This is a genomic window from Curvibacter delicatus NBRC 14919, from assembly GCF_001592265.1.
GTDB lineage: Bacteria > Pseudomonadota > Gammaproteobacteria > Burkholderiales > Burkholderiaceae_C > Hylemonella > Hylemonella delicata.
Genome location: NZ_BCWP01000005.1, coordinates 55,105 through 110,274, shown reverse-complemented (window position 1 = coordinate 110,274; position 55,170 = coordinate 55,105). Strand labels below are relative to the sequence as shown.

Annotated in this window: 55 protein-coding genes (1 of these 55 only partly in view); 36 read left to right on the top strand and 19 right to left on the bottom strand. The window is 64.2% G+C overall.

The genetic code is table 11. From position 1 onward, the window contains the following. The first annotated feature begins 25 nt into the window (after window positions 1-25). From CDE01S_RS04210 to erpA, 3 genes are read left to right on the top strand one after another with little or no spacing between them, the layout of a single operon-like run. Window positions 26-754, top strand: coding sequence for a DUF6776 family protein (locus tag CDE01S_RS04210; protein WP_066704188.1), 729 nt, complete (start codon window positions 26-28; stop codon window positions 752-754). A gap of 21 nt (window positions 755-775) precedes the next feature. Continuing rightward, complete coding sequence (locus tag CDE01S_RS04205) at window positions 776-1,171, top strand: bactofilin family protein (protein WP_066704186.1); 396 nt, start codon at window positions 776-778, stop codon at window positions 1,169-1,171. A 59-nt stretch (window positions 1,172-1,230) separates the two neighbouring features. Next, window positions 1,231-1,596 carry an iron-sulfur cluster insertion protein ErpA gene (gene erpA / locus CDE01S_RS04200; protein WP_066704181.1) on the top strand — a complete coding sequence of 122 codons (366 nt, stop codon included), beginning with the start codon at window positions 1,231-1,233 and terminating at the stop codon, window positions 1,594-1,596. A 13-nt stretch (window positions 1,597-1,609) separates the two neighbouring features. Here the strand turns inward: erpA and CDE01S_RS04195 are convergent, their stop codons facing one another. Both CDE01S_RS04195 and CDE01S_RS04190 read right to left on the bottom strand, forming a co-directional pair. Further along, the gene (locus CDE01S_RS04195) at window positions 1,610-2,719 is read right to left on the bottom strand and encodes an anhydro-N-acetylmuramic acid kinase (RefSeq protein WP_084382707.1); all 1,110 of its coding nucleotides are present in this window, start codon (window positions 2,717-2,719) and stop codon (window positions 1,610-1,612) included. Between the two features lie 26 nt (window positions 2,720-2,745). Then, a complete protein-coding gene (locus CDE01S_RS04190) occupies window positions 2,746-4,158 on the bottom strand; it encodes a M23 family metallopeptidase (RefSeq protein ID WP_439648663.1) in 1,413 nt (470 codons plus the stop codon). A 136-nt stretch (window positions 4,159-4,294) separates the two neighbouring features. Between CDE01S_RS04190 and tyrS the strand changes: the two genes are divergently transcribed. From tyrS to paaK, 4 genes are all read left to right on the top strand, one after another. After that, window positions 4,295-5,533, top strand: a complete 1,239-nt coding sequence (gene tyrS / locus CDE01S_RS04185; protein ID WP_066704175.1) for a tyrosine--tRNA ligase — start codon at window positions 4,295-4,297, stop codon at window positions 5,531-5,533. A 138-nt stretch (window positions 5,534-5,671) separates the two neighbouring features. Beyond that, entirely contained in the window at window positions 5,672-6,478 is an 807-nt protein-coding gene (locus CDE01S_RS04180) for an enoyl-CoA hydratase-related protein (RefSeq protein ID WP_066704173.1), read from the top strand. A 3-nt stretch (window positions 6,479-6,481) separates the two neighbouring features. Next, window positions 6,482-6,928 (top strand): hydroxyphenylacetyl-CoA thioesterase PaaI, encoded by a 447-nt coding sequence (gene paaI, locus CDE01S_RS04175; protein WP_066704171.1) that lies wholly within the window; start codon window positions 6,482-6,484, stop codon window positions 6,926-6,928. Beyond that, on the top strand, window positions 6,925-8,232 hold the full coding sequence (gene paaK / locus CDE01S_RS04170) for a phenylacetate--CoA ligase PaaK (protein ID WP_066704166.1): 1,308 nt from the start codon (window positions 6,925-6,927) through the stop codon (window positions 8,230-8,232). Before paaI ends, paaK begins: the two co-directional genes overlap by 4 nt. On the opposite strand, the gene CDE01S_RS04165 is transcribed toward paaK, so the two are convergent. The 3 genes from CDE01S_RS04165 to CDE01S_RS04155 are packed head-to-tail and all read right to left on the bottom strand — an operon-like array spanning window position 8,233 to window position 11,875. Then, window positions 8,233-10,008: a M61 family metallopeptidase gene (locus CDE01S_RS04165; protein ID WP_066704165.1), complete on the bottom strand. Its 1,776-nt coding sequence runs from the start codon at window positions 10,006-10,008 to the stop codon at window positions 8,233-8,235. 11 nt (window positions 10,009-10,019) lie between these two features. Then, on the bottom strand, window positions 10,020-10,730 hold the full coding sequence (locus CDE01S_RS04160; RefSeq protein WP_066704343.1) for a DsbC family protein: 711 nt from the start codon (window positions 10,728-10,730) through the stop codon (window positions 10,020-10,022). A 32-nt stretch (window positions 10,731-10,762) separates the two neighbouring features. Further along, a complete protein-coding gene (locus CDE01S_RS04155; protein ID WP_157077036.1) occupies window positions 10,763-11,875 on the bottom strand; it encodes an FAD-dependent monooxygenase in 1,113 nt (370 codons plus the stop codon). Between the two features lie 80 nt (window positions 11,876-11,955). On the opposite strand from CDE01S_RS04155, the gene CDE01S_RS04150 reads away from it, so the two are divergent. Beyond that, window positions 11,956-12,870, top strand: a complete 915-nt coding sequence (locus tag CDE01S_RS04150; protein ID WP_066704160.1) for an MOSC domain-containing protein — start codon at window positions 11,956-11,958, stop codon at window positions 12,868-12,870. 28 nt (window positions 12,871-12,898) lie between these two features. Here CDE01S_RS04150 and CDE01S_RS04145 read toward each other — a convergent pair whose 3' ends face one another. Further along, window positions 12,899-13,879, bottom strand: coding sequence for a Bug family tripartite tricarboxylate transporter substrate binding protein (locus tag CDE01S_RS04145; RefSeq protein WP_066704158.1), 981 nt, complete (start codon window positions 13,877-13,879; stop codon window positions 12,899-12,901). 289 nt (window positions 13,880-14,168) lie between these two features. Between CDE01S_RS04145 and ychF the strand changes: the two genes are divergently transcribed. The 3 genes from ychF to CDE01S_RS04130 all read left to right on the top strand — a co-directional run bounded on the left by ychF (window position 14,169) and on the right by CDE01S_RS04130 (window position 18,271). After that, window positions 14,169-15,263 (top strand): redox-regulated ATPase YchF, encoded by a 1,095-nt coding sequence (gene ychF, locus CDE01S_RS04140; protein WP_066704156.1) that lies wholly within the window; start codon window positions 14,169-14,171, stop codon window positions 15,261-15,263. 129 nt (window positions 15,264-15,392) lie between these two features. Then, on the top strand, window positions 15,393-17,255 hold the full coding sequence (locus tag CDE01S_RS04135) for an SLC13 family permease (protein WP_084382704.1): 1,863 nt from the start codon (window positions 15,393-15,395) through the stop codon (window positions 17,253-17,255). Further along, the gene (locus CDE01S_RS04130) at window positions 17,252-18,271 is read left to right on the top strand and encodes an ABC transporter substrate-binding protein (protein WP_066704152.1); all 1,020 of its coding nucleotides are present in this window, start codon (window positions 17,252-17,254) and stop codon (window positions 18,269-18,271) included. The genes CDE01S_RS04135 and CDE01S_RS04130 overlap by 4 nt, the downstream gene beginning before the upstream one ends. A gap of 3 nt (window positions 18,272-18,274) precedes the next feature. Here the strand turns inward: CDE01S_RS04130 and CDE01S_RS04125 are convergent, their stop codons facing one another. Further along, window positions 18,275-18,745 carry a YqaA family protein gene (locus tag CDE01S_RS04125; RefSeq protein ID WP_066704341.1) on the bottom strand — a complete coding sequence of 157 codons (471 nt, stop codon included), beginning with the start codon at window positions 18,743-18,745 and terminating at the stop codon, window positions 18,275-18,277. A 148-nt stretch (window positions 18,746-18,893) separates the two neighbouring features. Here CDE01S_RS04125 and dusB point away from each other — a divergent pair, with 148 nt between their 5' ends. The 3 genes from dusB to purH are packed head-to-tail and all read left to right on the top strand — an operon-like array spanning window position 18,894 to window position 21,850. Further along, the gene (gene dusB / locus CDE01S_RS04120; RefSeq protein ID WP_066704151.1) at window positions 18,894-19,946 is read left to right on the top strand and encodes a tRNA dihydrouridine synthase DusB; all 1,053 of its coding nucleotides are present in this window, start codon (window positions 18,894-18,896) and stop codon (window positions 19,944-19,946) included. 55 nt (window positions 19,947-20,001) lie between these two features. Beyond that, on the top strand, window positions 20,002-20,238 hold the full coding sequence (locus tag CDE01S_RS04115; protein ID WP_066704147.1) for a Fis family transcriptional regulator: 237 nt from the start codon (window positions 20,002-20,004) through the stop codon (window positions 20,236-20,238). A gap of 10 nt (window positions 20,239-20,248) precedes the next feature. Then, window positions 20,249-21,850: a bifunctional phosphoribosylaminoimidazolecarboxamide formyltransferase/IMP cyclohydrolase gene (gene purH / locus CDE01S_RS04110; protein WP_066704145.1), complete on the top strand. Its 1,602-nt coding sequence runs from the start codon at window positions 20,249-20,251 to the stop codon at window positions 21,848-21,850. A 107-nt stretch (window positions 21,851-21,957) separates the two neighbouring features. Here purH and CDE01S_RS04105 read toward each other — a convergent pair whose 3' ends face one another. From CDE01S_RS04105 to thiD, 3 genes are all read right to left on the bottom strand, one after another. Next, window positions 21,958-22,743 (bottom strand): enoyl-CoA hydratase, encoded by a 786-nt coding sequence (locus CDE01S_RS04105; protein ID WP_066704142.1) that lies wholly within the window; start codon window positions 22,741-22,743, stop codon window positions 21,958-21,960. Window positions 22,744-22,879: 136 nt separating this feature from the next. Continuing rightward, the gene (gene hemL, locus CDE01S_RS04100; RefSeq protein WP_066704136.1) at window positions 22,880-24,190 is read right to left on the bottom strand and encodes a glutamate-1-semialdehyde 2,1-aminomutase; all 1,311 of its coding nucleotides are present in this window, start codon (window positions 24,188-24,190) and stop codon (window positions 22,880-22,882) included. Continuing rightward, window positions 24,174-25,091, bottom strand: a complete 918-nt coding sequence (gene thiD / locus CDE01S_RS04095; protein ID WP_066704135.1) for a bifunctional hydroxymethylpyrimidine kinase/phosphomethylpyrimidine kinase — start codon at window positions 25,089-25,091, stop codon at window positions 24,174-24,176. Before thiD ends, hemL begins: the two co-directional genes overlap by 17 nt. 134 nt (window positions 25,092-25,225) lie before the next feature. Between thiD and CDE01S_RS18080 the strand changes: the two genes are divergently transcribed. Genes CDE01S_RS18080 through CDE01S_RS04070 form a run of 6 tightly spaced genes read left to right on the top strand, consistent with a single transcriptional unit; the run spans window position 25,226 to window position 34,919 of the window. Further along, window positions 25,226-25,378, top strand: coding sequence for a rubredoxin (locus CDE01S_RS18080; RefSeq protein ID WP_084382701.1), 153 nt, complete (start codon window positions 25,226-25,228; stop codon window positions 25,376-25,378). Window positions 25,379-25,438: 60 nt separating this feature from the next. Beyond that, window positions 25,439-25,837, top strand: a complete 399-nt coding sequence (locus CDE01S_RS04090; RefSeq protein ID WP_176573207.1) for a response regulator — start codon at window positions 25,439-25,441, stop codon at window positions 25,835-25,837. Then, window positions 25,837-26,202, top strand: coding sequence for a response regulator (locus CDE01S_RS04085; protein ID WP_066704130.1), 366 nt, complete (start codon window positions 25,837-25,839; stop codon window positions 26,200-26,202). The genes CDE01S_RS04090 and CDE01S_RS04085 overlap by 1 nt, the downstream gene beginning before the upstream one ends. A 10-nt stretch (window positions 26,203-26,212) precedes the next feature. Then, complete coding sequence (locus CDE01S_RS04080; RefSeq protein ID WP_066704128.1) at window positions 26,213-26,743, top strand: chemotaxis protein CheW; 531 nt, start codon at window positions 26,213-26,215, stop codon at window positions 26,741-26,743. Between the two features lie 21 nt (window positions 26,744-26,764). Next, a complete protein-coding gene (locus CDE01S_RS04075; RefSeq protein ID WP_066704125.1) occupies window positions 26,765-29,038 on the top strand; it encodes a methyl-accepting chemotaxis protein in 2,274 nt (757 codons plus the stop codon). Between the two features lie 43 nt (window positions 29,039-29,081). After that, window positions 29,082-34,919, top strand: coding sequence for an Hpt domain-containing protein (locus tag CDE01S_RS04070; RefSeq protein WP_066704122.1), 5,838 nt, complete (start codon window positions 29,082-29,084; stop codon window positions 34,917-34,919). 51 nt (window positions 34,920-34,970) lie between these two features. Here CDE01S_RS04070 and CDE01S_RS04065 read toward each other — a convergent pair whose 3' ends face one another. Continuing rightward, window positions 34,971-36,443 (bottom strand): cryptochrome/photolyase family protein, encoded by a 1,473-nt coding sequence (locus CDE01S_RS04065; RefSeq protein WP_066704117.1) that lies wholly within the window; start codon window positions 36,441-36,443, stop codon window positions 34,971-34,973. Window positions 36,444-36,464: 21 nt separating this feature from the next. On the opposite strand from CDE01S_RS04065, the gene CDE01S_RS04060 reads away from it, so the two are divergent. From CDE01S_RS04060 to CDE01S_RS04035, 6 genes are all read left to right on the top strand, one after another. Next, window positions 36,465-37,064, top strand: a complete 600-nt coding sequence (locus CDE01S_RS04060) for a YqgE/AlgH family protein (RefSeq protein WP_066704116.1) — start codon at window positions 36,465-36,467, stop codon at window positions 37,062-37,064. Window positions 37,065-37,190: 126 nt separating this feature from the next. Then, a complete protein-coding gene (ruvX, locus tag CDE01S_RS04055; RefSeq protein WP_066704114.1) occupies window positions 37,191-37,610 on the top strand; it encodes a Holliday junction resolvase RuvX in 420 nt (139 codons plus the stop codon). Then, window positions 37,607-38,104 (top strand): bifunctional pyr operon transcriptional regulator/uracil phosphoribosyltransferase PyrR, encoded by a 498-nt coding sequence (gene pyrR, locus CDE01S_RS04050; protein WP_066704112.1) that lies wholly within the window; start codon window positions 37,607-37,609, stop codon window positions 38,102-38,104. The genes ruvX and pyrR overlap by 4 nt, the downstream gene beginning before the upstream one ends. A 61-nt stretch (window positions 38,105-38,165) precedes the next feature. Next, entirely contained in the window at window positions 38,166-39,128 is a 963-nt protein-coding gene (locus tag CDE01S_RS04045; RefSeq protein WP_066704109.1) for an aspartate carbamoyltransferase catalytic subunit, read from the top strand. Between the two features lie 16 nt (window positions 39,129-39,144). Continuing rightward, window positions 39,145-40,437, top strand: coding sequence for a dihydroorotase (locus CDE01S_RS04040; RefSeq protein WP_066704106.1), 1,293 nt, complete (start codon window positions 39,145-39,147; stop codon window positions 40,435-40,437). A gap of 25 nt (window positions 40,438-40,462) precedes the next feature. Continuing rightward, window positions 40,463-41,194 carry a lysophospholipid acyltransferase family protein gene (locus CDE01S_RS04035; protein WP_369406355.1) on the top strand — a complete coding sequence of 244 codons (732 nt, stop codon included), beginning with the start codon at window positions 40,463-40,465 and terminating at the stop codon, window positions 41,192-41,194. A 3-nt stretch (window positions 41,195-41,197) separates the two neighbouring features. Here CDE01S_RS04035 and CDE01S_RS04030 read toward each other — a convergent pair whose 3' ends face one another. Beyond that, entirely contained in the window at window positions 41,198-42,346 is a 1,149-nt protein-coding gene (locus CDE01S_RS04030) for an ABC transporter ATP-binding protein (RefSeq protein WP_066704097.1), read from the bottom strand. A 74-nt stretch (window positions 42,347-42,420) separates the two neighbouring features. Between CDE01S_RS04030 and CDE01S_RS04025 the strand changes: the two genes are divergently transcribed. Then, window positions 42,421-44,043 carry an ABC transporter permease gene (locus tag CDE01S_RS04025; RefSeq protein WP_066704093.1) on the top strand — a complete coding sequence of 541 codons (1,623 nt, stop codon included), beginning with the start codon at window positions 42,421-42,423 and terminating at the stop codon, window positions 44,041-44,043. A 62-nt stretch (window positions 44,044-44,105) separates the two neighbouring features. After that, a complete protein-coding gene (locus tag CDE01S_RS04020) occupies window positions 44,106-44,450 on the top strand; it encodes an ArsR/SmtB family transcription factor (RefSeq protein WP_066704091.1) in 345 nt (114 codons plus the stop codon). Between the two features lie 39 nt (window positions 44,451-44,489). Here CDE01S_RS04020 and CDE01S_RS04015 read toward each other — a convergent pair whose 3' ends face one another. From CDE01S_RS04015 to CDE01S_RS04000, 4 genes are all read right to left on the bottom strand, one after another. Beyond that, a complete protein-coding gene (locus tag CDE01S_RS04015; RefSeq protein ID WP_066704339.1) occupies window positions 44,490-44,855 on the bottom strand; it encodes a DsrE family protein in 366 nt (121 codons plus the stop codon). 216 nt (window positions 44,856-45,071) lie between these two features. Further along, window positions 45,072-46,358 carry an NAD(P)/FAD-dependent oxidoreductase gene (locus CDE01S_RS04010; RefSeq protein WP_066704088.1) on the bottom strand — a complete coding sequence of 429 codons (1,287 nt, stop codon included), beginning with the start codon at window positions 46,356-46,358 and terminating at the stop codon, window positions 45,072-45,074. A 17-nt stretch (window positions 46,359-46,375) separates the two neighbouring features. After that, a complete protein-coding gene (locus tag CDE01S_RS04005; RefSeq protein WP_084382699.1) occupies window positions 46,376-46,702 on the bottom strand; it encodes a c-type cytochrome in 327 nt (108 codons plus the stop codon). A gap of 118 nt (window positions 46,703-46,820) precedes the next feature. After that, on the bottom strand, window positions 46,821-47,927 hold the full coding sequence (locus tag CDE01S_RS04000) for a YeeE/YedE family protein (protein WP_066704085.1): 1,107 nt from the start codon (window positions 47,925-47,927) through the stop codon (window positions 46,821-46,823). Between the two features lie 127 nt (window positions 47,928-48,054). Here CDE01S_RS04000 and CDE01S_RS03995 point away from each other — a divergent pair, with 127 nt between their 5' ends. The 8 genes from CDE01S_RS03995 to dtd all read left to right on the top strand — a co-directional run bounded on the left by CDE01S_RS03995 (window position 48,055) and on the right by dtd (window position 53,249). Further along, window positions 48,055-49,014: an MBL fold metallo-hydrolase gene (locus CDE01S_RS03995; protein WP_066704082.1), complete on the top strand. Its 960-nt coding sequence runs from the start codon at window positions 48,055-48,057 to the stop codon at window positions 49,012-49,014. After that, window positions 49,014-49,514: a thioredoxin fold domain-containing protein gene (locus tag CDE01S_RS03990; protein WP_066704328.1), complete on the top strand. Its 501-nt coding sequence runs from the start codon at window positions 49,014-49,016 to the stop codon at window positions 49,512-49,514. Before CDE01S_RS03995 ends, CDE01S_RS03990 begins: the two co-directional genes overlap by 1 nt. Before the next feature lie 136 nt (window positions 49,515-49,650). After that, entirely contained in the window at window positions 49,651-50,184 is a 534-nt protein-coding gene (locus CDE01S_RS03985) for a YeeE/YedE thiosulfate transporter family protein (protein ID WP_157077035.1), read from the top strand. Then, window positions 50,181-50,759, top strand: coding sequence for a YeeE/YedE thiosulfate transporter family protein (locus CDE01S_RS03980; protein WP_066704079.1), 579 nt, complete (start codon window positions 50,181-50,183; stop codon window positions 50,757-50,759). Before CDE01S_RS03985 ends, CDE01S_RS03980 begins: the two co-directional genes overlap by 4 nt. A gap of 31 nt (window positions 50,760-50,790) precedes the next feature. Further along, entirely contained in the window at window positions 50,791-51,096 is a 306-nt protein-coding gene (locus CDE01S_RS18800; RefSeq protein ID WP_066704075.1) for a hypothetical protein, read from the top strand. Between the two features lie 11 nt (window positions 51,097-51,107). After that, entirely contained in the window at window positions 51,108-51,770 is a 663-nt protein-coding gene (locus CDE01S_RS03970) for a DUF6969 family protein (protein WP_066704072.1), read from the top strand. A gap of 12 nt (window positions 51,771-51,782) precedes the next feature. Beyond that, the gene (locus CDE01S_RS03965) at window positions 51,783-52,766 is read left to right on the top strand and encodes a sulfurtransferase (RefSeq protein WP_066704068.1); all 984 of its coding nucleotides are present in this window, start codon (window positions 51,783-51,785) and stop codon (window positions 52,764-52,766) included. Window positions 52,767-52,808: 42 nt separating this feature from the next. Then, the gene (gene dtd, locus CDE01S_RS03960; RefSeq protein WP_066704066.1) at window positions 52,809-53,249 is read left to right on the top strand and encodes a D-aminoacyl-tRNA deacylase; all 441 of its coding nucleotides are present in this window, start codon (window positions 52,809-52,811) and stop codon (window positions 53,247-53,249) included. A gap of 3 nt (window positions 53,250-53,252) precedes the next feature. Here the strand turns inward: dtd and CDE01S_RS03955 are convergent, their stop codons facing one another. The 3 genes in view from CDE01S_RS03955 to CDE01S_RS03945 are tightly spaced (at most 10 nt apart) and all read right to left on the bottom strand, a layout consistent with a single transcriptional unit that may run on beyond the window. After that, window positions 53,253-54,236, bottom strand: a complete 984-nt coding sequence (locus CDE01S_RS03955; protein ID WP_084382697.1) for a Bug family tripartite tricarboxylate transporter substrate binding protein — start codon at window positions 54,234-54,236, stop codon at window positions 53,253-53,255. 10 nt (window positions 54,237-54,246) lie between these two features. After that, entirely contained in the window at window positions 54,247-54,630 is a 384-nt protein-coding gene (locus CDE01S_RS03950) for an AtuA-related protein (RefSeq protein ID WP_066704054.1), read from the bottom strand. Beyond that, on the bottom strand, window positions 54,627-55,170 hold the final stretch of the coding sequence (locus tag CDE01S_RS03945; RefSeq protein WP_066704051.1) for an acyclic terpene utilization AtuA family protein. Its footprint extends 830 nt past the window's final position; 544 of the gene's 1,374 nt are visible here — the last part of the coding sequence; the start codon falls outside the window, past its right edge; the stop codon is at window positions 54,627-54,629. The genes CDE01S_RS03950 and CDE01S_RS03945 overlap by 4 nt, the downstream gene beginning before the upstream one ends.

The following is a 55,170-nucleotide window of genomic DNA, read 5'->3' as shown; positions in this document are numbered from 1 at the left end:
TTTGGACTGCTAGACTCGCTCTTCCATGAGATTTCGTCTGCTCCATCGTCGCCTCACCATCAGCGCACCGCGCATGTCCGTGCGCAGTGCCATGCCTTGGCCCTTGCGCTGGGCGCTGGTCGCCATCGTGCTGGGTTTTTGTGCCGCCATCGGCTTGTGGGCGTTCGAGTTCGGCAAGGACATTGCCGGCATTGACGGTGGCCGCACCGAGGAGGTTGCGCAGTTGCGTGCTGAACTGGGCGCGGCGCGCCAGCAGTTGTCGGCCATGAAGGACGAGCGCGACAAGGCCATGTCGGTGGCCAATACGTCCAGCACCTTGCTGACCGCCGAGAAGGCGGCACAGGAACGCCTGAGCGTCCAGAACAAGCAACTGGAGAGTGAAAACCGCTCCCTGCGGGATGACCTGGGTTTCTTCGAGAAGCTGATTCCGACAGGCGGTGCGGAAAGTCTGGCCATTCGGGGCCTGCAGGCGGAGCTGCAGGATGGGCGTCAACTAAAATGGCAAGTTCTGGTGATCCAGCCGGTGAAGAACGCGCCTGAATTCAACGGGCGTCTGGAGTTGAGTTTCACCGGGCTGCAGGGTGGCAAGCCGTGGTCGGCACCGTTGCCAAGTGGCGCCCAGTCCTTGAAGTTCCGCCAGTATGGCCGGCTTGAAGGGGTGTTTGAATTGCCGCCCCAGACCGTGGTCAAGGGGATTTCAGCCAAGGTCATGGAGGGTACGGTGACCAAGGCAGTGCAGTCGATCAAGTTGTAATCCATCAGAGAGGTGCCAAACATGTTCAACAAGAAAAAACAGCCCCCCATCCGTAGCCTGATTGCCGATGGCAGCCAGATTGACGGCACCCTGCGTTTTTCGGACGGCTTGCGCGTCGATGGCAAGGTGATCGGCGATGTGAATGCCAACCCCGATCAGGCCAGCATTCTGGTGATTTCGGAAACGGCCACGGTGATTGGCGAGATCCATGCCGACCATGTCATCATCAATGGCACGGTGAAAGGGCCGGTTTACGCGCGCCTGATGCTCGAATTGCAGCCCAAGGCGCATATTGAGGGCGATATCCATTACAGCGCGCTGGAGATGCACCAGGGGGCCATCATTGCCGGGCAGATGCGCCCAGTCGACATGGCCGAGGAAAAGCCCACACTGAAATTGGCGGCAAATAACCAGTAACTGAATTCTTGAGCGAAATTGTGTAGTATTCGCTCAATCCGTCCTATTTGGAGTCATCCATGAGCGCCGTCGCCGAAAACATTCAAACCGAGATGCCCGCCCCCATTCTGTTCACCGACAGCGCTGCTGCCAAGGTGGCAGATCTGATTGCGGAAGAGGGCAACCCTGACCTCAAGCTGCGCGTCTTTGTGCAAGGCGGTGGCTGTTCCGGTTTCCAGTATGGTTTCACCTTTGATGAGGTGACCAATGAGGACGACACCACCATGACCAAGAATGGTGTGTCTTTGCTGATTGATGCCATGAGTTACCAGTATCTGGTGGGCGCCGAGATCGACTACAAGGAAGACCTGCAAGGCGCCCAGTTCGTCATCAAGAACCCGAACGCCACCACCACCTGCGGTTGCGGTTCTTCCTTCTCGACCTGAGCGAGAGCCCGGCTCACGCCGGGTAGATTGCTCCGAGTACACGGGCGCCTTGGGCGCCCGTGACGCTTTTCAGGCTGGCTGTCTGGCGCAGCACGGCTTTGCGTGCCAACCAGGCAAAGGCAGCCGCTTCCACCTGCAGGGCGGGCAAGCCGGCTTGTTCCGAGGAAACAACCGAGAGCTTGGGCAGTCTTGCCTGCAAGCGCTGCATCAGGTGGCGGTTGAGCGCGCCGCCGCCGCAAACGATCAGGCGTGTACTGTCTGCGCCGTGACGCAGTACATCCGCGGCACAGGCGGTGGCGGTCAGTTCCGTCAGCGTGGCTTGAACATCCACGGGTGCCACAGTCTCAAAGCCAGCCAGCTTGTTGGCCAGCCAGGACGGATTGAACAGATCACGCCCTGTGCTCTTGGGCGGTGGCAAGGCGAAATAAGGTTCGCGCAGCAGCACCTGCAGCAGCGGCTCATGAATCTGGCCGGCTGCCGCCCAGCGTCCTTCTGCATCGAAGGGTTGGCCTGTATGTTGGCGGCACCAGGCGTCCATCATGGCATTGCCGGGGCCGCAATCGAAGCCGAGTACGACATCGTCGCGCAGCACCGAGAGGTTGGCGATGCCGCCGACATTGAGTACGGCCACCGTCTGTCCGGGTTGGGCAAACATGGCCCGGTGGAAGGCGGGCACCAAGGGCGCACCTTGGCCGCCGGCCGCCACATCACGGCTGCGGAAGTCTGCGACCACATCAATGCCGCTCAACTCGGCCAGGAGCGCAGGACTGTTGAGCTGCAAGGTGTAGCCGGTGCCATCAAACTCGCCTGGGCGGTGGCGCACGGTCTGGCCATGTGCCCCGATGGCCGTGACGGCGCTTGGGGGTAGCGCTGCACGTTCGAGCAACTCGGCGACGACAGCGGCATAAAGTCGGGCCAGCGCATTGGCGGCAAGGGCGGCACGGTGCAGTTCATCCGGGCCACCAGGGTTGTTGAGCTGCAGCAGTTCGGCAGTCAAGTCCGGCGGGAAGGGCAGATGGGCGTGCTGGATGACCCGGGTGTGCGTATCGGCACATTCGGCAAGGACGCCGTCAACCCCGTCGAGCGAGGTCCCGGACATCAGGCCGATATAGAGCGCCGACACGCTGGTTACCCGGGGGGCAAGGTTGCTTACTGCGAAGCACCCTGCTGCAGGGAGGCTGCTGCCAGCAGTTGCTGGCGGACTGCGGAAGCGGAGCGCAGGAACAGGGGCTTGGCGGCGGCCGACACGGGGATGGTTTCACTCTGACGCGCAATCGTGAGCGGATCCTGGTGCTGGCCATTGACGCGGAATTCAAAGTGCAGATGCGGGCCGGTGGCCCACCCTGTGGCGCCGGTTGCGCCAATGTTCTGGCCCTGGTTGACGGTTTGGCCGCGTTTGACGCTGATGCGGCTCAGGTGGGCATAGACCGTGGTGTGGCTGTTGCGGTGTTTGATGAAGACCACGTTGCCAAACCCGTTCTGGACACCGGCGAATTCGACCACGCCATCGCCAACGCTGCGTACCGGTGTTCCGGTGGGCGCCGCATAGTCGACCCCCAGATGGGCACGCCATTGCTGCAGAATGGGATGAAACCGCATCTTGAAGCCGCTGGTGACGCGCGAGAATTCCAGCGGAGATGCGAGGTAGGTGCGTCGCAGGCTCTGACCGTCGAGCGTGTAGTAGCCCCCCCTGGTCAGGTTGTGGGTGGCGCGGCCCTGCTCCTGCGGGAGCGCCGCATGCGTGTCGGGTTCCTGGAACCACATGGCCTGGTAGGTCTTGCCGCCATTGACGAACTCGGCGCTCAGCACGCGGCCGGCACGCAGCGGTTCGCCATCACCCTCCAGTGTTTCGTAAACCACGGAGAAGCGGTCGCCCTTGCGCAGCGAGCGATGGAAGTCGATGTCACCGGAGAAGATCTCGGCCACTTGAATGGCAATGGCGTCCGGAATGCGGGCATCATCGGTGGCGGCAAACAGCGAGGTGCGGATGACGCCACTGGCGATGCGGGTCGAGGCGGTCAGCGGGGCGGTTTCGAGCTTTGAGACAAACGTTGCACCCTGCTTTTCGATCACCAGGCGCGTAAAGCGGCCATCGTCCTCCGGGCTCCAGCGTGCACTGAGCTTGAGCAGGGTATTGGTATCCGTGGCTTCGGCCGTGACACTGCGGCCAACGCGGCCGAGCAGCGTTTTCTGGACATTGTCATCGGCACGCAAGAAGGCCGCCGCCGCCGGGTCGTTGATGCCCAAGCGCTTGAGCAGGGTGTCTGCCGTATCGGTGGAGCGGGTAATGTCAGAGCGGAACAGGCGGAAGCGGTGCAGGTCCAGCGCTTCGGACTGGGGCTCCAGAGCCAGGGGGGAGACGGCCTCACGAACTTCGCGCACCGGCAATTGCTCTGCATCCGGACCCAGCGACACCACGGCCGAAGCCACTGCATAAGCGCCACCGCCACCGAGCAGCAGTGCTGCAGCGACGGCGCCCATCACCCGCTTGGGGTGGTGCTCAACCCAGTGACCTGCAATAGTCAAAAAGTCGCTTCCAGCGGCCATGAAACCGTTTTTCAAAAGACAACCCAAAGATGATGGTGCGGCAGGGGCTTGAGGGCGCCGCGGCCAGCGGACATTGCGCACTTAAAATCCTGCGCAATGGCAAGCGGCTAGTATAGCTGGCCCCGACCCCCTGGCATCTGGAAAAACCCTTATGAATCAAGCCTCCGCATCGAAATTTCCTGTAACCGACCGTGTCCGGGAGGCCTTGGCGGTGACCCTGCGGGGCTGCGACGAGCTGATTCCCGAGGCCGACTGGGTTCAGAAGCTGGCGCGTGCCGAGGCCACCGGCCAGCCGCTGCGCATCAAGCTCGGGCTGGACCCGACCGCGCCGGACATCCACATCGGGCACACCGTGGTGCTCAACAAGATGCGCCAACTGCAGGATCTGGGGCACCAGGTGATCTTCCTGATCGGTGACTTCACCAGCCTGATCGGCGATCCGTCGGGCCGCAACAGCACCCGCCCGCCGCTCACGCCCGAGCAGATCAAGGCCAATGCCGAGACCTATTACAAGCAGGCCAGCCTGGTGCTGGATCCGCAGAAGACGGAGATTCGTTACAACAGCGAATGGTGCCGGCCGCTGGGTTCCATGGGCATGATCCAGCTGGCGGCCAAGTACACCGTGGCGCGCATGATGGAGCGCAACGACTTCCACGACCGCTTCAAGGCCGGCACCCCGATCTCGGTGCACGAGTTCCTCTACCCGCTGATGCAAGGTTATGACAGCGTGGCACTCAAGAGCGACCTGGAACTGGGCGGCACCGACCAGAAGTTCAATCTTCTGATGGGGCGCCATCTGCAGGTCGAGTACGGCCAGGAGCCGCAGTGCATCCTGACCATGCCGTTGCTGGAGGGGCTGGACGGTGTGGAGAAGATGTCGAAGTCCAAGAACAACTACATCGGCATTGCCGAGGACGCCAACACCATGTTTGCCAAGGTGCTGTCGATCTCGGATGAACTGATGTGGCGCTGGTACACCCTGTTGAGCTTCCGCAGCCTGAGCGACATCGAAAAGCTGCAAGAGGAAGTCCAGCAGGGACGCAACCCGAAGGAAGCCAAGGTGCTGCTGGCCAAGGAGATCACGGCGCGCTTCCATTCGGCGGCGGCGGCGGATGCGGCCGAGCAGGATTTCATCAACCGCAGTCGCGGTGGCGTGCCCGACGAGATTGATGAGCAGACGGTCAAGCTCGAAGCCGGGCCGATGGGCATCGGGGCGCTGCTCAAGCAGGCCGGACTGGCCGCTTCCAGTGGCGAGGGCAATCGCCTGATCGATGGCGGCGGCGTGCGGGTGGACTCCAATGTCGTGAGCGACAAGGGCCTCAAGCTCGGCGCCGGTACTTATGTGCTGCAGGTCGGCAAGCGCAAGTTCAAGAAGGTGACGCTGGCCTGAGTACTTGCAAGGCTCGGTAAAACCGGGTTTTTGCGGCAAAACCAAGGGAAAACATTAACCGACCGATCGGTCGGGAGATGTTAAATTGGCCTGACGAAGCCGGTGAAGCTTCGGTCACGCCAACCCGAGGGATGCCTGATGCCTGAGTCGACTGCCGAGTTATCTGTTCTCTATTCCGAACAAGGATCGGTGGCCATTGCCACCCTGAATCGGCCCCAAGCGCTGAACAGCTTCACGCGCCAGATGCACCGCGACCTGTGGGCCGCACTGGAACGGGCCGAGGCCAATCCGGCCATTCGTGCCTTGGTCATCACCGGTGCCGGCCGCGGCTTTTGTGCCGGTGCCGATCTGTCTGAATTTGATTTCGCTCCCGGGCCTGATCTGGTCGAGCGGGCCAATCCCGGCCCGGTGATCGAGCAGGCCTTCAATCCCACGGTGCGGCGGCTGCAGCAACTGCGCATGCCGACCATTGCTGCCGTCAACGGGGTCGCGGCCGGGGCCGGCGCTTCGCTGGCCATGACCTGCGACATCGCGATTGCGACGCCGCAGGCCAGCTTCATCCAGGCCTTCAGCAAGATTGGTCTCATCCCCGATGCCGGGGGCTCCTGGCTGCTGCCGCAGCGCCTGGGGATGGCGCGCGCCATGGCCCTGGCCATGACCGGTGACAAGCTCACCGCGGTCCAAGCCCGCGATTGGGGCCTGATCTGGGATGTGAGTGACGACTGCGTGGCAGCGGCACTGGCCTTGGCCCAGCGTCTGGCCGTCATGCCGACCAAGGCGCTGGTGGCAACGCGCGAGCTGCTGCAGCGGGCTGGCAGCAGCTCGCTGGACCAGCAGCTCGACGCTGAGCGCGACATGCAGTCGGCATTGGGGCGCACGCACGACTACATCGAAGGTGTGCTGGCATTCCGCGAAAAGCGCACACCACAGTTCAAGGGGGAGTGAGGGATGAGCGATGTGAAAAACGCCGAGGCACTGGCGCGCCGTGTCGGCGAGTCCATGTTTGCGGCCGACCGCGCCTCGCGCGAATTCATGCAGATGGAGTTGCTGTCGTGTGCCCCCGGCCGGGCCGTGATGCGCATGATGGTGCGCCAAGACATGCTCAACGGTCATGAGATCTGCCACGGCGGCCTGATCTTCACGCTGGCCGACTCCACCTTTGCCTTTGCCTGCAACAGCTACAACAAGGTGGCGGTAGCAGCCGGCTGCAGCATCGAGTTCCTCAAACCGGCGCAACTGGGCGACGTGCTGACCTGCGAAGGCGTGGAGCAGACGCTGCAGGGCCGGCACGGCATCTACGACATGCGGGTGAGCAACCAGCGCGGCGAGGTCATCGCCATGTTCCGTGGCAAGAGCGCGCAGATCCAGGGCGCCGTCATTCCGGAGGCTGCATGAGTCAGCGCAAGTTTGCCTGGGACCCGATCGAGACGGCCAGTATCGACGAGCTGCGCAGCCTGCAGCTCAAGCGGCTCCAATCCACGCTGCAACATGCCTACCGCAATTCGCCGGTGTACCGCGCCAAGTTCGATGCGGCCGGTGTGCATCCGGACGATTGCCGGTCGCTGGCCGACCTGGCGAAGTTTCCCTTCACCACCAAGAAAGACCTGCGCGAGAGCTACCCCTTTGGCATGTTCGCCGTGCCGCGTGAACAGTGCGTGCGTATCCATGCCTCCAGCGGCACCACCGGCAAGCCCACAGTGGTGGGCTACACGCGGAACGACATTGAAACCTGGGCCGGCCTGGTGGCGCGCAGTATCCGTGCCGCCGGCGCCCGGCCCGGCGACATGGTGCATGTGAGCTATGGCTACGGCCTGTTCACCGGCGGCCTGGGCGCCCATTACGGTGCAGAGCGGCTGGGGCTGACGGTGGTGCCCTTCGGCGGAGGGCAGACCGAGCGGCAGGTGCAGCTGATCCAGGATTTCAAGCCCGACATCATCATGGTCACGCCCAGCTACATGCTGGCGATCGCCGAGGAGTTCGAGCGCCAGGGCCTCAACCCTGCCGACGCCAGCCTGCGCATCGGCATTTTCGGGGCTGAACCCTGGACCAACGACATGCGCCGCGCCATCGAACAGCGCATGGGGCTCGATGCCGTCGACATCTATGGCCTGAGCGAGGTCATCGGCCCCGGCGTGGCCAGTGAATGCGTGCTGGCCAAGGACGGACCGACCATCTGGGAAGACCATTTCTACCCCGAGATCATCGACCCTGACACCGGCGAGCTGCTGCCCGACGGCGAAGTGGGTGAACTGGTGTTCACCAGCCTCACCAAGGAAGCGTTGCCGGTCATCCGCTACCGCACGCGCGACTTGACGCGCCTGTTGCCGGGCAGCACGCGCACCATGCGGCGGATGGAAAAAATCACTGGTCGCAGCGACGACATGATGATCGTGCGTGGCGTCAATGTCTTTCCGACCCAGGTCGAGGAGCTGATCTTGCGGCGCCCCGAGCTGACGCCGCATTACCAGTGCATCCTGCGCCGCAATGGGCCGATGGACGATCTGCTGGTGGTGGTGGAGACCCGGCCCGACGTGTCGCCTGACAGCCTGGCGGCGCGGGCGGCAGCCAAGCAGCTGCAGCATGAGATCAAGGCCTATGTCGGCACCAGTGTCGAGATCGAGTTGCGGCCCGAGGGGGGCGTTGAGCGCAGCTTGGGCAAGGCCAAGCGCGTGCTCGACCAGCGCCCGAAAACTCCCTGATCAAGTGGCGAGCCAGCGCTCGATGAGCTGCTGATCGCGTACCGACAGGCGCCAGGTGGTCACCGCACGCGGCAGGTTGAGCGTGAGCTTCAGCAGCCGCTTGTCGCGCGCTACCAGGGCTTGGACCTTGGGGTGTGCGCCGGCATAAAGCGGCAGGTCGTCGAGTTTGGTGAGGCGCCAGCCGCTGCGGGTCTTGCCGCTGCCGATTTCCACGCCCAGCCATTCATCGCCGGCGGCCAGGCCGGCCCGTTCGGCCGCGCCGCCGCGCAGCACGGTCTTGATCTGGAGGGCACTTCCCTCGGCCACGCGCAAGCCCAGCTGCTGTGCCAGTTGGGCCGGTTCTTCCTGAATCGCCACGCCGTGCTGCTCCAGCAGCTCCTTGAGCGGCAGCTCGACCGTGCTGTGCACCCAGCGCTTGATTTCGCGGGCGTAGGAGCGGCCGGTGAGGCCCTGCAGCACCTGCAACAGGTCGTCCTCAGACATCGGGCCGCCTCGGCAGCGCTGCCACAGGGCGCGCATCACCTCGTCGAGCGTGTGCGGCCCTTCCGCGCGCAAGGTAAGGTCCAGGCACAAAGCCACCAGCGCACCTTTGCTGTAGTAGCTCACGGTGGCATTCGGCGTGTTCTCGTCCTGCCGGTAGTACTTGACCCAGGCGTCGAAGCTGGCCTGGGCCACCGACTGCACGGCGCGGCCCGGTGTCTGCATCACCTGGTTGAGGGTTTTGTTGAGCAGCTTGAGGTAGGTCGTGTTGTCGATCAGGCCGGCGCGGCGCAGCAGCAGGTCGTCGTAATAGCTGGTGAAGCCTTCGAAGAACCAGAGCAGTTGCGTATAGTTTTCCTGCACGTAGTCGTAGCGTGCGAACTCGGCCGGGCGCAGGCGCTTGACGTTCCAGGTGTGGAAGTACTCGTGGCTGATCAGTCCCAGCAGCGTGGTATAGCCCTCGCCTGGCTTGGCGCCCAGGCGCGGCAGGTCGCGGCGGGCACAGATCAGCGCCGTCGAATTGCGATGCTCCAGACCGCCATAACCGTCGTCGGTGGCGTTGAGCATGAACAGGTAGTTGCGGTGCGGCGCCTTGTTCCGTTTGCCGGTGTCGCTGCTGTGCCAGAGACGCATTTCCGCCTCGCATATCTTGCGCGTGTCGGCCAGTAGTCGTTCGCCGTCAAAGCTCGGTGGCGCGCCTGCGACCACAAAGCGGTGCGGCACGCCACCGGCGGTGAACGTGTCGCTCCAGAACTCCCCCAGTTCTACCGGGCAATCGACCAGCTCATCGTAATCGGTCGCACGGTAACGGCCGAAGCCACGTCGGTTGACCTTCAGCGGGCTCAGGCCGGTGGCCACGGACCAATCGGCGATGGCCCGACTGGCGACCAGCTCAAGTTCGTGGGGGGCATCTTCCTGGCCCTCAACGCGCAGGCACAGGCTGGTGCCGTTGAAGAAACCACGCGTGGCATCGAGCCAGGCGGTGCGGACCGAGTTGTCAAACGCATAGACCTCGTAGCTCAGTACCAGCGGGCGCTGTGGTGCGCACTCGACCTGCCAGCTGCATTTGTCGAGCTGCTGCACAGAAACCAGCCTGCCGCCTTGCCGTGCCTGCAGCCGCTGCAGGTTTTTCGAAAATTCGCGCACCAGATAGCTGCCGGGAATCCAGACAGGCAGCGACACGCGCTGTTGCGCTTGGGGTTGCGCAACGGTCAGCGTGACACGAAACAGGTGGGCATGCAGGTCGGCAGCCTCCACACGGTAGTGAATGGCGACGGGGGCTGAGTCTTTGGACATGCGGCGACGGTTTAGCGGGTTTCGTTCAGGTACTTTTCGATCTGTTGGGCGTTGATGGCGCCCGGCACGCGTGAGCCGTCGGCAAAGATCAGGGTCGGTGTGCCGGTGATCTTGTGCTTGCGGCCGAGTTCCAGGTTGCGGGTAATGGCCGAGACATCACAGCTGGCGGCGGGGAGGGGCTGGTCGCGCAGCATGTAGTCCTGCCACGCTTTGGCCTTGTCCTTGGCGCACCAGATGTTCTTCGATTTCTCCGCCGAGTCCGGGCTGAGGATGGGGTAAAGGAAGGTGTAGACCGTGACGTTGGTCACCTTGTCCAGATCGCGCTCGAAACGTTTGCAATAGCCGCAGTTCGGATCTTCGAACACGGCGACCTTGCGCTTGCCGTTGCCGCGCACCACGGTGAAGGCGTCTTTCAGCGGCAGGCTGTCGAAGTTCACGGCGGTCAGCTTGTCGATGCGCTCCTCGGTCAGGTTGCGGCGCTGGCGCGTGTCGATCAGGTTGCCCTGGATCAGGTAGTTGGCATCGGCATCGGTGTAGAAAATGTCGGTGCCGTTGACACGGACCTCGTACAGGCCATTGACCGGGGTCTTGCTGACCTCGTCGATCTTCTGCAGTTGCGGGATGCGTTCAGACAGGTTTTTGCGGATCGCCGCTTCCTGGGCCTGGGCGCCGATACCGGCCAGGATGCACGTGCTGACCAACAGGGTTTTCAGAGCATTCATCATCATTCGTTTCATGCGACGCATCGCGTGGTTCAAAAATCCATGGCCTGTCGGGTCAGCCACTGTTTGAGCAATCCGCTGCGCTCCACGGTGTTCATGCCCCAGTTGCGCAACGAGCGCCAAGTTTCGCCTTCACGGGCAAACAGCAACTGCAGGCCGTCCATGCCGGTATCCAGGGCCCGCATGCCGGCCTTGCGGGCACGTTCATAACGACGCAGCAGCTTGGCATCGCCCACGTCGCGCCAGTAATCGCGCTCACGCAAGACCTTGGCCAGCTCCGCCACATCGGCCAGCCCCAGGTTCAAGCCCTGGCCCGCCAGCGGGTGCACGTTGTGGGCGGCGTCGCCGGCCAGTACCCACGCACCACAGGCGGCCTGGCCGGTCCATTGCCGGGCCTGGGCCTTCTGCAGCGGCCAGAGCCGGCGCTCGCTGATCAGCGTCAACGGGCCCAGCATGTGCCCGCTGGCGGCTTCCAGTTCGCGGCAGAAGTCATCCAGATTGGCAGCCTGCAAGCGGGCCGCGTGCTCAGGAGATACAGACCAGACAATCGCCACGGAGTTCCCTTGTTCGCCGCCCATGGGCAGAAACGCCAGGATGTCGCCGTTGGCAAACCACTGGCGCGCATTCTGGCCATGTGGTTTCTCGCACTGGATCCGGGCTGCCAGTGCGTGTTGGGTATAGGGGGTGACCTGGAAGTCGACGCCGAACTCGGCACGTGTGCTGCTGGCGCGGCCTTCACAGACCACGGTGAGCTTGGCAGGCGCCGGGGCGGTCAACACTTCGATCTGTGGTTGGAAGCTGACGGCCTGCGCCAGCTGCGCTTCCAGCACCGGAACATCAACGATCCAGGTCAAGGCGGCGGCGCCGAGTTCGCTGGCGTCGAAGTTGACTTCGCCGCCACGGTCGCCCCAGATCTGCATGTGGGTGACCGGGGTGGCCGCCTGCGGAGCCGGCCAGCAGCGCAAGGTGTCGAGCAAGGCCTTGGAGGCGCGGTTCAGGGCGTAGGCACGCACATCGGCAGGGGCATTGGCTTGGGGCGGTGTTTCCACCAAGCCGACACGCAGGCGCTCGCGCGCCAGCAGCAGGGCCAGCGTGCGGCCCACGATGCCGCTGCCACGAATACAAACATCCAGGGGAAGAGCCATGCGCAACATTGTAGAAGGCAGGGCAGAATCGACTCTGTCGGATGTCAATTCCATTCCAACAACCATGGAGATCCTGCCAAGTGAGTGAATCGACTGTCAGCCCGGGCGATGTTCAGGCCCGCATAACGCAGCTGTTCGTGTACCCGGTCAAATCCTGTGCCGGCATTGCCTTGCAGGAAACGGTGCTGACCGAGACCGGCTTCGACCTCGACCGTGCCTGGATGGTGGTGGATGCGCAGGGCGGCTTCGTGTCGCAGCGCGAACAACCGCGCCTGGCCTTGGTGTTGCCTGAGTTCAAGCGTGGCGGCACGGAGCTGGTCTTGCGCGCGCCCGGCATGCTGGCGCTGCATCTGGCGGTCGACGTGGTGGAGCAGCCGACGCGGGTGCGCGTCTGGGACGACGAGGTGCCGGCCTACGACATGGGCGATGTTGCCGCCCAGTGGTTCACCGACTTCCTGTCCTTGTCAGACCAGGGCTTGCCCACTGCCCAGGCGGCCAAGTACCGACTGGTGCGTTTCGATCCGGAGCACCGGCGCGTGTCCAGTCTGAAGTGGACCGATGGCGTGGAGGCGCTCAACCAGTTCAGCGATGGGTTCCCGCTGTTGGTGCTGGGGCAGGCTTCGCTCGACGAGTTCAACACCCGGCTGCAGGCCGGTGGTCATGCGCCGGTGGGGGTGGAACGGTTCCGGCCCAACATCGTGCTGGCGGACCTGGAGGCGCACGACGAGGACCGACTCGACACCTTGCGCATCGCCACTGGCGAGGGCGATGTGGTTCTGAAGCCGGTCAAACCTTGCCCGCGCTGCCCGATCCCCAACATCGATCCGGCCACGGCATTAAGCAGTCCGGAAGTCAGCGATACGCTGCAGGCCTATCGGCGAGATGCGCGGCTGAACGGTGCGGTGACCTTCGGCATGAATGCCATCGCCCTGACGGGGGTGGATGCGGTGTTGCGTGTCGGGCAGTTGGTGGCAGCTGATTTCCGTTTCGACTGACGCGTTGCCTGACCCCGTGTCGTGACGTCTATTCCGCCTTGATCTGTGCGTCGCGGATGATGCGTGCCATGCCGGCGGATTCGGCGGCAATCAATCCGGCGAATTCGGTGGGACTGGTCTGTTCCGGTACACATTCTGCGGCCAGCAAGCGCTCACGAATGGCGGGCGTGGACAGAACCGCGTTGATTTCACCATTCAAGCGGGTGACGACGGGGGCGGGTGTGCCCGCCGGCGCCAGGATGCCAAAGTGGGAGCTCAGGTTGGCGGCGGGATAGCCCAGTTCGGCCAAGGTTGGCACTGTGGGCAGGTTATTCAGCCTGGCGGGCGCGCCCACAGCCAATGGGCGCAGCTTGCCCGTCTTGATGTGCTGCAGGATGGCAGATGAGGTGTTGACTGACAGCACTTCAAACTGACCGCTCAGCGCATCGGTGATCTGCTGGCCACCGCCCTTGTAGGGGACATGGGTGATGTCCGCGTGGGCCGCTGCACGGATCTGCTCCAGCATGACGTGGCCCAACGAGGCCGGCCCGGAGGTGGCCCAGCGCATGGCCCCAGGCCGGGCACGGGCTGTTTCCAGCAAGCGCTTGAGGTCGCCCTCTTTCAGTGCCGAGGTGGCGGTTATCAGGACGGGCGAGTACATCACGCTGGCGACGGGCACAATGTCCTTGACGGGGTCGAACCCTGATTTGCCAAGATGTGGACTGAGCGTCAGCGGGGAGATGGCCGAGAACGCCAGCGTGTAGCCATCGGCCGCCGACTTGGCGACCCAGCCCACGCCCAGCGAACCGCTGGCGCCGGCCTTGTTGTCCACCAGCACGGGAACCCCAAGCCGGCTTGCCAGTTGTTCTGCCAGGGCCCGGGCGATGACGTCGCTGACCCCGCCCGGCGGGTAGGCCACGACGATCTTGAGGGGTTTGGATGGCCAGATGGGGCCCGGTTGCGCCAACGCACAGGGGAGGGCGAGCGCGCTGCCTGTCAGCGTCAAGAGTTTGCGGCGAGTGAAGGTCATGACGGGGTTTGTTGGTGGCTCGGGGTGATTGGGATCCAGATCTGACGATAGTCTATGGCGGCTGAAGAACCGAAAGGCAGGCCCGGTGTTTGCGGCCGGGTGATGCGGCACGGATCCGCTGATCAGTACAATTGGCTCAGTTTTCCGGGTCGATCAAGGACAAACGTTGCAGAAATGCCTTGTCCTGGCCCGGGTTGATCGAGCCGGGGCATCGTGCCCCTGGCGTGGATCGGGCACCTCGATCACGCACTCCCAGCTTCGATCGTTTGATGATTTCTAAGGAATTTCCATGAGCCTCAAGTGCGGCATCGTCGGCCTGCCCAATGTCGGTAAATCCACCCTGTTCAACGCCCTGACCAAGGCGGGCATTGCGGCGGAGAACTACCCCTTCTGCACCATCGAGCCCAACGTGGGCATCGTTGAGGTGCCTGATCCGCGGCTGAACGAGTTGGCGAAGATCATCCATCCCGAACGCATCGTGCCGGCCATCGTCGAATTCGTCGACATTGCCGGGCTGGTGGCGGGTGCCAGCCAGGGTGAGGGCCTGGGCAACCAGTTCCTGGCGCACATCCGTGAAACCGATGCCATCGTCAATGTGGTGCGCTGCTTCGAGGACGACAACGTGATCCACGTGGCTGGTCGGGTCGACCCGATCGCCGACATCGAAGTGATCCAGACCGAACTCTGCCTGGCCGACCTCGGCACGGTGGACAAGTCGCTGGTGCGTTACACCAAGGCGTCCAAGTCGGGCAACGACAAGGAGGCCGCCAAGCTGGTGCAGATCCTCACCCGCGTGCAGGCCGCGCTCAACGAAGGCAAACCGGTGCGCACGCTGGAGTTCAGCAAGGAAGACCAGGCCCTGCTCAAGCCGCTGTGCCTGATCACCGCCAAGCCGGCAATGTTCGTCGGCAATGTGAGCGAGACCGGTTTCGAGAACAACCCGTTCCTGGATCGCCTGAAAGACTACGCTGCCACGCAGAATGCCCCGGTGGTGGCCATCTGCGCCAAGATGGAAGCCGACATGGCCGACATGAGCGACGAAGACCGCGAGCTGTTCCTGTCCGAGATGGGACAGGACGAGCCGGGCCTGAATCGCCTGATCCGTGCCGCCTTCAAGCTGCTGGGCCTGCAGACCTACTTCACCGCCGGCGTGAAGGAGGTGCGTGCCTGGACCATCCACATTGGCGACACCGCGCCGCAGGCGGCCGGCGTGATCCACGGCGACTTCGAGCGCGGCTTCATCCGCGCGCAGACCATTGCCTTCGAGGATTTCATCGCCTGCAATGGTGAGCAGGGTGCCAAGGATGCGGGCAAGATGCGCAGCGAAGGCAAGGAGTACGTCGTCAAGGACGGCGACGTGATGAACTTCCTGTTCAACGTCTGATGAATCACCTGTTCCAGTGCCTTCCGCCCTGGATGTAGTTGCCGCAACGGCCAGCCATGCTGGCCGTTGTCGTTTCTGGCGCCGGTCGCGCCGCCCTTAGAATTTTTCCATCTGTCTTTTGTTCCGACCATGAATCCGCCATCCGAGTTGCCAGAGCCCCCTGTTGCCACGGTTACCGCCCGAATTCAGGCCGAGCCTCTTTTTGCCGGCCTGTCTGGCCGGGCCTTGGCACGGCTGTTGGGGGCGGTCGAGCTCCGGCATGTAGCCGCCGGTCAGCGTGTTGTGCAGGCGGGTGCCCCGGCCGCCGAGTTGCTGCTGGTGTTGCAAGGCGAGCTGGTGGTGCAGGCGCCGTCTGGGGCGATGGGGTCTTCAGCCACCCTGGTGGGCGAGGAAGTGTTGGCCGGGGCGCCGACGTATGTGCGTGACGCCAGCGTGGCCGCTGACACGGTGCTGATCGTGCTGTCGAAGCGCGCCTTGCTGGATGTGCTGGCCGAGATGCCGGCGCTGGCCCCGGCGGCGCAGCGGGCGCTTCTGTCCGGCCTCAGCGGCACTTCCGTGCCGGAGCCGACCACCGTGGTTGCTGGCCAGCCGGCGCGCACATCGCGGCGCGAAGTCTGGGGCTGGGGCTGTGCCTTGTTCCTGCCCCTGCTTCTGCTGGCGTTGGGCATCCACCAGGGGTGGGCCTTGCCGAACATGCTGTTCCTGGCCATCCTGTCGGCCACGGTTGCGATGTGGATGTTTTCGCTGGTGGACGAATTCGTGCCGCCCCTGTTCGCCATGGCGGCCATGCTGCTGGTGGACCTGGCGCCGGCCCATGTGGTGTTGTCCGGCTTTGCCTCCAGTGGGCTGATCCTGTTCGTTGCGGTGTACGTGCTGGGCGGGGTGCTGGTGGCTTCCGGGTTGTCGTACCGCCTGATCCTGTGGATGCGCGTGCTGTTGCCGGACACGCCGTTCTGGCATGGTTTTGCCCTGGTGGCTTCCGGTTACGCCTTGTCGCCCATCATGCCGTCCAGCAATTCGCGCATGGCGCTGGTGCTGCCGCTGTACCGTGATTTCTGCAGCGCCGGCGGGGTCCAGCCGGGCAGTCAGGCGCACACCCGGCTGGCGGCCGCCACCTATGCGGGTGCGATGAACATGTCGCCCATGTTCCTGACCAGCAAGAGCTCCAACCTGATCGTGTTTGCCATGTTGCCGACGCAGCTGCAGGACGAGTTCCAGGGGTTGTTCTGGTTTGTGGCCGCCTTGGTCTGTGCGATGGTGGTCACGGGCGGGCATTTCGTGCTGGACCGCCTGTTCTTCGGCCCGGGCCAGGCCTTGCCGGCTTCCAAGGATCAGGTGCGGCAGCAACTGGCCCTGCTGGGGCCTTTGGGTGCAGAGGAACGCTTTACCCTGATGGCGCTGGCCCTGCTGGTGCTGGGGGCTGCCGGGGTGTCCTGGCACCACATCCCCTTGCCATGGGTGGGGGGCTTCATCCTGGTGGCCTTGTTGCTGTATGGCCTGGTCAGCAAGAAGAATTTCCAGAACTACGTGGACTGGCCGATGGTGTTCTTCCTGCTGTCGTTGCAGGGCTTGACGGGTGTGATGGAGCATCTGCATCTGGTGGACCAGATCAAGCCGTGGATCGACGGCATGGCCGACCTGCTGCAGCACGACATCATCCGGCTGGTCTTGCTCGAGCTAGGGGTGGTGCTGGTGGTCCGCCTGGCCTTGCCCATCACGGCCGGCATGGTGGTGTCGGCCATTCTGCTCATGCCGCTGGCCGCGGCAACCGGCATCAACCCCTGGCTCATCGGTTTTCTGGCGGCGATGTTTTCCGATCTCTGGTTTTTCCCTTACCAGAGCAGTACCTACACGCAGTTGCGGGTGGTGGACGGCAAAGGCCGCATGTTCAACGAGCCGCTGTTCCTCCGCTTCAACCTGGCGTCATGTGCCTTGCGTGTACTGGCGGTCGGACTCTCCATTCCCTATTGGGATGCGCTGGATCTGGTATGAAAAAAAGCCTTGCTGCCCTGCTCGTCGGTGTCTTTCTGCTGCTGTCCTTGTGCCTGGTGCTGTACTTCAATGTCGCCAGTCCGCGGGTGCTGGTCATCCACACCTACGACGAGGATTTCGGCTGGACGCAGGCGCTGGACCGCAGCTACCGCAAGGAGCTCAAAGCCTACCCCCGCTCCGTGCTGACGCGCTGGCACTACATGCGCCTGGGGGGCGCACCCAGCGAGCAGCACATGGAAACGGCCGCCGCCTCGGCACAACGCGCTGTGGAGGCCTTCGAGCCCGATGTCCTGGTTGTGTTCGATGACATCGCCGCCAAGCTGGTGACGCCGGCCTTGCTGAACCGGCCGGGCCTTCGCATCGTGTTTGCCGGCATCAATGCCGAGCCGGTTGCGTATGGCTTCGACACGGCCAGCAACACCACCGGGGTCCTGGAGCGCATTCCGGTGGAGGCCTTGCGCGAGGCGCTGACGCAGCTCGGCCACGGCAAGCCGCTGACCATGGCCTGCCTGGGCGATGCACGCGCGCAGGCCTTGCTGGAAGTGCCACAGCTGGTGGCGCACGACTGGGCCCCCCACACGCTGTTGCCATGTGAGCAGGTGGACAACTACCCCGCCTGGCAGGACCGGGTGGCCGCGTTGGGCCAGAAGGCGGATGTCCTGTTCATCACCGGCTACCAGGGCCTGCACCGGGTGGCCGGCGGCAGCAAGTCGGTGCCCCCGGCCGAGGTGATGGCCTGGACCGAAGCCCACAGCAAGGCCTTGCCGCTGGCAAGCAAGAACGGGTTTGTGCCGGATGGCGGCAGTCTGGCCATCGCCTCCTCGGCCCATGAGCAGGGGCAGACGGCAGGCCGGCTGACGGCGGCGCTGCTGCAGGGGCGTTCCCCGTCTGAATTGCCGGTGGTGCTGGGGCAGGCGTTTGTCGTTGCGATGCAAACCGAACGGCTGGCGCGGCGCGGTTATCGTTTGCCCGCGGTGTACGAGGCGGCTGCGCGTGCGGCGGGAACCTTGAACTGAGGTTCAGGACGGGAAGACCCACAGCAGGGCCACTGTCATCACGAGGTAGCGTGCGAGCTTGCCGATGACCATGTAGAGCAGGCAAGGCCAGAACGGCAGCTTGAGCCAGCCGGCCACGGCGCACAGCGGGTCGCCGATGAGCGGCAGCCAGCTCAGCAGGCAGGCCCGGGGGCCGATGCGTTCCAGCCAGTCGAGCGCGCGCAGATGGGTGGCGGAATGGCGGTACTTGTCCAGGATGCGGTGTGACTCCAGGCCGACGACCCAGTTCAGGGCGCCGCCCAGGGCATTGCCGGCCGTGGCCACCAGGATGGCCGTCCAGAACAGCTCGGGGTTGAGCTTGAGCAGGCCGAACAGCGCCGGCTCCGAGGCCATTGGCAGCAGCGTGGCGGAGACAAACGCGACCACGAACAAGGTGCTCAGGCCATATTGCGGCAGGGCCAGCAGTGCGAGCAGGTGAGTGATCCAGGCGTCCATGGGCAGCCCGAGTATAGGCAGGACATCGCACGCCATGGGCGCGTATTTCAATTGCTGAAATTTTGAGCAGCTAGAATACGCGACCCGACTGCTGCCTCATTTTTCGGCAGCGTTTTTTTATTCCAGTCCACGTACCCCTTCCCTCAGCATGAACATCGGTTCCTTCGAATTGCCGAATGCCCTGTTCGCGGCCCCGATGGCCGGGGTGACGGACCGGCCGTTCCGCCAGCTGTGCAAGGCGCTGGGGGCCGGTTATGCGGTGAGCGAGATGGTGACGTCGCGCAAGGACTTGTGGAACAGCCTCAAGACCTCGCGCCGCGCCAACCATGAGGGCGAGGCCGGTCCGATTGCCGTGCAGATTGCCGGCACCGACGCCCCCATGATGGCCGAGGCGGCCGCCTACAACATCGACCGCGGCGCGCAGATCATCGACATCAACATGGGCTGCCCGGCCAAGAAGGTCTGCAACAAATGGGCCGGTTCGGCCCTGATGCAGGACGAGACGCTGGCGCTGCAGATCGTGGAAGCCGTGGTGGCCGCCTGCGCATCCCACAATGTGCCGGTCACGCTCAAGATGCGCACCGGCTGGTGCCAGTCGCACAAGAATGCGGTGGTACTGGCGCGCGCCGCGGAGAGCGCCGGCGTGCAGATGGTCACGGTGCATGGGCGCACGCGCGAGCAGGGCTACGGTGGCGCGGCCGAGTACGACACCATTGCGGCCGTGAAGGCCGCGCTGCGGGTGCCGGTGGTGGCCAATGGCGACATCAACTCGCCCGAGAAGGCCCGCGACGTGCTGGCCTACACCCGGGCCGATGCCGTGATGATCGGCCGCGCGGCCCAGGGCCGGCCGTGGATCTTCCGCGAGATCGGCCACTTCCTGGCCACCGGCACGCATCTTGCACCGCCACTGGTGGCCGAGGTCAAGCGCCTGCTGCTGGAGCACCTGCAGGACCACTACGCGCTGTATGGCGAGTACACCGGTGTGCGCAGTGCGCGCAAGCACATCGGCTGGTATGTCAAGACGCTGCCCGGCGGCGAGGCCTTCCGTACCCGCATGAATGCGCTGGAAGACTGTGCCGCGCAGGTGCGGGCGGTGGCGGACTATTTTGATGAACTGGGCGTCCACATGGACCGCATGCCGGCGGCCGTGGCGGATGCCTTGAAGGACCAGGATGAAGACCACATGGAGTTGACCGCATGAGCCGACGGACCGCCCTCAGGGCGACCACCGGAGCGCGCAGCGTGGAGGTGATTGAATGAGCAAAAAACATATCGAAGAATGCGTGCGCACCAGCCTGGAAGGCTATTTCAAGGACTTGCGCGGTACCGAGCCGGACGGCATGTACGACATGATGGTCCGCATCGTCGAAAAACCGATGCTGGAAGTCGTGATGCAGCAGGCCGAGCACAACCAGTCGCGCGCCGCGCAATGGCTGGGCCTGAACCGCAACACCCTGCGCAAGAAACTCGTCGAACATAAATTAATCAAGTAAACAAGCAACCATGAACGCACTCATTTCCGTTTCCGACAAGACCGGCATCGTCGACTTTGCCAAGGCGCTGCACGCACTGGGCGTCAAGCTCATTTCCACCGGCGGCACCGCCAAGCTGCTGGCTGAGCAGGGCCTGCCCGTGACCGAGGTGGCCGAAGTCACGGCTTTCCCCGAAATGCTGGACGGCCGCGTCAAGACCCTGCACCCCAAGGTGCACGGCGGCCTGCTGGCACGCCGTGACGTGCCCGAGCACATGGCCGCGCTGAAGACGCACGGCATCGACACCATCGACCTGCTGGTGGTCAACCTCTACCCGTTTGAAGCCACGGTGGCCAAGCCCGGTTGCACGCTGGAAGACGCGATCGAGAACATCGACATCGGCGGCCCGGCCATGGTGCGCAGCGCGGCCAAGAACTGGCAGGACGTGGGCGTGCTGACCGACGCCTCGCAGTACCCGGCCGTGCTGGCCGAGTTGAAAGCCGCCGGCAAGTTGTCGGACAAGCTGCGGTTTGCGCTGTCGGTGGCGGCGTTCAACCGCATTGCCAACTACGACGCCGCCATCAGCAACTACCTGTCTGCCATCGACTTCGAGGCGACCGCCCAGGCCGGCGCGCCGGTGAGCCTGCCGTTCTCGGCCCAGGCCAACAGCAACCTGGTCAAGCTGCAGGACCTGCGCTACGGCGAGAACCCGCACCAGCAGGCCGCCTTCTACCGCGACCTGTACCCGGCCCCCGGCTCGCTGGTGACGGCCAAGCAGTTGCAGGGCAAGGAACTCTCCTACAACAACATTGCCGACGGCGACGCCGCCTGGGAATGCGTCAAGAGCTTCGACGTGCCGGCTTGCGTGATCGTCAAGCACGCCAACCCCTGCGGCGTGGCGGTGGGCAAGGACGCGCTGGAGGCCTACAGCAAGGCCTTCCAGACCGACCCGACCTCGGCGTTCGGCGGCATCATCGCCTTCAACCGCCCGGTGGACGGTGCGGCGGCCGAAGCCGTGAGCAAGCAGTTCGTTGAGGTGCTGATGGCGCCGTCCTACACGCCGGAAGCACTGGCCATCTTCAAGGCCAAGGCCAATGTGCGTGTGCTGGAGATCTCACTCGACGGCATCCAGCGCGACGGCAAGACCGCCTGGGAGCGTGGCCTGAACTCGCACGACGTCAAGCGTGTCGGCTCCGGCCTGCTGATCCAGACCGCCGACAACTACGAGCTGCAGCGCAGCGAGCTCAAGGTCGTCACCAAGCTGGCGCCGACGCCGCAGCAGCTCGACGACCTGCTGTTCGCCTGGAAGGTCGCCAAGTTCGTCAAGAGCAATGCCATCGTCTTCTGCAAGGACGGCATGACCATGGGCGTCGGTGCCGGCCAGATGAGCCGCCTCGATTCGGCACGCATCGCCAGCATCAAGGCCCAGCACGCCAACCTGACGTTGCAGGGCACGGCGGTGGCCAGCGACGCCTTCTTCCCGTTCCGCGACGGCCTGGACGTGGTGGTGGACGCCGGTGCGACCTGCGTCATCCAGCCCGGTGGTTCGATGCGCGACCAGGAAGTGATCGACGCTGCCAACGAGCGCGGTGTGGCCATGGTGTTCAGCGGCGTGCGCCACTTCCGTCACTGAAATTCATAAGCCTAATTGGCCTGTCTCCCCCGTCATTATTGCGGGGGCAGCTATTGATTTCGTAGCAATTTGGGCGGCGGCCGTTCGGCCGCAGCGCCTCTGGGGCGTCACCGTGGGCCGGTGGCGGGACGCTTGTCGATGAAAGCCTGCACGCCGTCGAGCGCGCAGTCGTCCATCATGTTGCAGGCCATGGTCTGGCTGGCGGCCTGGTAGGCGGCCTCGATGCCGCACTCCAGCTGGCGGTAGAACAGCTCCTTGCCCATGGCCAGCGCCACGCGCGGCTTGCTGACGATGCTAGCCGCCAGCCGCTCCACTTCGGCATCGAGCTGCTCCGGCGCGGCCACCCGGTTCACCAGCCCTTGCTCGCGTGCCTGCTCGGCGCTGATGAACTCGCCGGTGACCAGCATCTCGAACGCGGCCTTGCGGCCCAGGTTGCGCGACAGCGCCACGCTGGGTGTGGCGCAGAACAGGCCCAGGTTGACGCCGCTGACGGCAAAGCGCGCATCGCTGGCGGCCACCGCCAGGTCGCACATGGCGACCAACTGGCAGCCGGCCGCGGTGGCAATGCCGTGCACGCGGGCAATCACCGGTACACGCAGGCGCTGCAGGGCCAGCATCACCTTGCTGCACTGCGCGAACAGGTCCTGGTAATAGGCGAGCGAAGGCGCGGCGCGCATTTCCTTCAGGTCATGGCCGGCGCAAAAGGCTTTGCCGGCGGCGGCGATCACCAGCACGCGTGCGCTGTCGTCGCGGGCGATGGCTTCGATGGCCTGCTGCAACGCAGTCAGCATGGCCTCGGACAGGGCGTTGAAGGCCTGCGGCCGGTTCAGCGTCAGGGTGACAACGCCCCGCGCATCGCAGCTGGAGAGAATCAACGGTTCGGTGGTGGACATGGCAGCAGCACTCCTGGGCACGGTGAATGCCAGGATTGTGCCGCCATCGGCCGGGAGCGGGGCAAGCAGGTGGTCTGGGCTGGCCGTTTCGAAAGAAATTGGCTCTTTGCCCTTGTTGTCAATGCGCCAGCAGCTATTATTTTTGTAGCGACTTGAACGCTTCGCGCGCCGCTGCCACCGTCTGTGCAATGTCGTCTGCGCTGTGCGCGGCGCTGACGAAACCGGCCTCGTACAGCGCCGGGGCGATGTAGACGCCGCGCTCCAGCAGGCCGTGGAACAGGGTATTGAACTTGGCGCCTTCGGTCTTCATGACCTGGCCGTAGTTCTGCGGCAGTTGGGGCAGCAGGAAGAAGCCGAACATGCCGCCTTCGCAGTCGGCGGCAAACGGCACGCCTTCGGCCGCAGCGGCGGCCTGGAGGCCGTCCACCAGCGAACGAGTCTTGCCGGCCAGCGCGTCGAAGAAGCCGGGTTTGCGGATCTCGCGCAGCGTGGCCAAGCCGCAGGCGGTGGCCACCGGGTTGCCCGACAGCGTGCCGGCCTGGTAGACCGGGCCCAGCGGCGCCATCTGCTCCATGAGGGCGCGCGGGCCGCCGAAGGCCGCCAGCGGCATGCCGCCGCCGATCACCTTGCCCAGCACCGTGATGTCCGGCTTGAAGCCCGGGATGGCCTTGGCGTACACGCTTTGCGCGCTGCCCAGGGCGACGCGAAAACCGGTCATGACCTCGTCGAACACCAGCAGGGCGCCGTGCTGGCTGCACAGCTCGCGGCAGCGCTGCATGAAGGGCACCGAGGCGCGCACGAAGTTCATGTTGCCGGCGATCGGCTCGATCATCAGGCAGGCCACGTCCTTGCCGTGCAGGGCGAAGGCTTCTTCCAGCTGCTGCACGTTGTTGTACTCGAGCACCAGGGTGTGCTGCACCACCTCGGCCGGCACGCCGGCGCTGGTCGGGTTGCCGAAGGTGGCCAGGCCCGAACCGGCCTTCACCAGCAGCGCATCGGCGTGGCCGTGGTAGCAGCCCTCGAACTTGATGATCTTGCTGCGCCCGGTGGCGCCGCGCGCCAGCCGGATGGCGCTCATGCCGGCTTCGGTGCCGGAGCTGACCAGGCGCACCATCTCCATCGACGGCACTTCCTTCAGGATTTCTTCCGCCAGCTCGATCTCGCGCTCAGTCGGGGCGCCAAAGGAGAAGCCCTCGGTCACGGCTTTCTGCACCGCTTCGACCACCGCCGGGTGGCCGTGGCCCAGGATCATCGGGCCCCAGGAGCCGATGTAGTCGATGTAACGCTGGTTGTTGGCATCCCAGAAGTAGGCGCCTTGCGCGCGCTGGACGAAGCGCGGCGTGCCGCCGACGGCGCGGAAGGCGCGCACGGGCGAGTTCACGCCGCCGGGGATGACGCGTTTGGCGCGTTCGAACAGGGTCTCGTTGAGGTCAGTGCTGTGTGTCATGGGGGGGAAATTCAAAACTGGAGGCTGGGCCCGATGACTCATCGTCGGGCTCATCGGTGTCATCTGCGGGCAGGGCCCAGAATAGCCGGTCGGGGATCACGTGCCCCATGCCGGGGCGGAAGCCGTTGCCCAGACACTGGTCGAGGTAGCCCAGGGCTTCGGTGAAGGCTTCGCCCAGGTCGCAGCCGCTGGCAATCAGGGCTGCCAGAGCGGCTGACAGGGTATCGCCGGCGCCGGAGAACACGGCTTCGAAACGTTCGAACTTGACGTTGCCCAGCACAGCTTGCGGCGAGGCCAGCACGTTGTCAATGAACTGGTCGGGCGCCGGGATGCCGGTGACCAGGGTGTAGGACACGCCGAACTCGGCCGCTGCACGGGCGATGTCGCGCGCACTGGGCGCGCGCTCGGCGTTCCAGTCCGGCAGCAGCCAGCGCGACAGGGTGCTGTGGTTGCCCACCAGCACGGCGGTTTGCGGCAGCACCAGTTCCTGGAAGGCATCCAGGTAAAGGTCGATCTGGACCTCGCTCCACCACGACAGGTTGGGCATGTAGGCAACCAGCGGGATGTCGGGGTAGTCCGAGGCCGCCTCGGCGATGGCCGTCAGGTTTTCCGGTGTGCCGGCGAAGCCGACCTTGATGACCTGCACCGTCACGTCTTCCAGCAGGGTGCGGGCCTGCTCGGCCACCACCTCCTCGTCGAAGGCGAAGTGCTCGAAGATCTCGGCTGTGTCGCGGGCGTAGGTGCCGGTGACCACCGGCAGCGCGTGCGCACCCACCGAGGCGATGGCCGCCACGTCGCTGGACAGGCCGCCGGCACCGCAGGGGTCGTTGGCGTTGAAAACCAGCACGCACGCGGGGCGGGTTTCCTCGTGTTCTGTTTCGGTGTGGGGTGGGGTTTGCATGGGCCAGCCTGCGTTTGTCATCAGGCAGAATATCGCATGTCTGGCGCACAGGCCTAAATCGGTTGTGCTGCCTCTATACAATGTTTCTATTCTATTCGAAGGCGCCGTAAGCTGTGAGTGATACCAAGACGTGGATGTGCCTGATTTGTGGCTGGATTTATGACGAGGCAGCCGGCGATCCTGAGCACGGTATTGCACCCGGTACAAAATGGGCCGATGTGCCCATGAACTGGACTTGTCCGGAGTGCGGTGCCCGCAAAGAAGACTTTGAGATGGTTCAGATCTGAAACATCTGTATCAAGATGTTTGCGCTTGACCCCGCCCATTCCTGATCAGGAGCACTGTCTGTGAGCACCCAAGAACCTGTCCTCAAGGTCCTCGTTGTCGATGACAGCAACACCATCCGGCGCAGCGCCGAGATCTTCCTCAAGCAGGGCGGGCACGAAGTGCTGCTGGCGGAAGATGGCTTCGATGCCCTGGCCAAGGTGAACGACTACGAACCGCATCTGATCTTCTGCGACATCCTGATGCCTCGTCTCGATGGCTACCAGACCTGTGCCATCATCAAGCGCAATCCGAAGTTCGCCGCCGTTCCGGTGGTCATGCTGTCGTCCAAGGACGGCGTGTTCGACAAGGCGCGCGGCCGCATGGTCGGCGCCCAGGATTACCTGACCAAGCCGTTCACCAAAGACCAGTTGTTGCAGGCTGTGCAGCAGTTTGGCATAGTCACGCAAGGAGTAAATTGATGCCGGTAAAAAAAGTTCTGATCGTCGACGATTCCAAGACCGAGCTGATGTTTCTGACGGATCTGCTGCAGAAGAACGGCATGACGGTGAAAACCGCCCAGGATGCCGACGAAGCGTTCCGCCGGCTGACCGAGGAAAAGCCGGACCTGATCCTGATGGATGTGGTCATGCCGGGGCAAAACGGTTTCCAGCTCACGCGCGCCATCAACCGCACGCCCGAGTACACCGACATTCCGATCATCATCTGCTCCAGCAAGAACCTGGAAACCGACCGGGTCTGGGGCCTGCGCCAGGGCGCGCGCGACTATGTGACCAAGCCGGTCGATGCGGCTGAGCTGCTGGGCAAGATCAAGTCCTTGGGCTGAACACTGACCCATGGCCAATCGCGAAGCACTCAGGGAGCTCCAGACACGTCTCGCCAGCCGCTTGCAAACGGCCAAGATGGAAGGTCTGTCCATCTCCTGGCTGGCTGTTCGGGCGGGCGGGAGCAACTACCTGTTTCCGCTGGCGCAGTCGGGTGAGATTTTTCCGTTGGCCGATATCCAGGTCGTTCCGTATGTCCGCCCCTGGTTTCTGGGGGTGGTGAATTTGCGCGGGGGCTTGTACGGGGTGGTCGATCTGGCTGCCTTCATCGGGTCGGGCAGCGCCGCCAGACGCCCGGAATCGCAGCCGGGCGAGGCCAGTGTTGTCACCTTCAATGCGGCGCTGGAGGTCAACAGCGCCTTGCTGGTGGACGGCTTGGCCGGTCTGCGCCATGTGGAAACTTTCACAGGGTCCGAGCCGCCTGCCGCGTCGGCGCCGCCTTATTTTGGTAATCGGTATGTGGATGCCAGCGGGGAGTCATGGCAGGAGATCAATCTCCAGCTGTTGTCGCAGTTGCCTGAATTCTTGAGCATCAGTGCTTGAGTTAAAACTTGGGGTTTCACCATGTCTGTTGTCGATCAACTAAAAAACCTGTTCGCCGGGAAGAAGGCGCCTGATTCTGAGCAGGCTTCGAACCTGAGTCTGGCGACGCCTGATGAGACCATCGCCGGGGTTGTCCATACCGAACCGATGATGCCCAACACGCCAGCCCAGGCTGCCGAGACGGTGGTGCGGGTGGCGGCGGAGGCCGCGCCGGAGACGGACCTGAGTGAGCTGATTTCGGTGCCCGTGCTGGGGCGGCGCACCGTGGTGCAACATCAGCGTCTGTTGGCGCTGCTGCTGGGTGTCTCGCTGGTGGCCTTGGCCTCCGTGGCCTTTGTGGGCCTGAACGGTGCCGACAAGGTGGCGCAGCAGGTGAGTGCTACCGGTCAGGCGCTGATGCAGTCGCAGCGTCTGGCGAAGTCGGTGTCGCAGGCCTTGGTGGGGGTGCCGCAGGCGTTCCCGGAAGTGTCTGAAAGTTCGAGCATTCTCGCGAAAACCCTCAAGGGCCTCAAGGACGGTGACGACGAGCTCCGTCTGCAGGCGGTGGACAACGAGTTGCAGCCGCAGCTCGAGAAAATCCTGCCCTTGATGTTCAAGGCGGAAAAGAGTGCAGGCGTCATCATGGCGCAGCAAAAAATCCTGACGCAGGTCGGCTCGGCATTGCGGCTGATCAACCGCCAGTCATCGGACCTGCTGGAAATCGCCGAGACCGTGTCCTCGTTGAAGCTGCAGCAGAATGCTCCAGCGACTGAAATTTCGGCCGCAGGCCAGCTGGTGATGCTGACCCAGCGTATCGGCAAGTCGTCCAACGAATTCCTGACGGCCGAAGGCGTGAGCCCGGAAGCGGTGTTCCTGCTGGGCAAGGACTTGAACTCCTTCAAGGAAATTGCACAGGGCTTGCTGGACGGCAGCCCCGAACTGCGCCTGAGTGCCACCAAGGACGCGCAGACCCGCGAGCAGCTCGGTGCCCTGATCAAGCTGTATGAACAGACGCGCACCCAGGCTGGTGCCATTCTGGGCAACCTGCAAGGCCTGGTGTCGGCGCGTGAGGCGCAGGTCACCATCATCGCGGACAGCGAGCCGATCCGCCGTGACCTGGAAGAGCTGCAGGCCCGCCTGGCGGCCAATACCGGTCTGGGGCCGGTGGCGCTGTTGTCCTTGGGTGGCGCAGCCCTGTTCTCGCTGCTGTGCGCAGGTGGACTGGCCTATGTGCAGCTGCAGGACAGCCGCAAGCGCCAGGTGGTGGCCGAGGCGCAGCGTCAGGAAGCCGAGCGCCAGGAGCAGGAAGCCAAGCGGGTGAATGACGCCAACCAGGCCGCCATTTTGCGATTGATGAATGAGCTGCAGACGGTGGCCGAAGGCGATCTGACCCAGGAGGCCACGGTGACCGAGGACATCACGGGCGCCATTGCCGACTCGGTGAACTACACGGTGGAAGAACTGCGTTTGCTGGTGGGTAACGTGCAGAACACGGCGACCAAGGTGGCGCAGACGACGGCGGAAGTGGACCAGACCTCCACCGAGTTGCTGGCCGCATCCAACGAGCAACTGCACGAAATTCGCGAAACCGGCCGTTCCGTGGTGGACATGGCGACCCGAATCAACGAGGTGTCGGTGCAGGCGCAGGAGTCGGCTGCGGTGGCCCGCCAGTCGCTGCAGGCGGCCGAATCCGGTCTGCAGGCCGTGCAGGATGCCATCGGCGGTATGAACTCGATCCGTGACCAGATCCAGGAAACCTCCAAGCGCATCAAGCGCCTGGGCGAGTCGTCACAGGAGATTGGTGAAATTACCGAGCTGATTTCCGACATTACCGAACAGACCAACGTGCTGGCTCTGAACGCCGCCATCCAGGCGGCGTCGGCGGGTGAAGCCGGGCGCGGCTTCTCGGTGGTGGCCGAGGAGGTGCAGCGACTGGCTGAGCGTTCGGCCGATGCGACGCGCCAGATTGCTGCGCTGGTGAAAGCGATTCAGACCGATACCCAGGACGCGGTGGCCGCCATGGAGCGTTCCACCCAAGGTGTGGTCGAAGGGGCCAAGCTGTCCGACAACGCCGGTACGGCGCTGACCGAGATCGACCGCGTGTCGCGCCGGCTGGCCGAACTGATTGAAGAGATTTCCGGCGCTGCCTCCAAGGAAGCCGGTCTGGCCAATGTGGTGGCCGACAACATCCAGCACATCTTTGCCGTGACGGAGCAGACCGGTGAAGGTACGCGCTCCACGGCAACCCAGGTGCGCGAGTTGTCGCGCATGGCCGAAGAGCTGCGCCAATCGGTGGCGCGTTTCAAGATCGCCTGACCCCGTGGTCCGCTAAACGTCATCCGCAGGAGCGAGTCCACCCATGCAAGCGCACGCAGCCATCAGCAGCGACCCCGACGTGGCGGTCAACGATCTCGGCCCGTTGGCCTGGGTGCTGGACGAACTTCGCAAGTCGCTGGATGGCGCGACCAAGGCTATTCGCCGCTTTGTGCGCGATGCTGAGCTGGCGCGTGGTTCCGAACTGGAGTCGCTGGATGCCAGCCAGCTGCGGATTGCCCGTCAGCAGTTGCACCAAGCGGTCGGTGCGCTGGAGATGGTGGGGTTGGGCGCGCCCGCCAAGGTGCTGCGTGCCATGGAGGCCCTGGCGCAGAAATTTGTGCAGCGCCCCGAGTTCTGTAGCGAAGAGGCCGCCACCAAGGTGGAGCGCGCCAGCTTCGCCCTGATGGAATACTTGGAAGGCGTGCTGCGTGGCAAGACGATTTCGGCTGTGGCGCTGTTTCCGCAGTACCGCGATGTGCTGCAGTTGGTCGGGGAGGACCGTATCCATCCGGCTGATCTGTGGGCGCACGAATGGCGCTGGATCGATGTGACCTTGCCGGGGGCGGCGGGGCCGTTATCGTATGCGCCGGCCATTCGGGCCAAGATGGACCCGGCTGTCTTGAACATGGTCAAGACCGGCAATGTGTCGTCGGCCAAAATTCTGCGCGATATCTGCCTGGGTCTGGCGGCTGGCGAGCAGGTGCTCGAGCCCCGCGTGTTCTGGAAGATTTGTGCGGCCTACTTTGAGGCGCTGGCCCAGAAGCTGTGCCCGGCCGATGTTTATGTCAAGCGGGCCGCTTCCCGTGTCTTGTTGCAATACGCCAATCTGGCGCGTGGCGATCACAATGTTTCGGATCGGCTGGCGCAGGATCTGCTGTTTTTCTGTGCTCAGTCCGTTGCGGTGTCAGAGGCGGATGCGCCAGTCTTGGCGGCAGTTCGCCAGGCCTATGGCCTGACGGCCGAACGCGCTGTCGATTACGAAACGGTCTTGTTCGGACGCTTTGATCCGGCACTGCTGGTCCAGACCCGCAAGCGCATTGCCACGGCAACCGAGACCTGGTCGACGCTCTCCGGCGGGGACACCAATCGCCTCAAGGTGGTGGCCGACCAGTTCAACCTGGTGTGCGATTCCATCCTGAAGCTGCACCCGGAAAGCGGAGATCTGGCGCGTGCCCTGACGCGGGCGGTGGAGAGCACGGTGCGTTCCGGCGAGCCACCCGTTACACCCGTGGCGATGGAGGTGGCGACGGCGATCCTGTACCTCGATGCGGCCTACGAGGATATGGACCCCGCAGATACCAGCATGGCCGAACGCAGCCGCCGTCTGGCGCTGCGCCTTGAGCATGTGATGGCCGGTGGCCAGCCTGAACCGCTGGAAGGCTGGATGGAGGACCTGTACCGCCGTGTCAGTGACCGGCAGACCATGGGCGGTGTGGTTGATGAGTTGCGCAGCACACTGGCTGAGGTGGAGAACGCGCTGGACCAGTTTTTCCGCAAGCCGCAGGACAAGCACCCGCTGGCCGAGGTGCCAAGCCAGTTGGGACAGATGCGCGGTGTGTTCTCCGTGCTCGGTCTCGACCAGGCGGCGTTGGCCACGCTGCGCCTGCGCGACAGCGTCGAGCGGCTGCTCGTGGATGAGATCGACGAGGCGTCCGCGCGGACGGGTGTATTCGAAAAGTTGGGCAACAGCCTTGGGGCGCTCGGTTTTCTGATTGACATGTTGAGCTACCAGCGGGCGTTGGCAAAGAAGCTGTTCGTCTACGATGAAGAGCAGGGGGAGTTCAAACCTCTGATGGGGCGCGAAAAGGAAGCCGCACCGGCGCCATCGCCCGAGGTGGTTCCGCCACCTGCACCGGTCGTGGTGCCGTCTGCTGACGAAGTGCCCGAGGCGGCTGAGAGACTGCAGGAAGTGGCGGCACTGGTGTCCGCGCCGTTGGCGTCTCCTGTCGAACCGCCAGTGCAGGGGGCTGTCGACGAAGATGATGACGAGGATTTGCGCGATATCTTTCTGGAGGAAGCGCGCGAGGTGGTGCGTAACGGCCAGGAGGCCTTGGCTGCCTTGAGGGGCGACCCGACCGACCTGGGGCAGCAGACCACCGTGCGCCGTGCTTTCCACACCCTCAAGGGCAGTTCGCGCATGGTGGGCTTGGACGAGTTCGGTGAAGCCGCCTGGGCCATGGAGCAATTGCTCAACAGCTGGCTGGCGGAACAGAAACCGGCCAGTGCCGATTTGCTGCAACTTGCGGATGAAGCCATGCAGGGCTTTGCCCGCTGGGTGGAAGACATTGCACAGCACGGTGATGACGCCTGGAGTGCCGTGCCGTTTCGCCAGGCGGCGGATGGACTGCGGCTGGATGGCCGCCTGGTTCCGCTCGCCACGCCGGGGGCTGAGCCGCCGCCGGCATCGCCGGTACCGGTTCCAGTCGAATCCGAAACTGTACCGACACCGGTACCTGAACCAGCTTTGATGGTCTCTGAGCCGCAGCCCGTGGCCTCATTGCCCGAGCTTGAGCCGGTGCCTGAATTCGAGCTTGAGATCCCGGCGGAGTTTGATGCCGGTGTGACCGGGCCTGAGGTGGCCGTTGCGCACGTGGCTGAGGAACCGTTGGCGTTGGAGGGGATTGATTTCGGCAGTCTGGCCGCGGTGTCCTCGCCGACGCCTGCCATCGAGCCGGTGCTGGCATCTGTTCCCGACGAAGCGGACGAGGACATCACCAGACCTGGGGTGCTGGAAGCGCCACCACCCGCATTGGCGAACGTTGAGCTTGAGGAAGCGTCTACTGAACTTCCGATGATCGAACCGGCGGATGATGTGCCGGCCGAGCAGGAAATTTCCTTGCCAGAGCTGGAGCTGCCGCCTCTTGAGGTGGTCGAGCTGCAACCGGGGGCGTCCGTTTCAGCAGCGCCGAATGCCGGCGATGATGAACAGGTCAAGGTCATCGGAACCTTGCGTATCGGCATTCCCCTTTACAACGTCTACCTCAACGAGGCCGACGAGTGGTCCCGCCGTTTGCAGACGGAACTCAGTGAATGGGCGCTGGAGTTGCATCGTCCGGTCGCCGATTCCACGGTGGGGCTGGCCCACTCCCTGGCAGGCAGTTCGGCGACGGTGGGTTTCCGTGCCTTGTCCGAGATCGCCCGAGCCTTGGAGCACGCCCTGCAGCATGTGCAATTGCAAAGCAGGGGCCAGGAAGAGCAGGCCAAGGTGTTCTTGGCTGCGGCCGACGATATCCGCCATCTGTTGCATCAATTTGCCGCCGGTTTCCTGAAGGAGCCAGACCCGGAGTTGATCGAGGCGTTGCACGCCATCCTGACGGCCGATTTCGCGCGCACTGGGGCTGGTGCATTGACGAGCGTCCCGGTGGCTGCCGTGGATGCGCCGAGTGAATCTCCCGATGTGGGTGCGGCCGAGACGGTGGATGCCGAAGAGGATTTTTCACTCGATTTCGTCTCCACGCCGCTTGTGCCTGAGCCGCCGGCTGCGGTGGCGCAGGTTCCTGCGCCAGCCCACGCGCATGTGGGCGCCGCGCAGATCGTGGTGGAAAACCGTGTTGATGACATCGATGCGGTCGATGCCATCGATCCCGATCTCTTCCCGATCTTCGAGGAAGAGGCGGTCGAATTGCTGCCGCAGCTCAGCGCGGCCTTGCGCGAGTGGTCCAGCCATCCGGAAAACACCGGCGCCCGCATGGATGTGCTGCGGGTATTGCACACCCTCAAGGGCAGTGCGCGTCTGGCGGGCGCCATGCGCCTGGGGGAAATGGCGCACCGCATGGAGTCGGCCATTGAGCAGATGGGCGCCGAGTTCGTGCAGGCCTCGCAGATTGAACCTCTGCTGACGCGATTCGACGCGTTGCAGCAGAACTTCGACGCCTTGCGCGCGGGGGCGGATGCGGCCTCGTCACAGGAGGTGACTCCGGCCGCTGCGTCGGCTTCATTGCCCGCACTGCAGCTGACATCAACGCCCCTCACGATGCCGATGCCGACGATGGCCACTTTGGCGCCGGCCCGGCAGGGCACGGGTCAGTCGGTTCGCGTTCGTTCGCAGCTGCTGGACCGGTTGCTGAACCAGGCCGGCGAGGTGATGATCACGCGCTCCCGCCTGGATGTGCGCGTGGGCCAGCTGCGCAGCTCGCTGGAAGAGTTGACGGGCAACCTGGACCGGTTGCGCCAGCATCTGCGCGACATCGAGCTGCAGGCAGAAAGCCAGATGCAGTCACGCATGGCCAAGGATACGGCGCAAGGTTTCGATCCGCTGGAGTTTGACCGTTTCACGCGCGTGCAGGAACTCACACGCATGATGGCGGAATCGGTGAATGACGTGGCCACCGTGCAGCGCAACCTGCTGCGCACGGTGGAAGGCACCGAGGACGACTCGGTGGCGCAGGCGCGCCAGGCGCGTGAGCTGCAGCGCGATCTGCTGCGCACGCGCATGGTGGAGTTCGAGAGCATTTCCGAACGCCTCTATGGTGTGGTGCGGCAAGCCGCCAAGGAGGCCGGCAAGCAGGTCAAGCTCGACATCAGCGGCGGTTCGCTCGAAATGGATCGTGGCGTGCTGGAGCGGATGGCGCCGGCCTTCGAGCACATGCTGCGCAATGCGGTGGCCCACGGCATCGAAGCCGCCGAGCAGCGCGAAGCTGCCGGCAAACCAGCGGCCGGCACGATTGCGATCAGCCTGCACCAGGAGGGCAACGACGTGTCGATCATCTTCGGTGATGACGGTGCTGGTCTCAATCTGCGGCACATCCGCGAGAAGGCCGTGGCCAGTGGTCTGGTGGCGCCTGATGTGACGCTATCGGACGCCGAGGCGGCCAACCTGATCTTCATGCCCGGTTTTTCCACGGCCGCGCAGGTGACGGAACTGGCCGGGCGCGGCATCGGCATGGACGTGGTGCGTTCCGAAGTCTATGCCTTGGGTGGCCGGATCGAGACCGGCACCGAGGCGGGACGGGGGACGCGCTTCAAGCTGGTGCTGCCCTTGACGACGGCGGTGACGCAGGTGGTCATGCTGCGCATGGGCCATCTGACGGTCGGGGTGCCGGCCAATCTGGTCGAGATCGTGCGCCGAGTCACGGCGCACGAACTGGAGCAGGCCTACCAAAGCGGCAGCCTGGACTACGCCGGCGAGACGATGCCTTTCTTCTGGGCGGGTGCGCTGCTGCAGTCATCCGGGCGCAGCCATGAAACACAGAGCAAGACCATTCCGGTGGTGATTTGCCGAAGCGCGGGCCAGCGCCTGGCCATCCACGTGGACGAAATCCTGGGCAACCAGGAGGTGGTGGTGAAGAACCTCGGGGCCCAGCTCTCGCGCTTGCCAGGTCTGGCGGGCATGTCGGTGCTGGCCTCGGGCGCGGTGGTCCTGATCTACAACCCGGTGGCTCTGGGCGCGGTCTATGGCGAGCGGGCGCGTGAATTGCAGCAAGCGGCTCAAACGGGCGATATTGCATCGCCCCAAGCTGGCGCTGCGGATGTCATGCCTGCGGCGCGGCTGGCGGCCAGCGAACTGCCGCTGGTGCTGGTGGTGGATGATTCCATCACCGTGCGCCGTGTCACGCAGCGCCTGCTCAAGCGGGAGGGTTACCGCGTGGCGGTGGCGGCGGATGGCCTGCAGGCACTGGAGCGCTTGCAGGAGGAGATGCCGATGGTGGTGCTGACGGACATCGAGATGCCGCGCATGGACGGCTTCGATCTGGTGCGCAACATCCGCATGAACGAGCGCCTGCGTGACCTGCCCATCATCATGATCACCTCGCGCATTGCACAGAAGCATCGCGATCATGCGCGCGAGCTCGGGGTCAACCATTACTTGGGCAAACCCTATTCGGAAGATGAATTGCTCAACCTGGTGCGGCACTACAGCACGCAGCCGGTTGAGGTCTGATTCTGTTGATTGGTCCCGTGAATACGGTGCCAATAGCTATCAAAATGATAGCTATTGGTGTGGCTTCTTGACCACCGCGTAACGCTGCAGGGTCCGGGCGCGTGCCTCGTCGTGCATCACCAGGGGCTGCGGGTAGTTGCCCCCCAGTTCGACGCCGGCACTGCTCAACTCCAGCGGGCGAGCTTTCCAGGGTGCATGCAGCGCAGCTGTGGGCATGGCCGCCAGCTGCGGCAGGTAGCGGCGGATGAACTTGCCCTCCGGGTCGAACTTCTCGCTCTGGCTCACCGGGTTGAAGATGCGGAACCAGGGTTGCGCATCGCAGCCGCTGGAGGCGACCCATTGCCAGCCGCCGTTGTTGGCCGCCAGGTCGAAGTCGTTGAGTTTTTCCGCAAAGTAGCGTTCGCCCCAGCGCCAGTCGATGCCAAGATCCTTCACCAGGAAACTGCCGGCCACCATGCGCAAGCGGTTGTGCATGTAGCCGGTCTGGTTGAGCTGGGCCATGGCTGCGTCCACCAGGGGATAGCCGGTGCGCCCTTCACACCAGGCCTGGAAGAGCGACTTGGCATGCGGCCCACGTTCCCAGGCAATGGCGTTGTACTCGGGCTTGAAGGCACCGTCGCAGACGTGCGGGAAGTTGGCCAGGATCTGGAAGTAGAACTCGCGCCAGGCCAGTTCATTCAACCAGACCGTGGCGCCGCGGCTGTCGGCGATGCTGCTTTGCAGCGCCGTGGCAACCAGCTTGCGAATCGAGACGGTACCGAAACGAAGATGCACGCCCAGGTAGCTTGGGCCCTTGACGGCCGGGAAGTCGCGGGTCTCGTGGTACTGATCCATGCGTTCGAAAAAATCCTCGAACAATTGGCGGGCACCATGGGCGCCGGTCGGGATGCGCAACTCTGCCAGATTGGTCTTCTCGAAGCCGAGTTCTTGCAACGTCGGCACGGCCTGCTGGAACCCGGCTGGGCGCGCCACCAGCGCCGAGGCCAGTGGTGCCGGGTCCTGGATGCGCACGGGGTGGCGCTGAAGCTGGTCGAGCCAGCTGCGCAGGTAGGGGGTGAAGACGCCGTAAGGCGTGCCGGTTTTGGTCAGGATCTCGCGTCCCTCGAAGATGATCTGGTCCTTGCAGGTGTGCAGGGCAACCCCCAGGCCGGCCAGCTTGCCGCGGACCCGGGCATCGCGTGCCATGGCCTGGGGCTCGTAGTCGTGGGCGGCAAACACGGCCTGTACCTGCAGCGACTGCGCCAGCGCCGGGATCAACTCGCCGGCAACGCCGTGGCGCATGATCAGGCCAGCCTCCAGTTTGCCTGCCAGTGAGCGCAGACTCGCATCCAGCTCGACGAGGGAGGCCTGAATGAACTCGACGCGGCGGTCCGCTTTGGGCAGCGGGTCGAGAATGTCGCGATCGAAGATGAAGGCGCAGTAAACCTTCTGGCATTGTTGCAAGGCCAGGCACAAGGCGGTGTTGTCGTCGGTGCGCAGATCGCGCCGGAACCACACCAGGCCGGAATCAAAGGGTTTTGGCATGATCGCCGCTAAAATCAAACAATGTCCGATGATTCTGCACCTATCAACCTCACGAATCATTTTTTGATTGCAATGCCCGGACTGGCAGATGCGACTTTTTCCAAAAGCGTGGTCTACCTCTGTGAGCACAGCGAACGTGGGGCGCTCGGACTGGTGATCAACAAGCCCAGCGATATCAAGCTGCAGAGTCTGTTCGACAAGGTCGAACTGCCGCTGGGGCGCACCGACCTGAAGGATGAACCCGTTTTCCAGGGCGGGCCGGTGCAGACCGAGCGCGGTTTTGTGCTGCACGAAGCCATCCTGCCCCAGAAGGCCGAGTCCGATGACCCGGTCTACTCCTCCACCATGGTCATCCCGGGCGGGCTGGAGATGACCACTTCGCGCGATGTGCTGGAAGCGCTGTCGACCGGTGGCGGCCCGCGCCGTGTGCTGGTCTCGCTCGGTTATGCCGCCTGGGGCGAGGGGCAGCTGGAATCGGAACTGGTCGAGAACAGCTGGCTGACGGTTGATGCCGACCTGGCCTTGATCTTCGAGACCCCGGTGGACCAGCGTTATGACAAGGCGCTGTCCTTGCTCGGCCTGCAGGCCTGGATGCTGTCGCCTGAAGCGGGGCATGCGTAACATGGAGAACCCCCAGGCTCCGCTGCGCTTCGCCACCCCCCTGGAAGGGGGCAACGCCAGTGGCCCGGCAGAGCCGGTTCCACGGCGTTCCGCGGTTTTCGTTCGCTGTGCGGAGATGATGTGGGCATGAACACGGCAGCGCAGATGACGGCCGTTCCCGCCAACCAGCAAACCTTTCTGGCATTGGATTTCGGTCTCAAGCGTACCGGCGTGGCAGTGGGGACTCGCCTGTTGCGCAGTGCCCAGCCGCAGCCAACCATCCAAGCCGAGGGCGATGCCCGCTTTGCCAAAATCGCCGAACGCTTGCGCGAGTGGCAGCCCGACGCTCTGGTGGTCGGTGTCCCTTGGCATCCTGATGGCGCGCCGCACGAGAATACGGTTCGGGCGCAGAAGTTTGCGCGCCAGTTGCGCGGGCGTTTCGGTCTGCCGGTTTATGAGGTCGATGAGCGCTACAGCACGACCGAGGCCTTGGCCGATGGCGCCAAGGATGCCGATGCCGGCGCAGCTTGCATCATTCTGGAACAGTTTTTGAGGACGATGGCATGAGCACACTGATATTGGATGCAGAAGCGCTTTACCGCGAACTGTTGCGCGGTGTCCGGGGACTTTGCAATGCCAAGACCCGCCTGGTGGGTGTGACCTCGGGTGGGGCCTGGCTGGTGGAGCGGCTGCAGCGCGACCTGGGCCTGGCCGGTGAGCCTGGCACCATCTCCTCGGCCATGCACCGCGATGACTTTGCGCGCCGGGGGCTGGCTGCCGGCGGCCAGACGGTGCTGCCTTTCGATGTCAACGAGGCAGAGATCCTGCTGCTGGACGATGTGCTCTACACCGGTCGCACCATCCGCGCTGTGATCAACGAGCTGTTCGACTACGGTCGTCCGGCCAGCATCCAGCTGGCGGTGATGGTGGACCGTGGTGGCCGCCAGCTGCCGATCCAGCCGGACTTTGCGGCGGCACGGGTGACGCTGCCGACGGATCAGTCACTGGCGCTGGCGCGCAACGACCAAGGTAACTTCAGCTTCAAAGTGGAGGCTGCGTGAGGCCGCCGTTGGCACGCGACAGAAACAGCCCGCACTGACAAGCCCAGCCCAAGACACGACCATGCTTTACAAACGCAATCCCCAACTCAACAAGAACGGCGAACTGATCCACCTGCTGTCGACCGAAGGACTGTCGAAGGACATCCTGACGCACATCCTCGACACGGCGGCCAACTTCGTCAGCGTCAGCGACCGCGAAGTCAAGAAGGTGCCGCTGCTGCGCGGCAAGAGCGTGTTCAACCTGTTCTTCGAAAACTCCACGCGTACGCGCACCACCTTCGAGATTGCCGCCAAGCGCCTCTCGGCCGACGTGATCAACCTCGACATCGCGCGCTCTTCAGCCTCCAAGGGTGAGTCGCTGCTTGACACCATCGCCAACCTGAGCGCCATGGCGGCTGACCTCTTTGTCGTGCGCCACAGCGAATCCGGTGCCCCCTACCTGATCGCGCAGCACGTGGCACCGCACGTGCATGTCATCAATGCCGGCGACGGCCGCCATGCGCACCCGACGCAGGGCTTGCTGGACATGTACACCATCCGGCACTACAAGAAGGACTTTTCCAACCTGACCGTGGCCATCGTCGGTGACGTGCTGCACTCGCGCGTGGCGCGCTCCGACATTCATGCGCTCACCACCCTGGGTTGTGCCGAAGTGCGCGTGGTGGGGCCGAAGACGCTGGTGCCGGCCAGCATGGCACCGATGGGCGTGCGCGTGTGCCACACGCTGGAAGAAGGCATCAAGGGCTGTGACGTCATCATCATGCTGCGCCTGCAGAATGAGCGCATGAGTGGTGCCCTGCTGCCCTCGTCACAGGAGTTCTTCAAGAGCTATGGCCTGACGCCCGAGAAGCTGCAGCTGGCCAAACCCGATGCCATCGTGATGCACCCGGGCCCGATCAACCGCGGCGTCGAGATCGACTCGGCCGTGGTGGACGGCAAGCAGAGCGTGATCCTGCCGCAGGTGACCTTCGGCATTGCGGTGCGCATGGCGGTGATGAGCATCGTCGCTGGCAACGAAGCGTGAGAGGGACAGACCCAAGATGAAAGTACTGATCAAGAACGGCCGGGTGATCGATCCCGCCAGCAACCGCGATGAAATCGCCGACGTGGCCATCGCAGCCGGCCGCATCATCGCCATCGGCAGCGCGCCAGTCGACTTTGCGCCCAACCGCACGGTGGATGCTTCGGGCTGCATCGTCGCTCCCGGTCTGATGGATCTGGCTTTGCGCCTGCGCGAGCCGGGCCATGAACATGAAGGCATGCTGGAGTCCGAGATGGCGGCCACTGTGGCCGGGGGGGTGACCAGCCTGGTCTGCCCGCCCGACACCGATCCGGTGCTGGACGAGCCAGGGCTGGTCGAGATGCTCAAGTTCCGTGCCGAAAAACTGCACCAGGCGCGTGTTTTCCCGCAAGGGGCGCTGACGCGCAATCTGCAGGGTGAGGTGCTGACCGAGATGGTGGAGCTGACCGAGTCCGGTTGCGTGGCCTTTGGCCAAGCCGATGTGCCACTCGTCAACACCCAGGTGCTGCAGCGTGCCATGCAGTACGCCAGCACTTTTGACTACGCGGTCTGGTTGCGTCCGCAGGATTACTACCTGGGCCAGGGCGTGGCGGCCAGCGGTGCGCTGGCCACGCGCATGGGGCTGTCCGGCGTGCCGGTGGCGGCCGAAGTCATTGCCATGCAGACCATTTTTGAACTCATGCGCACCACTGGGGCCCGGGTGCACCTGTGCCGCATCAGCAGTGCCGCCGGTGTGGCCTTGGTGCGTCAGGCCAAGGACGAAGGATTGCCCTTGACCTGCGATGTCAGCATCAACTCGCTGCACCTGACGGACACCGACATCGGCTACTTCGACAGCCGCATGCGCCTGAATCCGCCGCTGCGCCAGCAGGCCGACCGCGAGGCCCTGCGCGAGGGGCTGGCCGACGGCACCATTGATGCGCTGGTGTCCGACCACACACCGGTGGATGAGGATGCCAAGGCGCTGCCGTTTGCCGAGAGCGAGCCGGGTGCCACCGGCGTCGAACTGCTGCTGAGCCTGGCACTCAAGTGGGGACAGGAAAGTGGTGTGGGCCTGACGCGTGCCTTGGCGGTGCTGACCAGTGAGCCGGCGCGCGTGCTGGGCAACGCCTTGGGGACGCTGCAAGTGAGTGCCGGCCAGCTGGTGACAGGTGGGGTGGCTGACGTCTGCGTGTTCGATCCGCAAGCCGAATGGGTGGTGCAACCCGAAATGCTGCGCAGCCAGGGTAAGCACACCCCGTTCTCCGGCTACGAGTTGCCTGGGCGGGTGCGCTGCACCATCGTGGGTGGGCAGATTGCGTTCCAGGACTGAGCAGCCTGCATCACGGTGGCGCGCCGTGTGGCGCTTGTGGCGCGCCCTGCAGCACATCCTGGTCGGGCTGTTGACCATCCTGCTCCGGTTTCCGAACCTGTCGCAGGAACAAAAGGAAATCCGGGTCCAGGTCTGGTCGCGCGAAATGCTGGCGTGCCTCGGTATTCGGCTGGTGGTGAAAGGGACGCCGGCCGAGCAGGGGCCGGTGCTGCTGGTTGCCAATCACATTTCCTGGCTTGACATCACCTCCTTGCATGCGGCGCGCTATTGCCGTTTTGTGTCCAAGGCAGATGTCAAGAAGTGGCCGCTCATCGGTGCACTGGCCACCGGTGTCGGCACCCTGTTCATCGAACGCGAATCGCGCCGTGATGCCATGCGTGTGGTGCATCACATGGCAGACAGCCTGCGTGCAGGTGATGTGCTGGCGGTGTTTCCGGAAGGGACCACCAGCGATGGCGTGCAGCTGCTGCCTTTTCATGCCAACCTGCTGCAGGCGGCGATCACCGCGCAAGCGCCGGTGCAGCCGGTCGCGCTGCAGTTTCTGGACGCGCACACCGGGCAGCGCAGCCTGGCCCCTTGTTACGTCGGTGACGACACCCTGCTCGGCTCGGTCTGGCGCACGGTTCGCTCAAAGGGCATTACTGTGCAGCTGGTGTTTGGTGAGTCTCAGATGGCCATGGGGCGTGATCGCCGCGCCTGGGCCGAGGATTTGCGCATCACCATCGACCAGCTGCGCCAGTTGCCGCCGGCCGTCTGACCCTCAGCCGGCTTGTGTGCTGGTGCAGTTCGTCGGGTCGCCCGCACGGGTGCAAGGCATCTGGCACAACTCGCTGTGGCGGATCGGGCAGGCGCGGTTGAAGGTCACCACGTGGTCGACTTCCGGCCGGATGCCGATCCACTCACCGATCTTGTGGTCGTGGTGGCTTGGCACATGGGCCAGCACGGTCTGGCCGCTCTCCAGCCGCAGCGTGTAGAGGAATTCGGAGCCGCGAAAGGCCTTGCGGATGATCTCGGCTTTCACCGGTGCCGAGTCGTCGTGCACGATGTCATCGGCACGCAGCAGCACGTCGCATTCGCCGGCGGCAAAGGCGCAGGGCAGCGGACACTCGGCGACATCGGTCAGGTCTCCGAGCGGGGTCTGCACCACGATCTGCTGGTTGACCTCGCGGATGGTGGCCGGGGCGAACACGCCGTGGCCAATGAAATCGGCCACGAAGCGCGTGGCCGGGCGGTGGTACAGCGTGTAGGCATCGTCCCACTGGTGCAGCTGCCCTTCATGCATGACGCCGATGGTGTCGCCAATGGCAAAAGCTTCCAGCTGATCGTGCGTGACGAACAGGGCGGTGGCCTGGGCGGCCTTCAGGATGCTGCGCACTTCATGCGCCAGGCGCTCGCGCAGATCGACGTCTAGGTTGGAAAACGGTTCGTCCAGCAGCAGCAGCTGCGGGCGTGGCGCCAGCGCGCGTGCCAGCGCCACGCGCTGCTGCTGACCCCCTGACAGTTCGTGAGGGAAGCGGCTCTCGCTGCCTTCCAGCCCGACCAGGGTCAGAACCTCCTTGACGCGTGCCGCACGTTCGGTTGCTGGCAGCTGATGGATGCCAAAAGCCACATTGCGGCCGACATCCAGGTGGGGGAACAGTGCATAGTCCTGGAACACCATGCCGATGCGCCGGGCTTCCGGCGGCAGCTGGCTGGAGGGGCTGCTCACCACCTGGCCCGAGAGCCGGATGTCGCCGCCCGTGACGGGCTCCAAGCCCGCCACCGCCCGCAGCAAGGTGGTCTTGCCGCAACCGGACGGGCCAATCAGCACACCGATCTCACCCGCGTGCAGCCCCAAGGACACGCCATTGACGGCAGGTTGGGGGCGGCCGGGATAACGGACCTGGAGCTGGGAGACCTCAAGAAACATGGTGTCCCATTGTAGATGCTTACAATTCTCATTTGCCTGTCCCCGTTCTCTCCATCTTTCCCTCTTTCCCTCTCATGCCGCCATACCGGCTCCGCCACTTCTTCCTGTTGCTGTTCACCGTCTTTCTGATGGTGCCGGTGTTGGCCGTGTTGGCATCGTGGCTGCCATGGGGTGAGCACGGCGCCCAGACGACCCAGATCCTAGGTGAGATGACGCGAACGGTTTTGCCGGATTACGTGGCCACCACGTTCTGGTTGTGCCTGATGGTGGCCATCGGTGTGGTGGCGGTCGGGCTGTCGGCTGCTGCTGCCGTGACCCTGTTTGACTTTCCGGGGCGACGCATTTTCGAGTGGGCCTTGCTGCTGCCGCTGGCCATGCCGGCCTATGTGGTGGCCTACGCCTATACCGATTTTCTGCAGTTCAGCGGGCCGTTCCAGACCTTGTTGCGCGGGCTGACCGGCCTGGAAGGCCGGGTCTTTCCGGAAATCCGCAACACCGTCGGCGCGGCCTGGGTGTTGACTTTTTCGCTCTATCCCTATGTCTATCTGCTGGCGCGCACGGCGCTGGGCGAACGCGCCACGCACCTGATGGAGGCCGCGCGTCTGCTGGGTGCTCCCCTGTCGCGCCGTATTCGCGAGATTGCCTTGCCGCTGGCCCGGCCGGCCGTGGCGGCCGGCGTGGCCCTGGCCTTGATGGAGACACTGGCGGACTTCGGTGTGGCCAGCTATTTCGGCATCCAGACCTTCACCGCCGGCATCTACAAGGCCTGGCTGGCCATGGACAACCGCATCGCTGCTGCCCAGCTGGCCACCATGCTGCTGGTGCTGGTCGTGCTGTTGCTGCAACTGGAGCAGCGGGCCCAGCGGCGCATGCGGTTTGCCACGCGCGGCACACGCGCCGGTGGTGCCGAGGCGCGTCCCACGCCGTTGACCGGTGGCCGCAAGTGGCTGGCCTGGGGAATCTGTGGTGTGCCGCTGCTCATGGGTTTTGTTGCGCCCGTGCTGTTCATGTTCAGGCCGCTGTTCGCGGAATGGGCGGTCCTGCCCTGGGACCGTTTCCCGGTCTGGGCGCTCAACAGTGTGCGTTTGGGGCTGCTCAGTGCCGTGCTGGCCGTGGCGCTGGCCGTGCTGCTGGCTTTCAGCTTGCGGCGCACGCCGGACCTGGTGACGCGTGCTGTCGTTTATCTGGCCGGCCTGGGTTATGCCGTACCTGGCGCGGTGATCGTCGTGGGCTTGTTGCTGCCGGTGGGCTGGGCACAGGCCGTCTGGCCGCAGAGCAGCTTGGCCTATTACCTGACAGCGACCTCGCTCGGTCTGGTCTGGGCTTATCTGGTGCGCTTTTGCGCCGTGGCCCTGCAATCGGTGCAAAGCGGTTATGCGCGCATCCCGGTCAGCCTGGACGATTCAGCGCGCATGCTGGGCGCCGGCGACTGGGGGCTTTTGCGCCGGGTGCATTGGCCTTTGCTGCGTCGCTCGACCATTGCCGCCACCCTGCTGGTTTTTGTCGATGTGATGAAGGAACTGCCGGCTACCCTGGTGCTGCGGCCTTTCAACAGCGATACCTTGGCGGTGGTGGCCTATCAGCTGGCGCGCGACGAGCGGCTGGGCGAGGCGGCCCTGCCTTCGCTGGCTCTGGTGCTGGTGGGGCTCATTCCCGTGGTGCTGTTGAGCCGCACACTGCGTGAACGCAGCACCTGAGGGCTGTGTATAAAATGAGTATGGACTTATATGCAGGCGACACCTGACCATCCCTATCTGCCATGACCAAGCGAACCATTCAAGCGACCCCGGGCAGCGTGACTGAGCCGGATCAAGTCTTCGAGCTGGCTGCCGAGGTGTTTCGCGTCATGTCGGCGCCGATGCGGCTGAAGATCATCAGCCATCTGTGTGATGGCGAGCGCAATGTGAGCTACCTGCTCAGCAAGATCGACACCACCCAGCCCAACATGTCGCAGCACCTCACCACGCTCTACCAGGCGGGGGTGCTGGGCAAGCGCCGTGACGGCGTGCAGATCTACTACCGCATCATCGATGATCGGGTGGCATCCCTGTGCCGTGCGGTGTGCACGCAGATTGCCACCGAGGCGAATTTCGAACAGGCCTGACAGCGCCAGGACAATCCTGTCCTGGCGACGGGCCCTGACTCAGGGCTTGAGGTAGACGTAGCCTTCAAGGGCTTGCAGACGGGCGACCTCGGCCACGCCGGAAGGCACAATCTTGGCTTCCATCAGCAAGGTGCCAGGGTCGATGTTGCGGCTGGTCAAGGTGTTGTTGCAGACCCTGAACTCCACCCCACGGCCTGCCAGTTCGCTCACAGAACCACTGAATTCCCGGCCTTGGCTGTCCTTGGCATCCTGGATCAGGAAGTTGATGCCGGGGCCATGGGTCACCACCACGATCTTGGCCTTGGGATCGGCGTTCAGATGATTGCGGACATTGTTGAGGATGGCCGGTACCGTGTTGACATCGGTATTGACGTGGTAAACCACCTTCACTGTTTTCTCCATCATTTTCTTCGCCGGCGCTTTCTGGGCGGCGCTTGCCTTCACCGTGGCAGTCGATGGGGCGGGTTTGGTTTCCTGGGCCTGGGCCAAGGTGGTCAGCGATGCGATGGCCAGCAATCCAATGAATTTGTACATGAGCATTTCCTGAATGAGGTCCAATAAAAATGCCGGCAGTCGCCGGCATGGAGTGCAGGCTCGGACGCATTGCCGAGCCTGCGTACATCACAACAGTGTATCTGCCCAGATGTTTTGCGCCCAGTTCCAGGCGTAGATACCCTCGAGCTCATTGGGGGCAGCAGAAACGCCACCTGAGCCCGGCACGGTCTTGAAGGTCTTTTCTGCCGCCACATACTGGTGGACCGAGGCCACATGCACCACCAGCTTGTCATTGACGAAGCTGTAGCAGGTGTTAGTCAGCAGAGGCTGCGGGTTGACGTCCATGCCCGAGAGCTGGGCCACCACGGCGGCTGCGACCACCTTGCCGTGCGAGTTGGCCATGTGGCCGGACTTGGGCATCAGCGGCGCGGCCAGCACCGAGTCGCCGATCACATGCACATCCTTGGCCACCTTGGACTCGAACGTCAGGTAGTTGACATCGCACCAGCGGTTGTTGACGTTGGCCAACCCCGATTGCATGGCAATGCTGCCGGCGCTCATGTCGGGCAGCACGTTGAGCACGTCGGCCTTGATGTCGCTCTCGGTCTCGAACTTGACGGTCTTGCTCTTGGCGTCCACGCCGATGGCCTTGTGGTTGCCACGGAACTCCAGCATGCCGGCGTAGTTCTCGGCCCAGAACTTCTTGAACAGTGGACCCTTGGAGGTGACGTCCGGATTGGCATCCAGGATCAGCACCTTGGACTTGGGTTTGGCCTTCTTGAAGTAGCTGGCCACCTGGCTGGCGCGCTCATAGGGGCCGGGCGGGCAGCGGTAGGGGGCGAGCGGCACGGTGATGGCGTAGACGCCACCGTCGGGCATGGCTTCGAGCTGGCGGCGCAGCGCCAGGGTCTCGGGGCCGGCTTTCCAGGCCTGCAGGATCTGGCCGGAGGTGCTGGCCGCTTGCAGGCCTTCGATGCTGTTCCACAGCATGTCGATGCCGGGCGAGACGATCAGCTTGTCGTAGCCGATGGTGGCGCCTCCGCCGAGCGTGACGGTTTTCTTGGCGGCGTCGATGCTGGTCACGCGGTCGCGCGCATGGATCACGCCATGTTTGCCCTTGAGGTTGTCATAGGGCGTCGTGATGTCGCCCATGGTCTTGGAGCCGCCGATCACCAGGTTGGAGATCGGGCAGGAGATGAAGCTGTCATTCGGCTCCACCAGCACCACGTCGATCTGGTAGTTGGAGAGCATGCGCACGTATTTGGCGGCAGTGGCGCCGCCGTAGCCGCCGCCGATCACCACCACCTTGGCCTTGGAAGGGATGGTGCCGGTGCTGGCACAGCCCACCATGGAAAGCGTACCGCCCAGGGTGCCGAGGGCCAGAGATGCCTGTACAAAGCTGCGTCGTTTCATGTTGGCTTGTCTCCTGTTCAGCGTTTGAGGGTCGAGAAATAGGTGGAGACCGACTGGACCTGTTCTTCCGTCAGGCCCTTGGTCAACTGGTGCATCACGGTCGCCGGGCGGGTCCCTTCACGGAAGGCCTTCATCTGCGCCACCATGTACTCGCGCGGCATGCCTGCCAGCGAGGGGATAGCTGAGCCATCGGTGGTACGGCCTTCGGTGCCGTGGCAGTTGGCGCACATGGCGGCGAGCGCGCGCTGGTGCAGGTTGACGGTGTCCTTGGGTGTCGCCGCGTTGACAGCAGTGGCAGCGATGCCTGACAACAGCACCGCCACGAATGGGCTCTTGAGGCGCATGAGGGTCTCCTTCTTGGGGTTCACGAAATATCACTCGGGGCTAATGTAATCAGCCGGCGGCCGATTGTCCCGGGTGTTTACCCTCAAAATATTAACGGGTACTTCTTGCGAGCAGCTTTCAAGGCGCCTGCATCTGGGCCTGGGTGTTGGTCACGCGGTCGCTCGGCTGGGGCGCGGCGGTTTTGTTGTCCAGCAGGCGGTCGGTGATGCCGGCACCGGCCCACATGCCGATGAGTGCCACCCAGGCGGTCAGTGCGAAGATCGAACCCCCGGTCATGCCAGCCCCCACGGCGCAGCCGCCGGCCAGCATCGAGCCGAAGCCCATGAACATGGCGCCGACAATGTAGCGGCGCATGCTGTAGCCGTCCTTGAAGCCCTCCAGCTGGAAGTCTTTCCCGATCCAGGCGCCGATGAACGAGCCGGCGAACACGCCAGGCAAAAGGCCGAAGTCGAAGCCGATGGCCGGCCCGGGAGACGACAACACCCGCATCAGCCATTCGGCTGACGGGCCACTGAAGGTCAGGCCCTGCACCTGCACCACATTGAAGGAATTGGACGAGATCAGGTAGGTGTAGTACCAGCCCGCTGCCACCATCAACCCGGTGCCAATGCCGCCAACCCATTTCCAGAAGCCCCAGCCGCTGCGCACCGAAAAGTAAAGCGCGGCCACCAGCCACACCACACCGAAGAGCAGGCCACCCCAGTGGCCGGCACCTGTGATGGCGAGCAGGTCGCGCGTGGGGCCACCCTCCACGGTCCACCAGGCGCTGATGGTGTTGCGCAAGGGCGCGAGCGAGCCCGACAGCGCCGCCTGTGCCGTCACGGCAAAGATCAGGCCCGAGAGCAGGGCGCGCAGATTGCCGTTCGCGGAAAGGACGAGCAGACGGCTGGCGCAACCCCGCGTCATGATCATGCCGGCACCGAACAGCAGGCCGCCGATCAACGCCCCCGAGAGGCTGCCGCGCGAGGCGATCTGCCGGGACGTGCTGACATCCAGCGAATGCAAGAGGATGAGTGCCTGCACCACCACCACGGCGGTGGAAAAGGCCAGCAGCCAGACCGAGAGCTTTTCGCCAAATTTGTGATGCCAGAACTCGATGACGGCTGCACGCAGGCAGAACTTGGAGCGCTGGGCAAAAAAGCCGAACAGGGCACCGATGCAAAGTCCTCCCGTCGCCAGGAGAATGCTCTCGCCATATTGTTCAAGTAGGGTTGCCAGATCCATGGGGCCATCCCATAATTTAGTATTTGCTTATATTGGATGGTAATTTAATTGTCCCTGTCAAACTTGATCTTCCTCAAGCACTGGTGGCATGCAATACAAGAATGGCGGGGTAGAAGATCGAATGGGTATGACAAAGACAAAAACGACTTTCTTGGCCCGGGCGCTGGCAGGCCTGGGGCTGGCACTGAGCGTGGTGCTGGCCTGCGCCGACGAGGCTCCGCCCATGGTGGCGCAGCAGGTCTCCCCCTCGGCCTGGTATGTTGAAGGCGTGTCAGCACTCGGCTCGCCGGCCAACCAGAATTTCATTTCCAATGCGGCTTTCGTCGTGACGCCGGCTGGTGTGGTCGTCATCGACGCCTTGGGCTCGCCGGCGCTGGCCACGCGGCTGGTGGCGGAAATTCGCAAGCACACCTCTCAGCCCATCACCCATGTGATCGTCACCCATTACCACGCCGACCACATCTATGGCCTGCAGGCCTTCAAGGCGCTAGGCGCGCGCATCATTGCGCACCAGGCGGCCAAGGTGTACCTGAACTCCGACACAGCCCGCCTGCGGCTGGAAGTGTCGCGCCAGGAGCTGGCGCCGTGGGTCAATGACGACACGCACCTGGTCGAGGCGGACGAGTGGATCGATGGCGAGAAGAACCTGACGGTCGGTGGCGTGCAGTTCCAGATCAAGCCGGTCGGCCCTTCACACACACCGGAAGACCTGGCGGTTTATCTGCCAAGCGAGAAGGTGCTGTTTGCCGGCGATCTGGTGTTTCGCAGCCGCATCCCCTATGTGGGGCAGGCTGACAGCCGGCACTGGATCGCGGCGCTGGACAAGCTGCTGGCGTTTGACGCCGTCGTCATCGTGCCCGGACATGGCCCACTGTCGCATGAGGCGCGCAAGGACATGCAGCTCACGCGCGATTACCTGGTCTACCTGCGCGAGAGCATGGGCCGGGCAGCGCAGAATCTGGAGCCCTTCGAGGACGCCTACAAGAACACCGACTGGAGCCAGTTCGAACACCTGCCGCTGTTCCGTGTTGCCAACCGCATGAATGCCTACAACACCTATCTGCTGCTTGAACAGGAAGCGCGATGATGAACCCGACACTCACCTCTGCCCCTTTGGCGGGCCACGGTTTGTCGCGCCGAGACTGGCTGCTGGCCGGTGCTGCTGTGTGTGCCACGGGCGCGGCGTGGGCTTCGCCGGCCATCTTGCCCCTGGCTGAATCGCTGCAGGATGAACTGGCGCAGGCCCTGAAAAAGGGACAACCGTTGGTGGTGATGGTCAGCTTGGAAGGCTGCCCTTTCTGCAAGGTGGCGCGCGAGAACTACCTCGGCCCCTTGCGCCGGCAACAGGGTTTGCCGGTGGTGCAGGTCGATATGCGCAGCAAACGTGCGCTGAAGAACTTCCGCGGCGACAGCACCACCCACGACGACATGATCCGCCAGTGGCGCATCCGCATCGCCCCCACGGTCCTGTTCCTGGGGCGCGATGGCGAGGAGGTGGCCGAGCGGCTGGTCGGAGGTTACATCCCCGATTTCTATGGCGCCTACCTCGACGACCGGATTCAGCAGGCCCGCGCCGCACTGCGTTGATACCTTTGTTGGCATCCGGTGCCACCGGTTGTATCCGTCGGGGCTGCCATGTGCCTGATTTGACCCTATACTTCGGCTCGTTGATATAAGCCCCTGGGGGTATATTACCGGGGACATCCCTGTCACAGGAGACGAAGTGAAAAACTCAAATGCATGTGGGCTGCCGCAGCGGCCCTATTGGCCGGCGTGGCGCGCTGGCCTGGCCTTGGGCGTGGTGCTGTTGCTGACGTTCATCTTGACCGGCCATGGTCTCGGTGCCACCGGGTTCACCACCCGCCTGAGCGCGTGGCTGGGCGATCTGGCCGCACCGCAATGGACGCTGGCGAACGACTACCTGGGCCCGATGGTCGAAGACGGTTCGGTGCTGTCGTCCTGGATCACCTGGCAGGTGCTGGGCGTTTTTCTCGGTGCGCTGGTGTCGGCTTATTTCGCCGGCCGCATGGCATGGCGTATTGAAGGTGAGGCGAGTGCCGGCCGCATCGGCCGCCTGATCAAGGCCTTGGCCGGCGGCATCCTGGCGGGCTTTGGCGCGCGCATTGCTGCCGGGTGCACCAGTGGCGTTGGCCTGTCGGGTGCGGCAGTCCTCAGTGTGGCGGGGTTCGTTTTCCTCGGTGCCTTCTTCGCCGCCGGCCTGGTGGCCGCGCGCCTGAGCGGTGGAGGTGTCAAATGAACGGTTTGTTCGCTGCAGGTGGTCCGCTGGTGGCCGTGCTGCTGGGTTTCGGTTTTGGCTTCGTGCTGGAACGTGCCGGCTTTGGCAGCGGCTGCAAGCTCACGGCGCAGTTCCGCCTGACCGACTGGTCGGTGTTCAAGGTCATGTTCAGCGCCATCGTGTTCACGGCGGTCGGTCTGTACGCGCTGGGGCAGGCGGGTGTGGTCCATGCCGAATCGGTCTACGTGCCCATTCCCTACCTCTGGGCCATTGCGGTTGGTGGTGCGCTGATCGGTGCCGGCTTTGCCGTAGGGGGCTATTGCCCGGGCACCTCGGCGGTGGGCCTGATGACCGGGCGCATCGACGCGCTGGTGTTTTTTGCCGGCCTGCTGATTGGCACCTACCTCTTCGCCGGTTTCTTCCCGCAGCTCGATGCGCTCACCACCGCGGGCGAGTTGACCCGGGGCGACCGCCTGCCTGAGCTGCTGGGCGTGCCGGAATGGCTGGTGCTGGTCGTGCTGGTGGCGGCTGCCATCGGCGTGTTCTTCCTCGGCGGCTGGTTTGAGCGTCGCGCGCGTGCCGCCGGTCAGGTCTGACGTTGTTCGATTTTTTGGCAGGAGCTTTTTCATGAAACGTACCCGCAACAACCTGGCCCCACTGGTCTCGGCGCTGGCCATGACCTTGCTGACCGTGCCGGCCGCCAACGTGGCCCAGGCCGCCGATGCACCGGCCAAGGCCGCTGCGCCATGCGCTGGCGGCAACCCGTGTGCCGGCAGCCGCCGTCGCAGCCGAGCCGACAACCCGTGCGCTGGCAACCCCTGTGCCGGCAAAAGCCGGCGCAGTGCCGAGAACCCGTGTGCCGGCAATCCTTGCGCGGGCAAGTCCCGCCGCCGCAGCGGTGGTGACAACCCCTGTGCAGGCAAGAGCCGTTAAACGGAGCTGAGGTGGCCGCCGCAGGGGTTCACCACAAGGTTGCCGACGCCGCGCGTGCTGCGCTGACCCGGCAACTGCGGCTGGCCGAGCAGGGCCGCTCCATGCTCTACCCCTTCATCGGCCGCAGCCAGCGTTTCGAGGTCTGGCAGCACTATCCTCGCCACGACGTCGTGGACAACACCGGCCGCTGGCAGTTCTATTTCCATGCCCATGACCGAACTGAAAAAGACAGTGCGCGCCATCCGTACGAGCATGGCCATATCCACCTGTTTCGCCGCAGCCCGCAAGGGCGCCTGTCGCACCTGGCCGGTCTCTCACTCGACGCACGCGGCCTGCCGCTGACCTGGTTCGCCACCAACCAGTGGGTGACAGGCGAGCGTTGGATGGCAGCCGAGTCCTTGGTGCGTGGCCTGCCCGGCATCGAGCTGCGTCTGCGCGGCCCGTTGGCCGGTGCCGCCCTCTGGCTGGCCGACATGGTGCGTTTTTATGCCGCGCCGCTGCGCCAGATGCTGATGCAGCGAGACGACGCATTGGCACGCCACTGCGCACGACACCGCGTTGATGTGCAGCAGGCCTGGGCCGACCGTCGTATTGCGGTCTGGCGTTCCATTCCCGTTCACTGGCCGCAAGATGCCTTGCATGTTGCGGGCCAGCCATCCCGTTCCCGTTCATAAAAGGAGACCTTCATGAAAACTCACTTCCGTTTCGTTGCCGGCGCGGCCCTGCTGGGCCTGGCCCAGTGGGCGCTGGCCCTGAATGTGCCCGGCCCGGTGGTCGACGGCGAATGGCTGGCCAAGAACCGGGCCGATGTCACCGTGCTCGATGTGCGTCCGAACCAGAAGTCGTTCACGGCGATGCCCGAGTTCGAAACCGACAAGAAGACCGGCAAGAAATTCCTGGTCGAGCTTGGCGGCCACATCGCCGAGGCCGTGCTGGTGGACAACAAGAAGGTGCGCGTCGAGCGTGTCATCAACGGCCTCAAGCTCAGCGGCATGATTCCCGAGCGTGCCGACTTTGAAAAGCTGGCCCGTGGCTGGGGCGTGCAGGCCGGCCGCCCGATCGTGCTGGTCTCGGCCGGCATGGAGCCGATCGACTTCAACGAAGCCGCGCGTCTGTACTGGCAGTTCAAGGTCTACGGTGAAGACAACATTGCCGTGCTCAGCGGCGGCACCGCCGGCTGGATTGCCGAAGGCCGCGATGTCACCAACGCGCCGGTCAAGCCCGCGGAAGGCAACTGGGTCGCCCAGGCAGACCGCTCGGCCGAATTGACGGCCAGCTCGGAAGATGTCGAGAAGGCCATGGCTGCCAAATCGCAGCTGGTGGATGCACGCGACACCGCTACCTTCCTGGGCTTGAGCAAACCGGGCTCGGTCAGCACCTTCGGCCATGTGCCGGGTGCCAAGAACGTGCCGACCACGCTGATGTCCAGCCAGGGCGGTGAGGCCGCCCGCCTGATGGGGGTCGACACCTACCGCGACATCTTCAAGATGAGCGGGGTCGACCCGCAAGCCGCCACCATCGCCTACTGCAACACCGGCCATCAGGCTTCGGGCACCTGGTTCGTGCTGCACGAACTGCTGGGCAACAAGCAGGCCAAGCTGTACGACGGTTCCATGCACCAGTGGACCCTGGAAAAGCGCGCCATGGAGTCGGTGGCCCGCGGCAAGTAAACCGTCGGCCGAAGTGCCGGCAGGTCGCGGTATAAACGCCGCATGCTGGCTCTACTTCAACGCGTCAAGGAAGCCCGCGTCGAGATCGATGGAAACACCGTCGGTCAGATCGACGCGGGTTTGCTCATTCTGGTGTGTGCCGAACGCGGCGACACCCCGGCCGTGGCCGACAAACTGCTCGCCAAGCTCCTCAAGCTGCGCATCTTCAGCGATGACGCGGGCAAGATGAACAGGAGTGTGCAGGACGTCAACGGCGGCCTGCTCATCGTCAGCCAGTTCACGCTGGCGGCCGACACCTCGGGCGGCAACCGCCCGAGCTTTGGCAATGCAGCGCCACCGGATGAGGGGCGTCGGCTCTACGACGATTTCGTGGCCCGGGCGCGTGTTGCGCACCCGGTGGTGCAGACCGGTCAGTTCGGCGCCGACATGCAGGTGCACCTGGTCAACGACGGCCCGGTCACCATTCCGCTGACCGTGCGCTGAAACTTATTCCGGCTCGATGCCGGCCGACTTGATGATGCGGCCCCACTTGAGCGATTCGGCAGCCTGGAACTTGCGCAGCTCTTCTGCCGTGCTGGTGAAGATCTCGGTGCCGGTGGACTGGTAGAAGTTGGCCGCCGTGCTGCTGTGCGCAGCATTGACCAGCAGCTTGTTCAGGCGCGCAATCACCGGCGCCGGCGTACCGGCTGGCACGTAGGCGGCAAACCAGTAGGTCATCTCGTAGCCTTTGACGCCGGCCTCGTCGATGGTCGGCACCTCGGGCGCCAGCGGGCTGCGCTTTTTCGTCGACACACCGAGTGCCTTGAGCTTGCCGGCCTTCACCTGCGGCAGGCCGGTGGCCATGTCGGTGATCATCATGTCGATCTGGCCGCCGATCAGGTCGGTCACCGCCGGCGGGTTGCTGCGGTAGGGGATGTTGACGATGTAGGTGCCCGTCATCTGCTTGAACAACTCGCCCGCCGTGCGGCTGGACGAACTGCCACTGCCGAACGACAGCTTGCCCGGCTGCGCCTTGGCCAGCTTGATGAAGTCGGTCACGCTGTTCACCGGCAGGCTGGGGTTGACCACCATGATCTGGCCGCCGCGCCCGAGTGCCGTCACCGGCTCGAAATCCTTCACCGGGTCGTAGGGCAGCCGCTTGAACAGGTGTTCGTTGGCGGCGTGTGTGGTGTTGGTGGTGATGAACACCGTGTAGCCATCGGCCTTGGCCGCCTTGGCGGCCTGCGCGCCGATGAAGGCGTTGGCGCCCGGCTTGTTGTCGATCACCACCGACTGCTTGCTTTCCAACGTCACGCCCTGGGCAATGGCGCGCGCCAGCTGGTCGGTGGCACTGCCGGCGGCAAAGGGCACGATGAAGGTGATCGGTTTCTCCGGAAAGCCCTGGGTGCTGCCCAGCGTGGGCGCCAGCAGTGCGGCGCTCAGCAGCGCCAAGGCGAGCGGACGGATGCGGGGGGAAGTCAGGCGGTTCATGGGTGTCTCCTCAGGTGTTTATCAATACATCGTGATCATCGCCGGCCAGCAAGGTTTGCAGGGCCGCAGGAATGCGCACCGGCAGGTCCAGCAGCCAGTACGACAGGGCCTTGCCATGGGTGTCCAGGTTCAGCGCATCGTTGACGCCGCCATCGAGCACCTCGTCCAGCACAAAGTTCATCGCGCCCAGCTTGGGCAGCAGGTAACGCCGCACGGCGCTGGAGCGGCGGTGTGCAAAGTGGCGCGACACCGCCTCTTCGGTCAGTTGTGCCACCAGCACCGCATACAAGTCGGGATGCCAGGCGATCACGCTGATGTTGGATCGGTTGCCCTTGTCGCCGGTGCGGCCGTGGGCGGCACGGTACAGCGGGACGGTAATGAAATCGCTGGTCATGCAGCCTCCAGCAGTTCGAAGCCCACGGGAACCACCTCGCGCGGTACCAGGCCAGACAGCGTGTTCAGGCGCGGTGTCAGTGTCGTGCGCACGCCACCGCCGCCGGCCGGGCCGCAGGTGTAGAGCGCCGTCACCTCGCGCGTCAGCTGCTCGGCCTGCGCGCGTTCGGCGCAGGCCGCGGCTACGCGCAGGCGCACGTCGCGTGCCGTGCCGGCAGGTGTCGCCAGCAGCAGGGCGCCGCTGTCGTCGCCCATCACGCTGAGTGCGCCGATCAGGTCCACGCGCAAGGTGTGGGCGGGCAGGCGCTGGCGCAGCACCTCGGCGGCCAGCCGGGCGCGTGCTTCGGCGCGCGGGCCGGCGTAGGAAATCTCGCCCTCGGCCAGCCAGCCGCCTTCATGGCAGACATTGACCTTGAGCGTGTCGGTGCGCGCGTGGCCGCGCACACCGCGCAAGGCGACACGGTTGGGGCCGAGTGGCTCGAGTTCGGCAGCGCTGATGTCGGCCACCACGTCGGGTGTCAGGTAAGCCGCCGGGTCGTGC

Excerpts from the sequence above, each read along its gene's own strand:
- CDE01S_RS04165 (WP_066704165.1), bottom strand. The coding sequence starts at position 10,008 with ATGTCCAAAGACTCAGCCCCCGTCGCCATTCACTACCGTGTGGAGGCT.
- CDE01S_RS04040 (WP_066704106.1), top strand. The coding sequence starts at position 39,145 with ATGAAAGTACTGATCAAGAACGGCCGGGTGATCGATCCCGCCAGCAAC.
- CDE01S_RS04000 (WP_066704085.1), bottom strand. The coding sequence starts at position 47,927 with ATGGATCTGGCAACCCTACTTGAACAATATGGCGAGAGCATTCTCCTG.
- CDE01S_RS04145 (WP_066704158.1), bottom strand. The coding sequence starts at position 13,879 with ATGACCTTCACTCGCCGCAAACTCTTGACGCTGACAGGCAGCGCGCTC.
- paaI (WP_066704171.1), top strand. The coding sequence starts at position 6,482 with ATGAGCGATGTGAAAAACGCCGAGGCACTGGCGCGCCGTGTCGGCGAG.
- CDE01S_RS03950 (WP_066704054.1), bottom strand. The coding sequence starts at position 54,630 with ATGACCAGCGATTTCATTACCGTCCCGCTGTACCGTGCCGCCCACGGC.
- pyrR (WP_066704112.1), top strand. The coding sequence starts at position 37,607 with ATGAGCACACTGATATTGGATGCAGAAGCGCTTTACCGCGAACTGTTG.
- dtd (WP_066704066.1), top strand. The coding sequence starts at position 52,809 with ATGCTGGCTCTACTTCAACGCGTCAAGGAAGCCCGCGTCGAGATCGAT.
- tyrS (WP_066704175.1), top strand. The coding sequence starts at position 4,295 with ATGAATCAAGCCTCCGCATCGAAATTTCCTGTAACCGACCGTGTCCGG.
- CDE01S_RS04010 (WP_066704088.1), bottom strand. The coding sequence starts at position 46,358 with ATGAAACGACGCAGCTTTGTACAGGCATCTCTGGCCCTCGGCACCCTG.
- erpA (WP_066704181.1), top strand. The coding sequence starts at position 1,231 with ATGAGCGCCGTCGCCGAAAACATTCAAACCGAGATGCCCGCCCCCATT.
- CDE01S_RS04085 (WP_066704130.1), top strand. The coding sequence starts at position 25,837 with ATGCCGGTAAAAAAAGTTCTGATCGTCGACGATTCCAAGACCGAGCTG.
- CDE01S_RS04015 (WP_066704339.1), bottom strand. The coding sequence starts at position 44,855 with ATGATGGAGAAAACAGTGAAGGTGGTTTACCACGTCAATACCGATGTC.
- CDE01S_RS04075 (WP_066704125.1), top strand. The coding sequence starts at position 26,765 with ATGTCTGTTGTCGATCAACTAAAAAACCTGTTCGCCGGGAAGAAGGCG.
- CDE01S_RS04205 (WP_066704186.1), top strand. The coding sequence starts at position 776 with ATGTTCAACAAGAAAAAACAGCCCCCCATCCGTAGCCTGATTGCCGAT.
- CDE01S_RS04155 (WP_157077036.1), bottom strand. The coding sequence starts at position 11,875 with ATGGCTCTTCCCCTGGATGTTTGTATTCGTGGCAGCGGCATCGTGGGC.
- CDE01S_RS04020 (WP_066704091.1), top strand. The coding sequence starts at position 44,106 with ATGACCAAGCGAACCATTCAAGCGACCCCGGGCAGCGTGACTGAGCCG.
- CDE01S_RS04105 (WP_066704142.1), bottom strand. The coding sequence starts at position 22,743 with ATGTCCACCACCGAACCGTTGATTCTCTCCAGCTGCGATGCGCGGGGC.
- CDE01S_RS04070 (WP_066704122.1), top strand. The coding sequence starts at position 29,082 with ATGCAAGCGCACGCAGCCATCAGCAGCGACCCCGACGTGGCGGTCAAC.
- paaK (WP_066704166.1), top strand. The coding sequence starts at position 6,925 with ATGAGTCAGCGCAAGTTTGCCTGGGACCCGATCGAGACGGCCAGTATC.
- CDE01S_RS03965 (WP_066704068.1), top strand. The coding sequence starts at position 51,783 with ATGAAAACTCACTTCCGTTTCGTTGCCGGCGCGGCCCTGCTGGGCCTG.
- CDE01S_RS04045 (WP_066704109.1), top strand. The coding sequence starts at position 38,166 with ATGCTTTACAAACGCAATCCCCAACTCAACAAGAACGGCGAACTGATC.
- CDE01S_RS04210 (WP_066704188.1), top strand. The coding sequence starts at position 26 with ATGAGATTTCGTCTGCTCCATCGTCGCCTCACCATCAGCGCACCGCGC.
- CDE01S_RS04065 (WP_066704117.1), bottom strand. The coding sequence starts at position 36,443 with ATGCCAAAACCCTTTGATTCCGGCCTGGTGTGGTTCCGGCGCGATCTG.
- CDE01S_RS03980 (WP_066704079.1), top strand. The coding sequence starts at position 50,181 with ATGAACGGTTTGTTCGCTGCAGGTGGTCCGCTGGTGGCCGTGCTGCTG.
- CDE01S_RS04080 (WP_066704128.1), top strand. The coding sequence starts at position 26,213 with ATGGCCAATCGCGAAGCACTCAGGGAGCTCCAGACACGTCTCGCCAGC.
- CDE01S_RS04005 (WP_084382699.1), bottom strand. The coding sequence starts at position 46,702 with ATGCGCCTCAAGAGCCCATTCGTGGCGGTGCTGTTGTCAGGCATCGCT.
- CDE01S_RS04125 (WP_066704341.1), bottom strand. The coding sequence starts at position 18,745 with ATGGACGCCTGGATCACTCACCTGCTCGCACTGCTGGCCCTGCCGCAA.
- ruvX (WP_066704114.1), top strand. The coding sequence starts at position 37,191 with ATGAACACGGCAGCGCAGATGACGGCCGTTCCCGCCAACCAGCAAACC.
- CDE01S_RS03995 (WP_066704082.1), top strand. The coding sequence starts at position 48,055 with ATGACAAAGACAAAAACGACTTTCTTGGCCCGGGCGCTGGCAGGCCTG.
- purH (WP_066704145.1), top strand. The coding sequence starts at position 20,249 with ATGAACGCACTCATTTCCGTTTCCGACAAGACCGGCATCGTCGACTTT.
- ychF (WP_066704156.1), top strand. The coding sequence starts at position 14,169 with ATGAGCCTCAAGTGCGGCATCGTCGGCCTGCCCAATGTCGGTAAATCC.
- CDE01S_RS03955 (WP_084382697.1), bottom strand. The coding sequence starts at position 54,236 with ATGAACCGCCTGACTTCCCCCCGCATCCGTCCGCTCGCCTTGGCGCTG.
- CDE01S_RS04030 (WP_066704097.1), bottom strand. The coding sequence starts at position 42,346 with ATGTTTCTTGAGGTCTCCCAGCTCCAGGTCCGTTATCCCGGCCGCCCC.
- CDE01S_RS04160 (WP_066704343.1), bottom strand. The coding sequence starts at position 10,730 with ATGAATGCTCTGAAAACCCTGTTGGTCAGCACGTGCATCCTGGCCGGT.
- CDE01S_RS04130 (WP_066704152.1), top strand. The coding sequence starts at position 17,252 with ATGAAAAAAAGCCTTGCTGCCCTGCTCGTCGGTGTCTTTCTGCTGCTG.
- thiD (WP_066704135.1), bottom strand. The coding sequence starts at position 25,091 with ATGCAAACCCCACCCCACACCGAAACAGAACACGAGGAAACCCGCCCC.
- CDE01S_RS04135 (WP_084382704.1), top strand. The coding sequence starts at position 15,393 with ATGAATCCGCCATCCGAGTTGCCAGAGCCCCCTGTTGCCACGGTTACC.
- CDE01S_RS04180 (WP_066704173.1), top strand. The coding sequence starts at position 5,672 with ATGCCTGAGTCGACTGCCGAGTTATCTGTTCTCTATTCCGAACAAGGA.
- CDE01S_RS04115 (WP_066704147.1), top strand. The coding sequence starts at position 20,002 with ATGAGCAAAAAACATATCGAAGAATGCGTGCGCACCAGCCTGGAAGGC.
- CDE01S_RS18080 (WP_084382701.1), top strand. The coding sequence starts at position 25,226 with ATGTGCCTGATTTGTGGCTGGATTTATGACGAGGCAGCCGGCGATCCT.
- hemL (WP_066704136.1), bottom strand. The coding sequence starts at position 24,190 with ATGACACACAGCACTGACCTCAACGAGACCCTGTTCGAACGCGCCAAA.
- CDE01S_RS18800 (WP_066704075.1), top strand. The coding sequence starts at position 50,791 with ATGAAACGTACCCGCAACAACCTGGCCCCACTGGTCTCGGCGCTGGCC.
- CDE01S_RS03990 (WP_066704328.1), top strand. The coding sequence starts at position 49,014 with ATGAACCCGACACTCACCTCTGCCCCTTTGGCGGGCCACGGTTTGTCG.
- CDE01S_RS04060 (WP_066704116.1), top strand. The coding sequence starts at position 36,465 with ATGTCCGATGATTCTGCACCTATCAACCTCACGAATCATTTTTTGATT.
- CDE01S_RS04025 (WP_066704093.1), top strand. The coding sequence starts at position 42,421 with ATGCCGCCATACCGGCTCCGCCACTTCTTCCTGTTGCTGTTCACCGTC.
- dusB (WP_066704151.1), top strand. The coding sequence starts at position 18,894 with ATGAACATCGGTTCCTTCGAATTGCCGAATGCCCTGTTCGCGGCCCCG.